The 55934-nt window shown below is 57.5% G+C and carries 56 protein-coding genes and 2 tRNA genes (2 of these 58 only partly in view); 35 read left to right on the forward strand and 23 right to left on the reverse strand.

Translation table 11 applies throughout. The annotated features are described in order from the left end of the window. Nucleotides 1-598, forward strand: the end of a protein-coding gene (yjeM, locus tag CWM61_RS10930; protein WP_074387290.1) for a glutamate/gamma-aminobutyrate family transporter YjeM. The gene continues 905 nt to the left of window position 1, outside the view; the window shows 598 of its 1503 coding nt (coding positions 906-1503); the start codon falls outside the window, past its left edge; its stop codon occupies nt 596-598. 37 nt (nt 599-635) lie between these two features. Here yjeM and mscM read toward each other — a convergent pair whose 3' ends face one another. The 3 genes from mscM to rsgA all read right to left on the reverse strand — a co-directional run bounded on the left by mscM (nt 636) and on the right by rsgA (nt 6174). After that, nucleotides 636-3965, reverse strand: coding sequence for a miniconductance mechanosensitive channel MscM (gene mscM / locus CWM61_RS10935; RefSeq protein WP_100631230.1), 3330 nt, complete (start codon nt 3963-3965; stop codon nt 636-638). Nucleotides 3966-3989: 24 nt separating this feature from the next. Next, nucleotides 3990-4952: an archaetidylserine decarboxylase gene (gene asd, locus CWM61_RS10940; protein WP_012969117.1), complete on the reverse strand. Its 963-nt coding sequence runs from the start codon at nt 4950-4952 to the stop codon at nt 3990-3992. A 160-nt stretch (nt 4953-5112) separates the two neighbouring features. Further along, complete coding sequence (rsgA, locus tag CWM61_RS10945) at nt 5113-6174, reverse strand: small ribosomal subunit biogenesis GTPase RsgA (protein WP_061156037.1); 1062 nt, start codon at nt 6172-6174, stop codon at nt 5113-5115. Nucleotides 6175-6268: 94 nt separating this feature from the next. On the opposite strand from rsgA, the gene orn reads away from it, so the two are divergent. Continuing rightward, nucleotides 6269-6814: an oligoribonuclease gene (gene orn / locus CWM61_RS10955; RefSeq protein ID WP_074387286.1), complete on the forward strand. Its 546-nt coding sequence runs from the start codon at nt 6269-6271 to the stop codon at nt 6812-6814. Between the two features lie 54 nt (nt 6815-6868). Here the strand turns inward: orn and CWM61_RS10960 are convergent, their stop codons facing one another. Continuing rightward, entirely contained in the window at nt 6869-7600 is a 732-nt protein-coding gene (locus CWM61_RS10960; RefSeq protein WP_100631231.1) for a transporter substrate-binding domain-containing protein, read from the reverse strand. A gap of 294 nt (nt 7601-7894) precedes the next feature. Here CWM61_RS10960 and CWM61_RS10970 point away from each other — a divergent pair. Then, nucleotides 7895-7970 (forward strand) — tRNA-Gly (locus CWM61_RS10970). Between the two features lie 72 nt (nt 7971-8042). Then, nucleotides 8043-8118 (forward strand) — tRNA-Gly (locus tag CWM61_RS10975). Nucleotides 8119-8388: 270 nt separating this feature from the next. On the opposite strand, the gene queG is transcribed toward CWM61_RS10975, so the two are convergent. Then, nucleotides 8389-9528 carry a tRNA epoxyqueuosine(34) reductase QueG gene (gene queG, locus CWM61_RS10980; protein ID WP_074387284.1) on the reverse strand — a complete coding sequence of 380 codons (1140 nt, stop codon included), beginning with the start codon at nt 9526-9528 and terminating at the stop codon, nt 8389-8391. A 13-nt stretch (nt 9529-9541) separates the two neighbouring features. Here queG and nnr point away from each other — a divergent pair, with 13 nt between their 5' ends. From nnr to hflC, 9 genes are all read left to right on the forward strand, one after another. Next, complete coding sequence (gene nnr, locus CWM61_RS10985) at nt 9542-11053, forward strand: bifunctional ADP-dependent NAD(P)H-hydrate dehydratase/NAD(P)H-hydrate epimerase (protein ID WP_165785145.1); 1512 nt, start codon at nt 9542-9544, stop codon at nt 11051-11053. Next, nucleotides 11046-11507 (forward strand): tRNA (adenosine(37)-N6)-threonylcarbamoyltransferase complex ATPase subunit type 1 TsaE, encoded by a 462-nt coding sequence (tsaE, locus tag CWM61_RS10990; RefSeq protein WP_008807197.1) that lies wholly within the window; start codon nt 11046-11048, stop codon nt 11505-11507. The genes nnr and tsaE overlap by 8 nt, the downstream gene beginning before the upstream one ends. 16 nt (nt 11508-11523) lie before the next feature. Continuing rightward, nucleotides 11524-12873 carry an N-acetylmuramoyl-L-alanine amidase AmiB gene (amiB, locus tag CWM61_RS10995; RefSeq protein WP_100631232.1) on the forward strand — a complete coding sequence of 450 codons (1350 nt, stop codon included), beginning with the start codon at nt 11524-11526 and terminating at the stop codon, nt 12871-12873. Nucleotides 12874-12883: 10 nt separating this feature from the next. Beyond that, nucleotides 12884-14743, forward strand: a complete 1860-nt coding sequence (gene mutL / locus CWM61_RS11000; RefSeq protein ID WP_100631233.1) for a DNA mismatch repair endonuclease MutL — start codon at nt 12884-12886, stop codon at nt 14741-14743. After that, entirely contained in the window at nt 14736-15686 is a 951-nt protein-coding gene (miaA, locus tag CWM61_RS11005; protein ID WP_061156030.1) for a tRNA (adenosine(37)-N6)-dimethylallyltransferase MiaA, read from the forward strand. The genes mutL and miaA overlap by 8 nt, the downstream gene beginning before the upstream one ends. A gap of 92 nt (nt 15687-15778) precedes the next feature. Beyond that, nucleotides 15779-16087: an RNA chaperone Hfq gene (gene hfq / locus CWM61_RS11010; protein ID WP_002885659.1), complete on the forward strand. Its 309-nt coding sequence runs from the start codon at nt 15779-15781 to the stop codon at nt 16085-16087. Between the two features lie 75 nt (nt 16088-16162). Beyond that, nucleotides 16163-17443 (forward strand): ribosome rescue GTPase HflX, encoded by a 1281-nt coding sequence (gene hflX / locus CWM61_RS11015; protein WP_004146725.1) that lies wholly within the window; start codon nt 16163-16165, stop codon nt 17441-17443. Between the two features lie 65 nt (nt 17444-17508). Continuing rightward, nucleotides 17509-18771, forward strand: coding sequence for an FtsH protease activity modulator HflK (gene hflK / locus CWM61_RS11020; protein WP_061156029.1), 1263 nt, complete (start codon nt 17509-17511; stop codon nt 18769-18771). Between the two features lie 2 nt (nt 18772-18773). Beyond that, a complete protein-coding gene (gene hflC / locus CWM61_RS11025; protein ID WP_061156028.1) occupies nt 18774-19778 on the forward strand; it encodes a protease modulator HflC in 1005 nt (334 codons plus the stop codon). A gap of 80 nt (nt 19779-19858) precedes the next feature. On the opposite strand, the gene CWM61_RS11030 is transcribed toward hflC, so the two are convergent. Then, nucleotides 19859-20149, reverse strand: a complete 291-nt coding sequence (locus CWM61_RS11030) for a hypothetical protein (RefSeq protein ID WP_061156027.1) — start codon at nt 20147-20149, stop codon at nt 19859-19861. A gap of 223 nt (nt 20150-20372) precedes the next feature. Here CWM61_RS11030 and CWM61_RS11035 point away from each other — a divergent pair, with 223 nt between their 5' ends. The 6 genes from CWM61_RS11035 (at nt 20373) to CWM61_RS11060 (ending at nt 27598) form a co-directional block, all read left to right on the forward strand. Then, complete coding sequence (locus tag CWM61_RS11035) at nt 20373-20570, forward strand: DUF2065 domain-containing protein (protein WP_002885664.1); 198 nt, start codon at nt 20373-20375, stop codon at nt 20568-20570. Between the two features lie 102 nt (nt 20571-20672). Then, nucleotides 20673-21971, forward strand: coding sequence for an adenylosuccinate synthase (locus CWM61_RS11040; protein WP_074387279.1), 1299 nt, complete (start codon nt 20673-20675; stop codon nt 21969-21971). Nucleotides 21972-22121: 150 nt separating this feature from the next. Then, complete coding sequence (gene nsrR / locus CWM61_RS11045; protein WP_002885667.1) at nt 22122-22547, forward strand: nitric oxide-sensing transcriptional repressor NsrR; 426 nt, start codon at nt 22122-22124, stop codon at nt 22545-22547. A 35-nt stretch (nt 22548-22582) separates the two neighbouring features. Next, the gene (gene rnr, locus CWM61_RS11050; RefSeq protein WP_061156026.1) at nt 22583-25021 is read left to right on the forward strand and encodes a ribonuclease R; all 2439 of its coding nucleotides are present in this window, start codon (nt 22583-22585) and stop codon (nt 25019-25021) included. A gap of 82 nt (nt 25022-25103) precedes the next feature. Continuing rightward, nucleotides 25104-25835 carry a 23S rRNA (guanosine(2251)-2'-O)-methyltransferase RlmB gene (rlmB, locus tag CWM61_RS11055; RefSeq protein WP_061156025.1) on the forward strand — a complete coding sequence of 244 codons (732 nt, stop codon included), beginning with the start codon at nt 25104-25106 and terminating at the stop codon, nt 25833-25835. Nucleotides 25836-25960: 125 nt separating this feature from the next. Beyond that, on the forward strand, nt 25961-27598 hold the full coding sequence (locus CWM61_RS11060) for an isovaleryl-CoA dehydrogenase (RefSeq protein WP_100631234.1): 1638 nt from the start codon (nt 25961-25963) through the stop codon (nt 27596-27598). On the opposite strand, the gene yjfN is transcribed toward CWM61_RS11060, so the two are convergent. Both yjfN and bsmA read right to left on the reverse strand, forming a co-directional pair. Then, a complete protein-coding gene (gene yjfN / locus CWM61_RS11065; RefSeq protein WP_008807186.1) occupies nt 27589-27864 on the reverse strand; it encodes a DUF1471 family protease activator YjfN in 276 nt (91 codons plus the stop codon). The genes CWM61_RS11060 and yjfN overlap by 10 nt on opposite strands. A gap of 137 nt (nt 27865-28001) precedes the next feature. Next, nucleotides 28002-28310: a biofilm peroxide resistance protein BsmA gene (gene bsmA / locus CWM61_RS11070; protein ID WP_008807185.1), complete on the reverse strand. Its 309-nt coding sequence runs from the start codon at nt 28308-28310 to the stop codon at nt 28002-28004. A gap of 209 nt (nt 28311-28519) precedes the next feature. Between bsmA and yjfP the strand changes: the two genes are divergently transcribed. Continuing rightward, entirely contained in the window at nt 28520-29236 is a 717-nt protein-coding gene (yjfP, locus tag CWM61_RS11075; protein ID WP_061156023.1) for an esterase, read from the forward strand. Here the strand turns inward: yjfP and ulaR are convergent. Together ulaR and ulaG are read right to left on the reverse strand one after the other, a co-directional pair. Beyond that, nucleotides 29233-29988 (reverse strand): HTH-type transcriptional regulator UlaR, encoded by a 756-nt coding sequence (ulaR, locus tag CWM61_RS11080; protein ID WP_074387277.1) that lies wholly within the window; start codon nt 29986-29988, stop codon nt 29233-29235. The genes yjfP and ulaR overlap by 4 nt on opposite strands. Nucleotides 29989-30095: 107 nt before the next feature. Next, nucleotides 30096-31160 (reverse strand): L-ascorbate 6-phosphate lactonase, encoded by a 1065-nt coding sequence (gene ulaG / locus CWM61_RS11085; RefSeq protein ID WP_008807182.1) that lies wholly within the window; start codon nt 31158-31160, stop codon nt 30096-30098. A 366-nt stretch (nt 31161-31526) separates the two neighbouring features. Here ulaG and ulaA point away from each other — a divergent pair, with 366 nt between their 5' ends. The 6 genes from ulaA to CWM61_RS11115 are packed head-to-tail and all read left to right on the forward strand — an operon-like array spanning nt 31527 to nt 35936. Next, nucleotides 31527-32927: a PTS ascorbate transporter subunit IIC gene (gene ulaA / locus CWM61_RS11090; RefSeq protein WP_100631235.1), complete on the forward strand. Its 1401-nt coding sequence runs from the start codon at nt 31527-31529 to the stop codon at nt 32925-32927. A gap of 12 nt (nt 32928-32939) precedes the next feature. Further along, on the forward strand, nt 32940-33245 hold the full coding sequence (gene ulaB / locus CWM61_RS11095; protein WP_002885682.1) for a PTS ascorbate transporter subunit IIB: 306 nt from the start codon (nt 32940-32942) through the stop codon (nt 33243-33245). Between the two features lie 9 nt (nt 33246-33254). After that, nucleotides 33255-33722 (forward strand): PTS ascorbate transporter subunit IIA, encoded by a 468-nt coding sequence (ulaC, locus tag CWM61_RS11100; protein WP_008807180.1) that lies wholly within the window; start codon nt 33255-33257, stop codon nt 33720-33722. A 13-nt stretch (nt 33723-33735) separates the two neighbouring features. After that, nucleotides 33736-34386, forward strand: coding sequence for a 3-keto-L-gulonate-6-phosphate decarboxylase UlaD (gene ulaD, locus CWM61_RS11105; RefSeq protein ID WP_074387274.1), 651 nt, complete (start codon nt 33736-33738; stop codon nt 34384-34386). Between the two features lie 9 nt (nt 34387-34395). Continuing rightward, nucleotides 34396-35250, forward strand: a complete 855-nt coding sequence (locus CWM61_RS11110; protein WP_100631236.1) for an L-ribulose-5-phosphate 3-epimerase — start codon at nt 34396-34398, stop codon at nt 35248-35250. After that, nucleotides 35250-35936 (forward strand): L-ribulose-5-phosphate 4-epimerase, encoded by a 687-nt coding sequence (locus CWM61_RS11115; RefSeq protein WP_063266793.1) that lies wholly within the window; start codon nt 35250-35252, stop codon nt 35934-35936. Before CWM61_RS11110 ends, CWM61_RS11115 begins: the two co-directional genes overlap by 1 nt. Before the next feature lie 62 nt (nt 35937-35998). Here CWM61_RS11115 and CWM61_RS11120 read toward each other — a convergent pair whose 3' ends face one another. After that, the gene (locus CWM61_RS11120) at nt 35999-37192 is read right to left on the reverse strand and encodes an MFS transporter (protein WP_074387272.1); all 1194 of its coding nucleotides are present in this window, start codon (nt 37190-37192) and stop codon (nt 35999-36001) included. A gap of 149 nt (nt 37193-37341) precedes the next feature. Further along, nucleotides 37342-37617 carry a DUF1471 domain-containing protein gene (locus tag CWM61_RS11125; RefSeq protein WP_061156018.1) on the reverse strand — a complete coding sequence of 92 codons (276 nt, stop codon included), beginning with the start codon at nt 37615-37617 and terminating at the stop codon, nt 37342-37344. A gap of 342 nt (nt 37618-37959) precedes the next feature. Here CWM61_RS11125 and rpsF point away from each other — a divergent pair, with 342 nt between their 5' ends. Genes rpsF through rplI form a run of 4 tightly spaced genes read left to right on the forward strand, consistent with a single transcriptional unit; the run spans nt 37960 to nt 39398 of the window. Next, entirely contained in the window at nt 37960-38355 is a 396-nt protein-coding gene (gene rpsF, locus CWM61_RS11130) for a 30S ribosomal protein S6 (protein ID WP_008807174.1), read from the forward strand. A gap of 5 nt (nt 38356-38360) precedes the next feature. After that, nucleotides 38361-38675: a primosomal replication protein N gene (priB, locus tag CWM61_RS11135; protein ID WP_002885722.1), complete on the forward strand. Its 315-nt coding sequence runs from the start codon at nt 38361-38363 to the stop codon at nt 38673-38675. A 4-nt stretch (nt 38676-38679) separates the two neighbouring features. Then, a complete protein-coding gene (rpsR, locus tag CWM61_RS11140; RefSeq protein WP_000135199.1) occupies nt 38680-38907 on the forward strand; it encodes a 30S ribosomal protein S18 in 228 nt (75 codons plus the stop codon). Nucleotides 38908-38948: 41 nt separating this feature from the next. Further along, nucleotides 38949-39398 carry a 50S ribosomal protein L9 gene (rplI, locus tag CWM61_RS11145; protein WP_008807173.1) on the forward strand — a complete coding sequence of 150 codons (450 nt, stop codon included), beginning with the start codon at nt 38949-38951 and terminating at the stop codon, nt 39396-39398. Between the two features lie 111 nt (nt 39399-39509). On the opposite strand, the gene CWM61_RS11150 is transcribed toward rplI, so the two are convergent. Continuing rightward, a complete protein-coding gene (locus CWM61_RS11150; protein WP_022064856.1) occupies nt 39510-40181 on the reverse strand; it encodes a LysM-like peptidoglycan-binding domain-containing protein in 672 nt (223 codons plus the stop codon). Between the two features lie 218 nt (nt 40182-40399). On the opposite strand from CWM61_RS11150, the gene fklB reads away from it, so the two are divergent. Together fklB and cycA are read left to right on the forward strand one after the other, a co-directional pair. Further along, entirely contained in the window at nt 40400-41020 is a 621-nt protein-coding gene (gene fklB, locus CWM61_RS11155) for an FKBP-type peptidyl-prolyl cis-trans isomerase (RefSeq protein WP_002886687.1), read from the forward strand. A 305-nt stretch (nt 41021-41325) separates the two neighbouring features. Beyond that, complete coding sequence (cycA, locus tag CWM61_RS11160; RefSeq protein ID WP_023323511.1) at nt 41326-42729, forward strand: D-serine/D-alanine/glycine transporter; 1404 nt, start codon at nt 41326-41328, stop codon at nt 42727-42729. A gap of 105 nt (nt 42730-42834) precedes the next feature. On the opposite strand, the gene ytfE is transcribed toward cycA, so the two are convergent. The 4 genes from ytfE to CWM61_RS11180 all read right to left on the reverse strand — a co-directional run bounded on the left by ytfE (nt 42835) and on the right by CWM61_RS11180 (nt 46377). Continuing rightward, nucleotides 42835-43497 carry an iron-sulfur cluster repair protein YtfE gene (ytfE, locus tag CWM61_RS11165; protein ID WP_061156009.1) on the reverse strand — a complete coding sequence of 221 codons (663 nt, stop codon included), beginning with the start codon at nt 43495-43497 and terminating at the stop codon, nt 42835-42837. Nucleotides 43498-43579: 82 nt separating this feature from the next. Further along, nucleotides 43580-44551, reverse strand: a complete 972-nt coding sequence (locus CWM61_RS11170; RefSeq protein ID WP_165785267.1) for a DMT family transporter — start codon at nt 44549-44551, stop codon at nt 43580-43582. A 75-nt stretch (nt 44552-44626) separates the two neighbouring features. Then, nucleotides 44627-45451 carry an AraC family transcriptional regulator gene (locus CWM61_RS11175; protein ID WP_061156007.1) on the reverse strand — a complete coding sequence of 275 codons (825 nt, stop codon included), beginning with the start codon at nt 45449-45451 and terminating at the stop codon, nt 44627-44629. 77 nt (nt 45452-45528) lie between these two features. Beyond that, nucleotides 45529-46377, reverse strand: a complete 849-nt coding sequence (locus CWM61_RS11180) for an SDR family oxidoreductase (RefSeq protein WP_100631238.1) — start codon at nt 46375-46377, stop codon at nt 45529-45531. A 90-nt stretch (nt 46378-46467) separates the two neighbouring features. On the opposite strand from CWM61_RS11180, the gene CWM61_RS11185 reads away from it, so the two are divergent. Continuing rightward, complete coding sequence (locus CWM61_RS11185) at nt 46468-46839, forward strand: winged helix-turn-helix transcriptional regulator (RefSeq protein WP_061156005.1); 372 nt, start codon at nt 46468-46470, stop codon at nt 46837-46839. Between the two features lie 471 nt (nt 46840-47310). Here the strand turns inward: CWM61_RS11185 and cpdB are convergent, their stop codons facing one another. Further along, nucleotides 47311-49254, reverse strand: a complete 1944-nt coding sequence (cpdB, locus tag CWM61_RS11190; protein WP_100631239.1) for a 2',3'-cyclic-nucleotide 2'-phosphodiesterase — start codon at nt 49252-49254, stop codon at nt 47311-47313. Nucleotides 49255-49445: 191 nt separating this feature from the next. Between cpdB and cysQ the strand changes: the two genes are divergently transcribed. Next, nucleotides 49446-50189, forward strand: coding sequence for a 3'(2'),5'-bisphosphate nucleotidase CysQ (cysQ, locus tag CWM61_RS11195; RefSeq protein WP_074387262.1), 744 nt, complete (start codon nt 49446-49448; stop codon nt 50187-50189). Here cysQ and CWM61_RS11200 read toward each other — a convergent pair. Continuing rightward, nucleotides 50179-50736, reverse strand: coding sequence for a YtfJ family protein (locus CWM61_RS11200; RefSeq protein WP_074387261.1), 558 nt, complete (start codon nt 50734-50736; stop codon nt 50179-50181). The two genes, cysQ and CWM61_RS11200, sit on opposite strands and share 11 nt — an antisense overlap. 323 nt (nt 50737-51059) lie before the next feature. Between CWM61_RS11200 and CWM61_RS11205 the strand changes: the two genes are divergently transcribed. Continuing rightward, nucleotides 51060-51266 carry a DUF1107 domain-containing protein gene (locus CWM61_RS11205; RefSeq protein ID WP_002886707.1) on the forward strand — a complete coding sequence of 69 codons (207 nt, stop codon included), beginning with the start codon at nt 51060-51062 and terminating at the stop codon, nt 51264-51266. A gap of 61 nt (nt 51267-51327) precedes the next feature. Here CWM61_RS11205 and araC read toward each other — a convergent pair whose 3' ends face one another. The 4 genes from araC to CWM61_RS11225 form a co-directional block, all read right to left on the reverse strand. Next, the gene (gene araC / locus CWM61_RS11210) at nt 51328-52200 is read right to left on the reverse strand and encodes an arabinose operon transcriptional regulator AraC (protein ID WP_004178353.1); all 873 of its coding nucleotides are present in this window, start codon (nt 52198-52200) and stop codon (nt 51328-51330) included. Between the two features lie 30 nt (nt 52201-52230). Next, the gene (locus CWM61_RS11215; RefSeq protein WP_100631240.1) at nt 52231-54240 is read right to left on the reverse strand and encodes a beta-galactosidase; all 2010 of its coding nucleotides are present in this window, start codon (nt 54238-54240) and stop codon (nt 52231-52233) included. A gap of 18 nt (nt 54241-54258) precedes the next feature. Further along, complete coding sequence (locus tag CWM61_RS11220; protein WP_012543096.1) at nt 54259-55491, reverse strand: oligosaccharide MFS transporter; 1233 nt, start codon at nt 55489-55491, stop codon at nt 54259-54261. 202 nt (nt 55492-55693) lie between these two features. Then, a protein-coding gene (locus CWM61_RS11225; protein ID WP_100631241.1) for a hemolysin family protein crosses the window boundary here: on the reverse strand, nt 55694-55934 show its final stretch. Its footprint extends 1097 nt past the window's final position; the window shows 241 of its 1338 coding nt (coding positions 1098-1338); its start codon lies beyond the right edge, outside the window; it ends in the stop codon at nt 55694-55696.

Genomic DNA, 55934 nt, shown 5'->3' on the forward strand with positions numbered 1-55934 from the left:
AGAGTCGGCGGCCCTGACCGGAGTCTGGTTCGCCCGTATTACCGGCCTGTCGATGTTTCTCGCCTATACCGGTGCATTCTTCACCCTCAGCTATTCGCCCCTGAAAGCGATTATTCAGGGCACGCCAAAAGCGCTCTGGCCGTCGGTGATGACCCGTCTTAACGTCAACGGCATGCCCGCCGCGGCGATGTGGCTGCAGTGCCTGCTGGTCGGGGTGTTTATTGTGCTGGTGTCGTTCGGCGGGGATAGTGCTTCGGCGTTTTATAACAAGCTGACGCTGATGGCCAATGTCTCCATGACCTTGCCCTACCTGTTCCTGACCATCGCCTTCCCGTTCTTCAAGGCGAAAACGCATCTCGACCGGCCGTTCGTGATTTTCAAAAACCGACCGTCGACGCTGCTGGCGACCGGCGTGGTGTTGCTGGTGGTGACCTTCGCCAATATCTTCACCATTATCCAACCCGTCATCGACAGCGGGGACTGGAACAGCACCCTGTGGATGGTCGGTGGGCCGATCTTCTTCTCACTGCTGGCGCTGGGGATCTACGAAAGCTACCGTCGGCGCATGGCGTCCGGCGCGCTGGTGATGGAGAGTTAGAGAGCCTGCCCGGCGTTGCTGCCGGGCAGGTGATGACTTACAGTCCGCCAGCCGTACGGCGGCTGGTTTTTCCGGCCGAGGTCATGGTTTTACTGCTTTGCCTGCCGTCGATACTTTCCAGACGCATCTGGAACGGAGGGAACGGCATATCAATGCCATGTTCGCGGAAGCCCGCCAGGATCAACTGATGCATCTCATGGCGCAGCGGCATGCGGTGCCCCATCTCGGCGGCAAAAATACGCAGCTCGAAAATCTGGATCCCCTGCTGCAGGTCGACGAGAAACGCCTCTGGTGCTGGGGTATCGATGACCAGCGAGCAACGATGCGCCGCGGCGATGAGAATTTTCGTTACCTCATCGGTATCGGCGTCCACGGGGGCCGGCACCGTCAGCACCACGCGGGTGACCGAGTCCGACAGCGACCAGTTGATAAACTGTTCGGTAATGAACGCCTTGTTCGGCACGATAATCTCTTTCCGGTCCCAGTCGCTGATGGTGGTCGCACGGGTATTAATGCGGGTGACGCTGCCCGTCAGGTCGCGAATGGTGACCGTATCGCCGATACGGATCGGCTTCTCAAACAGGATAATCAGGCCGGAGATAAAGTTGGCGAAGATCTCCTGCAGGCCAAAGCCGAGACCCACACCCAGCGCGGCGACCAGCCACTGCAGCTTCGACCACTCAATACCGATCATCGAGAAGCCCACCAGCCCGCCGACGAGCATCAGCAGATACTTGGTGATGGTGGTGATGGCGTAGCCGGTGCCGGGCGTTAAATCGAGATGCTGGAGGATCGCCAGCTCCAGCAGCGCGGGCAGGTTGCGTACCAGCTGAGTGGTGATGATCAGCACCAGAATGGCAATCAACACCGCGCCAAGCGTGATCGGCTCAAGACTTTCCACCCCTTGTACCGTCGAGGTCACGTCCCACAGCGAGATATTCTCAAGGAAGCCAAACGCCGAGTGAATTTCCGACCACAGCACGATGACCGACAGCAGCGCAATCAGCATCAGCAGGGAGCGCACAAGCCGCAGCGACTGAGTACTGATGGCATCGAGGTCGACCTCGCTGATCTCCGTTTCCACCGACCCCTCCGGGCTGCTGACGTGAACGGGCTCATCTTCGCCGCGGGCACGCTGAGCGAGAATTTCCGCGCGACGGTGGCGGGCCCGGTCGAAGGCCAGCCGGCGGCGCTGGATCAGCATCCAGCGGCGGATGATGTGATAGACCACCAGCAGCAGGAACCAGATGGCGACCGAGGTTTCCAGACGTGCAAGCAGCGCCTGGGCGGTGGCGAGGTAGCCGACGGCGGCCGCCAGCATGGCCACCAGCGGGGCGCCAAGCATCAGGTTCCACAGCAGGCGGTTCACCATATTGTCGCCATTCCCCTCTTTATCCAGATAGAGCGGGATACCGGCGTGCTTAAGGCTCAGCGTGACCACCGCCAGCGCGCCGCAGATCAACAGGAAGCACAGGCGGCCCAGCGAAGCGGAGAACTCGCGGTCGTTAAGATTATCGAACATGATCAGCGCCATAATCAGCGGCACAATCAGCCCGATGCTCATCAGGTAGTAGCGCATCGCTTTCGCCACGCGGTTACGCGGCCAGCCAAAGTGGGCGATAAACAGCCCGTTTGGCCGGGCGAAGGTGGCGCAGATCATCACCACCCACAGCAAAGGCACGGTCGCCGTGACCCCATCGCCTATCGCCACCGCCAGCGGGAAGGGCCAGGCGGACTGCAGGCCATAGCCGAGCGTCATCCACAGCACCGGCAGCGGCGAGGCCACCAGTATCGACCAGAAGACCGTGCGCAGCGTCAGCCAGAAGTGATCCTGGGTGACTTTCCCCACTCGGGCGCTGGAGCGCTCAAGGAAGCGGGTGAAATGGCGCCGCGAGCTGATGCTAAAGCCGACCAGCAGCAGGGCGGCAAACAGCGGCAGCAGAGTCTCTTTGCTGGTGAGCATCATCGCGCTGGCTTTGCCCAGTTCGCTGATGGTATCCAGGGAGATCAGGCGCCGCAGATCCTGGACAATCTCCAGCGGCCAGGAGAAGCCGATAGGGCTAACGTCCGAAGTCCAGAACAGATAGCGGTGAGTCGCTTCGTTGATCTCTTTCAGCGCGTCTTCCAGCTGGCCGTTGGCGACCTTCAGCTTGGTGAGCTCCAGCATCAGGGTATCGCCGCCGCGCAGCAGCGAGTTCAGCAGCTCGTTCTGCGTGCGCAGCTGCGCCTGCAGGATTTTGTTCTGCTCGCTGGTCAGCGGTTCGCCGTCGGCCTGACGGATCTGCCGCAGCTGCGGCTGCTTACTCAGCAAATCTTCAAAGCGCAGACGCTGCACGCGTAGCTGTGCCATTTCCGTATCCAGCTGCTGTGGGCGAGGGCGCTCCGGCAGCCGCGCTACCTGGGCGCGTAAGGCTTCACCCAGCAGGTTGGAAGAGCCCAGCCACTGCGATTGCTCGCGCAGGGTGTTTAACGCCTGGCGCACCTGCAGCGTTTGATTCGTTGCCTGCCGCTGCTGGGACGCCACCAGATCCATGCGCTGCGCCTGCTGGTTCAGCGCCTGGGAGAGCTCCCGGTTGACCTTGAACTGCGCGTTGATGTCCGGCGGCAGGTTTTCACTGTTCTCCGCCAGCAGTTCGGTGCTCTCCAGCGCCTTTTCCGCTTCCCGCTGGCGCTGGCTGTTCTGTAAATTGCGCAGCGCCTGCAGATAGGCATCCAGTTGTTCGCTCTGCTTTTGCGCCAGCTCGGAACGGGCGCGTGACAGCTCCTGGCGGTTGTTGGCGGAAAGCTGGGCGAGGTCGAGTTCATCCACCAGCGCCTTCAGGCGCGCCGATTCCGCCTGCAGGGCAAGATTTTGCGCCTGGGCGAGAGCATTGTTGCCGGTTTGCGTGCCGATGCGGCGCTCAACCTCATTGAGCTGACGACGGGCATCGGTTTGCTGTTGCGGCAGCTGGTTCAGGGAGTCGGCGATTTCACGCGCGCGATCCTGCTCCTGCTGCGCCTGGCGGCTCGATTCCAGCAGCTGGCTGCTGACCTGCAGGATCTCCTGGTTCAGCGCATCGGCGGTCAGGCCGGATGGCACCTGGCGCGGTTCTTCGCTCAGATTGTTGAGCTGGGAGCGCAGGCTTTGAAACAGTTTGGGGAAATTATCGATAACGTCCTGATACTGACGGGCGCGCTCGAGGGACGATTTTTGCTCCTCAAGCGCGTTCAGCGCGGACTGCAGAACTTCAACGGTTTCAGGCTGGGCGGGCTTTGCCGCCTTCGCCTGTTCCAGTTCCTGGGTTATCTGTTTAGCATCCGGGGCTGTCGCAGCGTACGCCCCGAAACTGAGGCTCAAGGCCAACAGGAAAGTGTATATCAGGCGCACGGCATAACCCTTTTTGCTGAAGAATTAACCTTGGTCTTGTGTATCGTCAACCAGCGGGCTGGCGCGGTGTTCGGCGCGGATCTCTTCTTCCGGTAACGGCGCGGGTTCAGCAGCGGTGCTGGCTTCCACGGCGGTCGCCAGCGGTTGGCCGATTTTAGTCACGGACAGGCTTTGCAGCGAGTCGACCAGCTTCACCTGGCCCGGGGCAAACAGGTTGATCACGGTGGAACCCAGTTTGAAGCGGCCCATCTCCTGGCCTTTCAGCAGGGCGACGGAGCCTTCGCTGTCGCCAGCGGGCCAGGTCCAGCGTTTAATAATGCCTTCGCGCGGCGGGGTCACGGTGCCGGACCACACGGTCTCGATGCTGCCGACGATAGTCGCGCCCACCAGAATTTGCGCCATCGGGCCAAACTCAGTATCAAACAGGCAGATGACGCGCTCGTTACGGGCGAACAGGTTAGGCACATTCTGCGCCGTCAGATGGTTAACCGAGAACAGGTCGCCAGGGACGTAGATCATTTCGCGCAGGATGCCGTTGCACGGCATGTGCACGCGGTGATAGTCGCGCGGCGACAGATAGGTGGTGGCGAAGCTGCCGTTACGGAACAGGTCGGCCATTTGATAGTTGCCGGCCAGCAGGGCTTCCAGGCTGTAGTCATGACCTTTGGCCTGCAGGATTTTATCGTCTTCAATGGCGCCAAGCTGGCTGATCACGCCGTCTGCCGGCATCACCAGCACGTTGGGATCGGTATTCAGCGGGCGAACGTCGTCGCGCAGCGGACGCACAAAGAAATCGTTGAAGGTGCGATAAGCCGCGGTATCCGGCTTCTGCGCCTCTTTCATATCGACCTTGTAGTATTTCACGAACAGATCGATGACCAGTTTCGTCAACCAACCTGCGCGTTTGCTCGCACCCCAGCCTGCGAGGCGGGTGAGCCACAGTTTAGGCAGAATGTATTGCAGTGAAAGTTTAAGATCGTTTAACAAAGTAGCCTCCAGGCCATGATATGTCGTTCCTGACCCCGCCCGCGGGCGGGGACCTGAAAAAAGGGGACGATTCTATACGTAAACCTCGCCAAATGGCATCCGCGTTAGTCGCAGTTTGACCGCGTCCTGGCAGAGCCTGACGTGACGCTCAGCTTAATGATCAGTCATCGGACGAGGAAAAGTTTTTACGCGTTTTTACCTGTACCTGCTCCATGCTTTCGAGGATGCGGTGGTAGTTCTCAAAACGGCTTTCGGCGATCTTGCCGTTCTCTACCGCTTCGCGAAGCGCACAGCCAGGATCGTTATCGTGTTTACAGTCGCGGTATTTGCAATGGCCTAAATAATCATGGAATTCGACAAAGCCATTGGTGATTTGTTCCGCTTCCAGATGCCAGAGGCCGAATTCACGAACGCCCGGTGAATCAATTACATCGCCGCCGTGCGGGAAGTGGTAGAGGCGCGCCGCGGTGGTGGTGTGCTGGCCTAAGCCGGAAACGTCCGAGACATCATTGGTGAGGATCTGATCCTCATTCAGCCCCAGCAGGGCGTTCAGCAGGCTCGATTTACCGACCCCGGACTGCCCGGCGAAAATGCTGATGCGGTCGGTCAGGGCCGCTTCCAGCGGCTTGAGGCCGTCCTGAGTCCGGCTGGAGACCATGAGTACGCGGTAGCCGATATTGCGGTAGATGTCCATTTGCTCATTGACGAAGCGCAGGCCATCGTCATCCAGCAGATCGATTTTATTCAGAACGATTAACGGCTCGATATCCTGCGCCTCGCAGGCCACCAGATAACGATCGATAATATTCAATGACAGCTCAGGCAGGATCGCGGAAACCACCACGATCTGATCGATATTGGCAGCGATAGGCTTCACGCCGTCGTAAAAATCCGGACGCGTCAGGACGGAGGCGCGCTCATGCACCGCTTCGACGATCCCTTTGACGTTTACGCCGTCGGCGGCATCTTTACCCGGCCGCCAGACCACGCGGTCGCCAGTGACCAGCGAACGGATTGTCCGGCGAATGTTGCAGCGATGGACACTGCCGTCAGCGGATTCAACGTCGGCATGCATGCCAAAGCGACTGATGACAATGCCTTCCGACGTTTCGCCAAACAGGTTGTCATCGTAGTCGGCCTTCTCCGCAGTGGTTTTCAGGCGGCGCTGGTGGTTGGCGTTGACGCGGCGCTGCTGGCCTTTGGAGAGTTTATTTTTACTCAATCGAACTGGCTCCTGGTCGCCCTGATGGGGCAAAACCTCTATGATACACGCTATTTTAGATGAATATAGTCACGCAAGAAGGGTGGAAAATAGCATGAGTGCAAATGAAAACAACCTCATTTGGATCGATCTTGAGATGACAGGGCTGGATCCGGAGCGCGATCGCATTATCGAAATCGCCACCCTGGTGACCGATGCCAACCTGAACATTTTAGCTGAAGGGCCGACCATCGCCGTGCATCAGTCAGACGCTCAACTGGCATTAATGGACGAGTGGAATGTACGGACGCATACCGGCAGCGGACTGGTGGATCGCGTGAAGGCCAGCACCGTCGGCGAGCACGATGCCGAACTGGCGACTATTGAGTTTCTTAAGCAGTGGGTGCCGGCGGGCAAGTCGCCGATCTGCGGCAACAGCATCGGCCAGGATCGTCGCTTCCTGTTTAAGTACATGCCGCAACTGGAAGCCTATTTCCACTACCGCTATCTGGACGTCAGCACGCTGAAAGAGCTGGCTCGCCGCTGGAAGCCGGAAATTCTTGACGGCTTTAAAAAGCAGGGCACCCATCAGGCGATGGACGATATCCGCGAGTCGGTCGCCGAGCTGGCCTACTATCGCGAGCATTTCATTAAGCTGTAAACCACGACTGGCTGTGAAAACCGGGCCTGGTGCGGCCCGGTATGCTTTCCCGCGCTATTTAAACCACTTTTGCTGCATCTGCTGGAAGTCAGGCGTCGCCATGACCGCGGTCAGGGCATCGTTGATGGCATTCAGCAACTCCGGATCGTCTTTGCGCACCGCAATCGCATACTGCTTACCGTAATAAGCCGGGTCGGTGGCCCGCTCATCCATGATGGCGTAGTCAGGGTTCTCTTGTTGCCAGGCGTCAAGGGTGGCGAAGTCGCTCATGACGCCGGTTATTTCGCCGGCTTTCAGCGCGGCTAAAGCGCTGGCGACGTCGTCGTAAGGGATCGCCTGCACGGCCTTCTGCTTATCGCGCAGATAGTGCTGATGCAGCGTGCCTTTCACCACGCCGATTTTTTTGGCTTTCAGATCGGCAAAGGTATGGGCGACATCTTTATTGACGATCACCACCCCGGAGAGCGCCTGGCGATAGGGGCGGCTAAAGGCGACCTGCTTCTCGCGCATTGGGATCACTTCCATACCGGCAATCACCGCATCAAACTTCTTAAAGCGCAATGCCGGGATCAGGGTATCGAAACGCTGCGCCGTAAACTGGCACTGCGCCTGCATCTGCTGGCACAGGGCGTGAGCAAGATCGATATCAAAGCCGATGGGCTGATTTTTGCCGTTGGTGGTGACAAATGGTGGATTGGCTGTGGTGGTGCCAAAATGGAGCGTCTCGGCTGACGCGGTTCCAATGGCCAGCGTGCTCAGCAGCAGGATGGTGAGGACTTTTCTCATGCTAATTCCCTGTTTGGCGTCGTGGTGGCCACGTTATACGTCGCGCCACCGCAATATGATGCGAGCGATTTTGCGTCATTCAGCCGGACGGAAAAAGCAATTTTGCCCGTTATGACGCTTATTTATACAATTCAGCGGCGTAGGTGGCGAGAAAATGTCCATTTAAACAAAAAACGCAAAAAAGTGATCGTCAGGGGGTTGCAGGGGCATCGAATTCTCGTATAATGCGCCTCCCGTAACGACGCAGAAATGCAAATTACGACGCCATCAAAATATGGCAAAAAAAGCAGTAACGCGGGAATAGCTCAGTTGGTAGAGCACGACCTTGCCAAGGTCGGGGTCGCGAGTTCGAGTCTCGTTTCCCGCTCCAAAATTTGAAAGACATACCACACCAGTCGCAGTATTCAGGTTGCTACACGGTAGCTTGAATGACGATGATTAAGCGGGAATAGCTCAGTTGGTAGAGCACGACCTTGCCAAGGTCGGGGTCGCGAGTTCGAGTCTCGTTTCCCGCTCCAAATTTTCTTCCATCTCTTATTTATCCACAGTGCAATCCAGCGCCGGGGATGATTTTCGTTTGATCTTCAGAAATACTGTGAACAGAGTTATCCACAGGTTATGGTTTCATCCATGACGGCGGGAATGCTTCGCTTTGTAAATAGTATCTTTCTATCTGTTTGAAATTTAACATTTAAATTTCATTTCAAAATGTTAATCCGATCACTTGACCTTGTTCGGTGCCTTGAAACGCAATGTGTTTTAGATTTTATTCACAGCCTGTGAATGAATCAGGCGTCGCGCGGCAAGCCTTTCTCTACCACCCTGACCAGACGTAATTTTTTCGGCAGCTGTACTTCGACGGCGTCGGCGTTCCGCTTGTTTATTTGCTTAGTGATAGCCCATTCGATGTGCTCGTCGAGAAGCGGGTGCTCACCCCGGCGACTCTCCAGCGCGCGAAGATGAGCTTCATCCCAGGGCGCATTGCCCAGCGCGACGGCGATATTGCGCAGCCAGCGCAGGTGGCCAATGCGACGAATCGCCGACCCTTCGGTTACCTTCAGAAACCACGCTTCGCTCCAGGCGAACAGCTCCACCAGCGGTGGCGCATGCAGCGCTTTGCGTGGGCTGAAATCCTCTTCATCGGTGAGCTGTGAGAAACGGTTCCACGGGCAGATGAGCTGGCAATCATCACAACCGTAAATACGGTTGCCGATAAGCGGACGGAACTCCTCCGGGATAGCGCCTTCCAGTTCGATGGTGAGATAGGAGATGCAGCGCCGGGCGTCGACGGTGTAGGGCTCAACGATGGCGCCGGTGGGGCAGATGGTCATGCAGGCGACGCAGCGTCCGCACTCCTCCGCAACCGGGCTGTCGACCGGCAGGGGGAGGTCGATCAGCAGTTCGCCGAGGAAGAAGAATGACCCCGCGTCGCGGCTTAAGATAAGTGAGTGCTTACCTGTCCAGCCAAGGCCCGCTTTTTCTGCGATTGGCCGTTCCAGGATAGGCGCGGAATCGACAAAAGGTCTAAAATTGAGCGAAGCACACTGTTCCTGAATCTTCTCCCCCAGTTTTTTCAGGCGATTACGTAGCAGTTTATGATAATCACGCCCGAGGGCATAACGGCTGACGTAACCCAGCGCGGGATCTTTCAGGGTGCGGGCAAAGGCGGCGTTGGCGGGCAGATAGTTCATCCGCACGCTGATGACGCGTAACGTACCGGGCAGCAGTTCGTGGGGGCGGGCGCGCATCATTCCGTGACGGGCCATCCACTCCATTTCGCCATGGTATTGTTTATCCAGCCATGCCTGCAGTTTGGGTTCACTGGCGCTGAGGTCGGTATCGGCGATACCCACCTGCTGGAACCCGAGCTCTGTGCCCCATTGTTTGATTTGTTGCGCTAACTGAACGAGATCGAGGGGCTGTGACATGATGGACCATACAATGACGAAAAACCCTGACAGTATACCATACAACATTTGGCCTGCGGAGGCGCTGCGCCTGGCCGAACGAGAGGCGGCGGACAGCCTGGGGCTGACGCTGTTCGAACTGATGCAGCGCGCGGGCGAGGCGGCCTTTCAGCTGGCCAGCCGCGCTTATCCCGCCAGCGCGCACTGGCTGATCCTCTGCGGACATGGCAACAACGGCGGCGACGGATATGTCGTCGCGCGTCTGGCACAGGCCGCGGGGCGGCGGGTGACGTTGCTGGCGGTAGAGAGTGACAGCCCGCTGCCGGAAGAGGCGCAGGCGGCGCGGGAGGCGTGGCTTAACGCCGGCGGTGTGATCCATGCGGCGACTATCCCATGGCCCGACGATATCTCACTGATTATTGATGGCCTGCTCGGCACCGGTCTGCGCAGTGCGCCGCGCGATCCCGTCGCGGCGCTCATCCACCAGGCGAACCACCACCCGGCGCCGGTGGTGGCGCTGGATATCCCTTCCGGCCTGAATGCGCAGACCGGCGCGACGCCAGGTGCAGTGGTTCAGGCTGACCACACCCTGACCTTTATCGCCCTCAAACCCGGGCTGCTGACCGGCAAGGCGCGGGATGTCGTCGGGCATCTCCATCATCATGCCCTTGGGCTCGAGCGCTGGCTCGCCGGGCAAAGTACTCCCCTGACGCGGTTTTGCGCCGCCCACCTCGCCGACTGGCTGCCGCCGCGGCGGGCCACCTCCCATAAGGGTGATCACGGCAAGCTGGTGATTGTCGGCGGCGATCGCGGCACGGCAGGCGCTATCCGTATGTGCGGTGAAGCGGCCCTACGCAGCGGTGCCGGGCTGGTGCGAGTGCTTACTCACTCTGAGAACATCGCGCCCATTGTCACCGTGCGGCCGGAATTAATGGTGGATGAACTGACGCCGCAGACTCTGAAAGCCGCGCTGGAGTGGGCTGATGTGGTGGCGATTGGCCCGGGCCTGGGGCAGCGCGAATGGGGGCGCAGCGCACTGCGCACGGTGGAAAGTTTTAACAAACCGATGGTCTGGGACGCCGACGCGCTGAACCTGCTGGCATTCAATCCCGATAAACGTCACAATCGCGTGCTAACGCCGCACCCCGGCGAAGCGGCCCGTCTGCTGAATGTCAGCGTGGCAGAAATTGAAAGCGATCGCTTACTTTCTGCGCAGCGTCTGGTAAAACGGTATGGTGGCGTGGTTGTGCTGAAAGGCGCGGGCACGGTGGTGGCCCGTGAAAGCGGGGCGATGGGCATTATCGATGCCGGCAATGCCGGGATGGCCAGCGGCGGGATGGGCGATGTGCTTACCGGCATTATTGCCGCATTGTTAGGACAGCACCTGACGCCGTATGATGCAGCCTGTGCCGGGTGCGTCGCTCATGGCGACGCCGCCGACCGGCTGGCCGCCCGCGAGGGCACCCGCGGCATGCTGGCGACCGATCTCTTTTCCACGCTCAGGCGTGTTGTTAACCCGGATGTGATTGACGTAGACCATGATTAACCGAGTGATTCCTTTACCCGATGAGCAGGCCACGCTGGCCCTTGGCGACCGCATCGCGCAGGTCTGTACCGGCGCCACCGTGATTTATCTGTATGGTGATTTAGGCGCGGGGAAAACGACCTTCAGCCGCGGCTTTTTGCAGGCGCTCGGTCACCGCGGCAATGTCAAAAGCCCAACCTATACCCTGGTGGAGCCGTATACCCTCGAGAATCTGATGGTATATCACTTCGATCTCTACCGACTGGCGGATCCTGAGGAGCTCGAATTTATGGGGATCCGTGATTATTTTGCCGACGATGCCATCTGCCTGGTGGAATGGCCGCAGCAAGGCGCAGGTGTTCTGCCTGACCCGGACGTTGAAATTCACCTTGATTACCAGGCACAAGGGCGTGAGGCGCGTATTACCGCGATCTCCTCACGGGGTGAATCTTTACTGGCGCGTTTAGCCATTTAGCCTGAAGGATGACGGGATGAAGTATCGCATAACCACCTGGCTTGCCGCTGCGCTAATGCTGTCGAGTCTTCACGCCACTGCGGCGAGTTTATCCGATATCCAGGTCTCCAACGGAGACCAGCAGGCCCGTATTACCCTGAGCTTTGTCGGTGAGCCGGAGTACTCCTTTTCCCCACAGGGCAAACGTCTGGTGGCACTGGATATCAAGCAGACCGGCGTATTGCAGGGACTACCGCTGCAGTTTAGCGGTAGCAACCTGGTGAAAAGTATTCGCGCCGGTACGCCGCAGGATACGCAGACGCTGCGTCTGCTGGTGGATCTGACGGAAGATGGCAAAACGCGGGCGGTGAAGCAGCAGAACGGGGCGAATTACACGGTGGTCTTTACCATCAACGCCGACGCACCACCGCCACCGCCGCCTGTGGTGGTGAAACGGGCCGACCCGCCGCCGGTGATGCCTTCCCGGACGGCGACGGCAGGGCGTAACCCATTCAGCTCGTCGGGCCATGAACGGCAGACGGCGATGACCTCCTCTCAGCCGGCGATGACCAACAATCAGACCGTGACTCGCCCGGCGGCCCGTACGGTGTCGGCGGATGATAAGGTGATTATCGCCATCGATGCCGGACACGGCGGCCAGGATCCAGGCGCGATTGGCCCGAACGGCACCAAAGAGAAGAACGTGACTATCGCCATCGCGCGCAAGCTGCGGGCGTTACTGAACGCCGATCCGCAGTTTAAGCCGGTGCTGACCCGCGACGGAGATTACTTTATTTCGGTGATGGGGCGCTCTGACGTGGCGCGTAAGCAAAACGCCAACTTCCTCGTCTCTATCCATGCTGATGCCGCGCCAAACCGCGATGCGACCGGCGCCTCGGTGTGGGTGCTCTCGAACCGTCGCGCCAACAGCGAAATGGCCGGTTGGCTCGAGCAGCATGAGAAGCAGTCTGAACTGCTCGGCGGGGCAGGCGACGTGCTGGCGAACAGCCAGGCCGACCCCTATCTGAGCCAGGCGGTGCTGGATCTGCAGTTCGGTCATTCCCAGCGCGTCGGCTACGATGTGGCGACCAACGTGCTGAGCCAGCTGCAGCGCATTGGCAACCTGCACAAACGCCGCCCGGAGCATGCCAGCCTCGGTGTATTGCGCTCGCCGGATATCCCGTCGATCCTCGTGGAAACGGGCTTTATCAGTAACAACGGTGAAGAGCGGCTGCTGGGGAGTGAGGATTACCAGGAGCAGATCGCACAGGCGATTTACAACGGCCTGCGTAACTACTTTATGCAGCATCCGCTGCAGTCGGCGCCTCGAGGGGAGGCGGCGCAGACCGCCAGCGCCGCAGCGCCAGGCGGGATGTTGATTAACTAAGGAGCAGGGGATGCCGATTCAGGTTCTGCCGCCGCAGCTCGCCAACCAGATTGCCGCCGGCGAAGTGGTGGAGCGGCCCGCGTCGGTGGTGAAAGAGCTGGTTGAGAACAGCCTTGATGCTGGCGCTACGCGGATTGACATTGATATCGAACGCGGCGGCGCGAAGCTCATTCGTATCCGCGATAACGGCAGCGGCATCAAAAAAGACGAGCTGGCGCTGGCCCTGGCTCGTCATGCGACCAGCAAGATCGCCTCGCTTGACGATCTGGAGGCGATTATCAGCCTCGGCTTTCGCGGCGAAGCGCTGGCCAGTATCAGTTCGGTGGCGCGCTTAACGCTGACTTCGCGGACGGCGGAGCAGCAGGAAGCCTGGCAGGCTTATGCCGAAGGCCGCGATCAGGCGGTAACGGTGAAGCCGGCGGCGCACCCGGTCGGCACCACCCTGGAAGTCCTCGATCTGTTCTACAACACGCCGGCGCGGCGCAAATTTATGCGCACCGAAAAAACCGAGTTCGGCCATATTGACGAAGTGGTGCGCCGCATTGCGCTGGCGCGCTTCGACGTCACCATTAACCTCAGCCATAACGGCAAGGTGATGCGCCAGTATCGGGCAGTGGCGCAGGATGGCCAGCGGGAGCGGCGGCTGGGAACCATTTGCGGCACCGCTTTTCTCGAACATGCGCTGGAGATCGAGTGGCAGCATGGCGATCTGACCCTGCGCGGCTGGGTTGCCGATCCGCTCCATACCACCCCGGCGCTGGCGGAAATTCAGTACTGTTACGTCAACGGGCGGATGATGCGCGACCGGCTGATCAACCATGCTATCCGCCAGGCCTGCGAAGACAAGCTGGGGGCCGATCAGCAGCCGGCGTTTGTGCTGTATCTGGAGATCGATCCCCATCAGGTGGATGTGAACGTCCATCCGGCCAAGCATGAGGTGCGTTTCCATCAGTCTCGCCTGGTGCATGACTTTATCTACCAGGGCGTACTGAGCGTGCTGCAGCAACAGCTTGATGCGCCGCTGGCGGAAAAAGACGACCCGCCGACGCCGCGCCAGATGCCGGAGAATCGCATCGCCGCAGGCGGCAACCAGTTTGCTCGGCCGTCGGAAGCGCGTGAACCGGCAACCCGATTCAGCATGACATCGTCGCGTGAGCCGGCTGCCTCCGGCGGCAGTTCTGGCGGCGCGAGCTGGCCGCATGCGCAGCCCGGTTACCAGAAGCAGCAGGGCGCGCTTTATCGTCAGTTGCTCGACACGCCCGCCGCTCCGCGACCCGCGCAGCCGTCCGCCGCCCCGGCGGAACTGGCTGGTCACAGTCAGAGTTTTGGCAGAGTGCTGACGATTGTCGGCGGCGATTGCGCGCTGCTGGAGCGCGAGGGCAGTCTGGCGCTGCTGTCGTTGACCGTTGCCGAGCGCTGGCTGCGCCAGGCGCAGTTGACGCCGGGTACGGAAGCGGTATGTGCCCAGCCGCTGCTGATCCCGTTGCGGTTAAAAGTCACGGAAGGGGAGAAGCGGGCGCTGGCCGCTGCGCAGTCGGCGCTGACGCAGTTGGGGATCGAGCTTCATACCGATGCCCTGCACGTGACGGTGCGCGCGGTCCCTTTACCCTTAAGACAACAAAATTTACAAATCTTGATTCCTGAACTGATAGGCTACCTGGCGCAGCAAAACGCATTCGACGTCGGCAACATCGCCCAATGGATGGCGCGTAATCTGACGAGCGAACAGGCGTCATGGAATATGGCGCAGGCGATTGCGCTGCTGGCGGACGTCGAACGTCTTTGCCCGCAGCTGGTGAAAACGCCGCCGGGCGGCCTGTTACAACCTGTAGATCTCCATTCGGCGATGAATGCCCTGAAAGATGAATGATGTAACCGAGGCGAGCCTGCCCAAGGCAATTTTTTTAATGGGCCCGACGGCCTCAGGTAAAACCGCGCTGGCGATAGCCTTACGTAAAGTTTTGCCAGTAGAGTTGATTAGTGTTGATTCCGCCCTCATTTATCGGGGAATGGATATTGGCACTGCCAAACCGGATGCTGCGGAGCTTAGCGCTGCGCCGCACCGGCTGCTGGATATTTTGGATCCCGCAGAAGCCTATTCCGCGGCTGATTTTCGCCGCGACGCGCTGGCGGCGATGGCCGATATTGTCGCCGCCGGGCGTATTCCGCTGTTAGTCGGCGGAACGATGTTGTATTTCAAAGCGTTGCTGGAAGGATTGTCGCCCTTACCGTCGGCTGACCCAGAGGTCAGAGCGCGGATTGAGCAGCAGGCCGCAGAGCAGGGATGGAACGCGTTACATCAGCAATTACAGGCGATCGATCCCGTAGCTGCTGCGCGTATTCATCCAAATGATCCGCAAAGGCTTTCCCGGGCACTGGAAGTTTTTTTCATTTCGGGTAAAACTTTAACGGAACTGACGCAAACGTCAGGAGACGCTCTGCCATATCAGGTGCATCAGTTCGCCATCGCCCCGGCGAGCCGTGAACTGCTCCATCAACGCATAGAACAGCGTTTTCATCAGATGTTAGCTTCAGGTTTTGAAGCAGAAGTACGGGCGCTTTTTGCCCGCGGAGATTTGCATACGGATATGCCTTCCATCCGTTGTGTTGGATACCGCCAGATGTGGTCATACCTCAATGGCGAGATCCCGTATGATGAGATGGTTTATCGAGGTGTTTGCGCCACGAGACAGTTAGCCAAACGTCAGGTCACCTGGCTGCGCGGTTGGGAAGGTGTGCACTGGTTAGACAGTGAACAACCTGAACAAGCGCTCAACAAAGTATTACAGGTTGTTGGTGCGAGCCAGAACTGAACGTGTACAATTAAACGGTATCGTGCGTAATTTTTTTTAAGAATCGTAAGGTTCTGAGTACAAAACAAGCATACATATAAGGAAAAGAGAGAATGGCTAAGGGGCAATCTTTACAAGATCCGTTCCTGAACGCTTTGCGTCGGGAACGTGTTCCGGTTTCTATTTATTTGGTGAATGGTATCAAGCTGCAAGGGCAAATTGAGTCTTTCGATCAGTTCGTGATCCTGTTGAAGAACACGGTCAGCCAGATGGTCTATAAGCACGCAATTTCTACTGTTGTCCCGTCTCGCCCGGTGTCTCACCACAGCAATAATGCTGGCGGCGGTTCCAGTAACTATCACCACGGTGGTAGCGCGCAGGGCTCTTCTGCGCCGCAACAAGACAGCGACGACGCCGAATAAGGCCAGTGCTGTTTTTCCACGCCGGGGAGCCAGGTTTTCTGCGTTCCCCGCTGGTATTTTATAAGGGGTTTACGCTTGTTTGACCGTTATGACGCCGGTGAGCAGGCGGTACTGGTACACATCTATTTTTCGCAAGACAAAGATATGGAAGATCTCCAGGAGTTTGAAACTCTGGCCTCTTCCGCCGGTGTCGAAGCAATGCAGGTGATTACCGGTAGCCGTAAAGCACCGCACCCGAAGTATTTTGTTGGTGAAGGTAAGGCAGTCGAAATTGCGGAAGCCGTTAAAGCGACCGGCGCGTCGGTCGTGCTCTTCGATCATGCCCTGAGTCCGGCACAAGAACGCAACCTGGAACGCCTGTGCGAATGCCGGGTTATCGATCGTACCGGTCTTATTTTAGATATTTTCGCCCAGCGCGCGCGCACCCATGAAGGGAAACTGCAGGTTGAGCTGGCGCAGTTGCGCCATATGGCGACCCGCCTCGTCCGCGGCTGGACCCACCTTGAAAGACAGAAGGGCGGGATTGGTTTGCGTGGCCCGGGTGAAACCCAGCTCGAAACCGACCGTCGTTTATTGCGTAACCGCATCATGCAGATCCTGTCGCGACTGGAAAAAGTTGAGAAACAGCGTGAGCAGGGGCGGCGGTCGCGCGCGAAAGCCGATATTCCAACCGTGTCGCTGGTGGGCTACACCAACGCCGGAAAATCAACGCTCTTTAACCAGATCACCGCCGCCGAGGTCTATGCCGCGAACCAGCTGTTCGCCACCCTGGACCCGACGCTGCGCCGCATTGACGTCCCTGACGTCGGCGAAACGGTGCTGGCCGATACCGTCGGCTTTATTCGCCATCTGCCGCACGATCTGGTAGCCGCGTTTAAAGCGACGTTGCAGGAGACGCGTCAGGCGACGCTGCTGCTGCATGTGATTGACGCGGCGGATGTCCGCGTGCAGGAAAACATTGATGCGGTAAATACGGTTCTCGCTGAGATTGAGGCCGATGAGATCCCAGCGCTGCTGGTGATGAACAAAATCGACATGCTTGACGATTTTGAACCGCGCATCGATCGCGACGATGAAAATAAACCGATTCGGGTCTGGCTTTCAGCGCAGACCGGGGTTGGCGTACCACTGCTTTTTCAGGCATTAACGGAACGTCTTTCCGGTGAAGTGGCCCAGCATACGCTGCGCTTACCGCCGAAAGAAGGGCGACTGAGAAGCCGTTTCTATCAGCTTCAGGCGATAGAAAAAGAGTGGATGGAGGATGACGGCAGCGTGAGTCTGCAGGTGCGCATGCCGATCGTTGACTGGCGGCGCCTCTGTAAGCAAGAGCCAACGCTTGTTGACTATGTGGTTTAACCTTGCAGCTTGCCTGAAGATATTGACCCCTGTGGGGATATCAAAAACAAATATGGAGCATATACATGGCGTGGAATCAGCCCGGTAATAACGGACAGGACCGCGACCCGTGGGGGAGCAGCAAACCTGGCGGCAACTCTGAGGGAAATGGCAACAAAGGTGGTCGCGAGCAGGGGCCGCCGGATCTGGATGATATCTTCCGCAAGTTAAGTAAAAAACTTGGCGGGCTCGGCGGCGGCAAGGGCGGACTGGGCGGTGGTAATAGCGCGCAGACGCCTCGCGGACCGATGGGCGGGCGTATTGTCGGCATCGTTGCCGCGGCGGCAGTGATTATCTGGGCGGCCAGCGGTTTTTATACCATTAAAGAAGCCGAACGCGGCGTCGTGACCCGTTTTGGTAAGTTCAGCCATCTGGTTGAGCCAGGCCTGAACTGGAAACCGACCTTTATCGATAACGTTCAGGCGGTGAACGTGGAGTCGGTACGTGAACTGGCCGCTTCCGGCGTCATGCTGACCTCTGACGAAAACGTCGTGCGCGTTGAGATGAACGTGCAGTACCGCGTCACCGATCCGGAACGCTATCTGTTTAGCGTCACCAGCGCGGATGACAGTCTGCGTCAGGCGACTGACAGTGCGCTGCGCGGCGTGATCGGCAAATACACCATGGATCGCATTCTGACCGAAGGTCGTACCGTGATCCGTAGCGATACCCAGCGCGAGCTGGAAGAGACTATCCGCCCGTACAACATGGGGATCACCCTGCTGGACGTCAACTTCCAGACGGCACGTCCGCCGGAAGAGGTGAAGGCGGCGTTTGACGATGCCATTGCCGCGCGTGAGAACGAGCAGCAGTACATCCGTGAAGCGGAAGCTTATACCAACGAAGTACAGCCGCGGGCGAATGGCCAGGCGCAGCGTATCCTTGAAGAGGCGCGTGCCTACAAGACCCAGACCGTCCTGGAAGCCCAGGGTGAAGTGGCTCGCTTTGCTAAGCTCCTGCCGGAATACAAAGCCGCACCGGAAATTACCCGTGAGCGTCTGTATATCGAAACCATGGAAAAAGTGCTGAGCCACACCCGTAAAGTGCTGGTGAACGACAGCAAAAACGGCAATCTGATGGTTCTGCCGCTTGACCAGATGCTGAAAGGCGCCGCCGCGCCGGCAGCAAAGAGCGATAGCAGTGACGCCAGCGATCTGCTGCGTCTGCCACCTGCATCCAGCACCGGCAGCGCCAGCACCTCATCAACCTCGAGCTCAACCGGGGGTAGCATTATGGACCAACGCCGCGCTAACGCGCAGCGTAACGACTACCAGCGTCAGGGGGAATAACGATGCGTAAATCTGTTATCGCGATCATTGTCGTCGTGCTGGTAGTGCTCTACATGTCAGTCTTTGTGGTGAAGGAAGGCGAGCGCGGGATTACGCTGCGCTTCGGCAAAGTCCTGCGCGACGATGAGAACAAGCCGCTGGTGTATGCGCCAGGTCTGCACTTCAAGATCCCGTTTATCGAATCAGTGAAGATGCTGGATGCGCGTATCCAGACTATGGATAACCAGGCTGACCGTTTTGTGACCAAAGAGAAGAAAGACCTGATCGTCGACTCCTATATCAAATGGCGCATCAGCGACTTCAGCCGTTACTACCTGGCAACCGGCGGCGGCGACGTCTCCCAGGCCGAGGTCCTGCTGAAGCGTAAATTCTCTGACCGTCTGCGTTCTGAAATTGGTCGTCTGGATGTGAGAGACATCGTTACCGACTCCCGTGGTCGCCTGACGCTGGAAGTGCGCGATGCGCTGAACTCGGGTTCTGCTGGCACTGAAGATGAGGTCAGCACCCCGGCGGCTGATGACGCTATCGCCAAAGCCGCTGAGCGTGTGGAAGCAGAAACCAACGGCAAAGTGCAGGTGATCAACCCGAACAGTATGGCGGCGCTGGGTATCGAAGTTGTCGACGTGCGTATCAAACAGATCAACCTGCCGGCAGAAGTGTCGGAAGCGATTTATAATCGTATGCGCGCGGAGCGTGAAGCGGTTGCTCGTCGCCACCGTTCACAGGGTCAGGAAGAAGCTGAGAAACTGCGCGCGACTGCAGACTACGAAGTCACCAAGACGCTGGCGGAAGCCGAGCGCCAGGGTCGTATCCTGCGTGGTGAAGGTGATGCGGAATCGGCAAAACTGTTTGCCGATGCGTTCAGCCAGGATCCAGGCTTCTACTCCTTTATCCGTAGCCTGCGCGCTTATGAGAAGAGCTTCCAGAGCAACCAGGATGTGATGGTCCTGAGCCCGGACAGCGATTTCTTCCGCTATATGCGTTCACCGGATTCGGCGCGTAAATAAGCCGTAGAGGGTGTAAACCTGAAGTGCTAACGCGAAAAGGCGCCTGAAACAGGCGCCTTTTTTCATGCTGCAAAGGCTAATTAGTTGCCGAGCAGTTTGTTCAGCAGGCCACCGATCACCGGCAGACTTGCCAGCGTACTTTCGATGGTGCCACCAATGGTCGACCCAACGCTTTCGCCCAGCGTTTTGCCCAGGTCCGGCGAAAGGTCGGCCAGATTGATGGTGCCAATCAGCGGCAGATTGATGCTCAGGGCATCAGTACCCATCGTCCATACGGCGGCGCCGACCTTGCTGCCTAAGGAAGCCAGGCCATCCTGTAACCAGCCTGCGCCGCTCACATTTTCAATTTCAAATGCGGTTAATTCTCTCATGATAATCTTCCTGATTATGTAGACGTACCGGGTTGTAGTACGCGATGGCATAGTTACAATTTAAAAAATATCCAGCAATACAATTAGTTGTGAATTTTGTTTCACCTTACCGGTTCATAATGAAGATGAAATACGGGACAATGTGAAATGAGTGAATGAATTCACTATGCTGGCCGATGACGCCCGCGCGGGCGGCAATAATACTTTTCAATTAGGGTTGATAATGAACTCCACCATTTGGCTGGCGCTGGCGCTGGTTTTAGTACTCGAAGGGCTCGGCCCGCTGCTCTATCCACGCGCCTGGCGTAAAATGGTCGCCAGTCTGAGCCAGTTACCGGATAATTTATTACGTCGCTTTGGCGGCGGACTTGTGGTTGCAGGGATTGTGATCTACTACATGTTGAGGAAATCGATTGGCTGATCAAAAAGTGGTCGGATTTGCCTTATTTTGGATGCAAAAAGTGCTGTAACTCTGAAAAAGCGATGGTAGAATCCATTTTTAAGCAAACGGTGATTTTGAAAAATGGGTAACAACGTCGTCGTACTGGGCACCCAATGGGGTGACGAAGGTAAAGGGAAGATCGTCGATCTCCTGACAGAACGGGCTAAATATGTTGTGCGCTACCAGGGTGGCCATAACGCAGGCCATACTCTCGTAATCAACGGTGAAAAAACCGTCCTCCATCTTATTCCATCAGGTATTCTCCGTGAGAATGTAATCAGCATCATCGGTAACGGTGTTGTGCTGTCTCCGGCTGCGCTGATGAAAGAGATGAAAGGTCTGGAAGACCGTGGTATCCCTGTTCGTGAGCGTCTGCTGCTGTCCGAAGCCTGCCCGCTTATCCTCGACTATCACGTGGCGCTGGACGTCGCACGTGAGAAAGCACGCGGTGCGAAAGCTATCGGTACGACCGGTCGCGGTATCGGCCCGGCTTACGAAGATAAAGTTGCTCGTCGCGGCCTGCGCGTTGGCGACCTATTTGATAAAGCCACCTTCGCTGACAAACTGAAAGAAGTGATGGAATATCACAACTTTCAGCTGGTGAACTTCTACAAAGCAGAAGCGGTTGACTACCAGAAAGTGCTGGACGATGTCATGGCGATTGCCGACATCCTGACCGGCATGGTGGTTGACGTATCCGATCTGCTGGATCAGGCGCGTAAGCGCGGCGACTTCGTGATGTTCGAAGGCGCGCAGGGTACCCTGCTGGATATCGACCACGGTACCTATCCGTACGTGACTTCCTCTAACACCACTGCGGGTGGCGTGGCAACCGGCTCCGGCCTGGGTCCGCGTTATGTGGATTACGTCCTGGGCATCATCAAAGCTTACTCAACTCGCGTAGGCGCGGGTCCGTTCCCGACCGAGCTGTTTGATGAAACTGGCGAGTTCCTCTGCAAGCAGGGTAACGAATTCGGCGCCACCACCGGCCGTCGTCGTCGTACCGGCTGGCTGGACGCGGTTGCAGTACGCCGCGCGGTGCAGATTAACTCCCTGTCCGGCTTCTGCCTGACTAAACTGGACGTCCTCGACGGCCTGAAAGAAGTGAAAATCTGCGTCGGCTACCGTATGCCGGATGGCCGCGAAGTGACCACCACTCCGCTGGCTGCCGACAACTGGGAAGGTATCGAGCCTATCTACGAAACCATGCCGGGCTGGTCCGAAACCACCTTCGGCGTGAAAGAGCGCCGCGGTCTGCCGCAGGCAGCGCTGAACTATATCCAGCGTATTGAAGAGCTGACCGGCGTGCCGGTGGATATCATCTCTACTGGTCCAGACCGTACCGAGACCATGATTCTGCGCGACCCGTTCGACGCGTAATCACTCTCAAGGGGCGCCGTTCGGGCGCCCTTGTTTTTGCTGTTCGCCCGCCCCATTTCAAATAAATTAGCGGCCTGAGCGCTGGCTGGTTTATCATCAATAATAATGATGTCGCTCGACATACCCTGTTTTCTTTTCCCTGAGGTTTATGTGCAGTTAACGAGTTTCACCGATTACGGATTACGCGCGCTGATTTATATGGCGTCGCTGCCGGAAGGACGCATGACCAGCATCTCGGAAGTGACCGAGGTCTATGGCGTCTCCCGTAATCATATGGTTAAAATAATCAATCAGTTAAGCCGTATGGGCTACGTGACTGCCGTGCGGGGGAAGAATGGGGGTATTCGCCTCGGTAAACCAGCAGGGCAGATCCGCGTGGGTGACGTGGTGCGCGATCTTGAACCCTTATCGCTGGTCAACTGCAGCAGCGAATTTTGCCACATCACACCAGCCTGTCGTCTGAAACAGGCGCTAGCTGAAGCCGCGCAGAGTTTTCTCAAGGAGCTGGATAACTATACGCTGGCTGATTTGGTTGAGAAGAATCAACCGCTTTATAAATTATTACTGGTGGAGTGAACCACTCTGCCGGAGATGACAACGGAGGAACCGATATGTCACAAGATCCATTCCAGGAACGCGAAGCTGAGAAGTACGCGAATCCCATCCCGAGCCGGGAATTTATCCTCGAACATTTAACCAAACGGGAAAAGCCTGCCAGCCGCGATGAGCTGGCCATCGAGTTAAATATTGAGGGCGAAGAACAAATAGAAGCGCTGCGCCGCCGCCTGCGCGCGATGGAGCGCGACGGTCAGCTGGTCTTCACACGCCGCCAGTGCTATGCGCTGCCGGAGCGCCTTGATCTCCTCAAAGGTACCGTTATTGGCCACCGTGATGGCTTTGGGTTCCTGCGCGTTGAAGGGCGCAAGGACGATCTGTATCTGTCGTCAGAGCAGATGAAAACCTGTATTCACGGTGACCAGGTGCTGGCCCAGCCACTGGGTGCGGACCGTAAGGGTCGCCGCGAGGCGCGCATCGTTCGCGTGCTGGTACCGAAAACCAGCCAGATTGTTGGCCGCTACTTCACCGACGCTGGCGTCGGCTTCGTCGTCCCGGACGACAGCCGCCTGAGTTTCGATATCCTGATCCCGCCTGAAGAAATCATGGGCGCGCGGATGGGCTACGTGGTGGTGGTCGAACTGACCCAGCGCCCAACCCGCCGCACTAAAGCGGTCGGGAAAATCGTCGAAGTGCTGGGCGACAACATGGGCACCGGCATGGCCGTCGATATGGCGCTGCGTACCCATGAAATTCCTTACGTCTGGCCGCCAGCGGTGGAAAAACAGGTTTCCGGCCTCAAAGAGCAGGTGCCGGAAGAGGCGAAAGCCGGACGCGTCGATCTGCGCTCTCTGCCGCTGGTCACTATTGATGGCGAAGATGCCCGCGACTTCGATGACGCGGTGTACTGCGAGAAGAAACGTGGCGGCGGCTGGCGTCTGTGGGTGGCTATCGCCGACGTGAGCTACTATGTGCGCCCTGGTACGCCGCTGGACGGCGAAGCGCGTAGCCGCGGGACGTCGGTCTACTTCCCGTCGCAGGTGGTACCGATGCTGCCGGAAGTGCTGTCGAACGGCCTGTGCTCGCTGAACCCGCAGGTCGATCGCCTGTGTATGGTGTGCGAGATGACGATTTCGTCAAAAGGCCGCCTGACCGGCTTTAAGTTCTATGAAGCGGTGATGAGTTCACATGCTCGCCTGACCTACACCAAAGTGTGGCATATGCTGCAGGGCGATCAGGAGCTGCGCGAACACTACGCGCCGCTGGTGAAGCATATTGAAGAGCTGCATAACCTCTACAAAGTGCTGGATAGCGCCCGCGAAGAGCGCGGCGGTATCTCATTTGAAAGTGAAGAAGCTAAATTCATCTTCAATGCCGAACGCCGTATTGAGCGTATCGAACAGACTCAGCGTAACGATGCGCATAAGCTGATTGAAGAGTGTATGATCCTGGCGAACATCTCCGCCGCGCGTTTCGTTGAGAAAGCGCAGGAGCCGGCACTGTTCCGTATCCACGATAAGCCAAGCACCGAAGCGATTACCTCCTTCCGTACCGTGCTGGCTGAGCTGGGACTGGAGCTGCCGGGCGGCAACAAGCCGGAGCCGCGCGATTACGCCGAACTGTTGACCTCCATTGCCGATCGCCCGGATGCAGAAATGCTGCAAACGATGCTCCTGCGCTCCATGAAGCAGGCAGTTTACGATCCGGAAAACCGTGGCCACTTTGGCCTGGCGCTGCAGTCATACGCCCACTTCACCTCGCCGATTCGCCGCTACCCGGATCTGTCGCTGCACCGCGCCATCAAGTATCTGCTGGCAAAAGAGCAGGGACATAAAGGGAATAGCACTGAGACCGGCGGCTGGCACTACAGCATGGAAGAGATGCTGCAGCTGGGCCAGCACTGTTCGATGACCGAGCGCCGCGCCGACGAAGCGACGCGTGAAGTATCCGACTGGCTGAAGTGCGACTTCATGCAGGATCAGGTGGGCAACACCTTCTCCGGTGTCATCGCCAGCGTGACCGGCTTTGGCTTCTTTGTCCGCCTGAACGATCTGTTTATTGACGGTCTGGTGCATGTCTCCTCCCTGGATAACGACTATTACCGTTTTGACCAGGTTGGCCAGCGGCTGATCGGCGAGTCCGGCGGCCAGACTTATCGTCTGGGCGACCGTGTGGAAGTCCGCGTGGAAGCCGTCAACATGGACGAGCGTAAGATTGATTTCAGCCTGATTTCCAGCGAGCGTGCGCCGCGTAATGTTGGCAAAACTGCCCGTGAGAAAGCGAAAAAGAGCACCTCTGGCAAACCGGGTGGCCGTCGCCGCCAGGTGGGTAAACAGGTGAACTTCGAGCCGGATAGCGCGTTCCGCAAAGAAAAAGAGCAGGCTAAAGCGAAGCCCAAAGGCGAGAAGAAAGCGAAAAAACCGTCGGCGAAAACACAGAAAATCGCCGCCGCGACCAAAGCCAAGCGCGCGGCAAAGAAGAAAATCGCCGAGTGATTGACGTCCCTTCACTCCAGAAGTCTGCTGGCGCAGAACGGGGTGAAGGGGACGGATAACAGAACCTAAAACGAGTACATCAATGAGTGAAATGATTTACGGCATCCATGCGGTGCAGGCACTGCTGGAACGCGCACCTGAGCGTTTTCAGGAAGTTTATATTCTGAAAGGCCGTGAGGATAAACGCCTGCTGCCGCTGATCCATGCCCTGGAAGCGCAGGGCGTGGTGATTCAGGTGGCCAACCGCCAGTTCCTCGATGAGAAGAGCGAAGGCGCGGTGCATCAGGGGATCATTGCCCGCGTGAAGCCAGGACGTCAGTATCAGGAGAACGATCTGCCGGATCTGCTGGCGCAGCACGATCAGCCGTTCCTGCTGATCCTCGACGGCGTAACCGATCCGCACAACCTCGGCGCCTGCCTGCGTAGCGCCGACGCCGCCGGCGTGCATGCGGTGATCGTGCCGCGAGATCGTTCCGCTCAGCTGAATGCGACGGCGAAGAAAGTGGCCTGCGGCGCGGCGGAGAACGTCCCGCTGATCCGCGTGACCAACCTGGCGCGCACCATGCGTCTGCTGCAGGAAGAAAACGTCTGGATCGTCGGGACCGCTGGCGAAGCCGACCATACGCTGTTCCAGAGCAAAATGACCGGCCCGATGGCACTGGTGATGGGCGCTGAAGGCGAAGGTATGCGTCGTCTGACCCGCGAGCACTGCGATGAGCTGATCAGCATCCCGATGGCGGGCAGCGTCTCCTCGCTGAACGTCTCGGTGGCTACCGGCATCTGCCTGTTTGAAGCGGTCCGCCAGCGCAGCTAAGCTGAACCGTCGACGAATCAAAAAAAGCCATCCTTCGGGATGGCTTTTTTGTGACCGCATTCGCGGGCGAGAATCCCCCAGGAAAACCATACTTATGGCTATCGCCATTGATGGAGGGAGACACGATGCACTGGCAAACGCACACCGTTTTTAATCAACCGACTCCGCTGAATAACAGCAATCTTTTCCTGTCCGATACCGCCCTGCGTGAAGCGGTGGTCCGCGAAGGCGCCGGCTGGGATGGCGATCTGCTCGCCAGCATTGGCCAGCAGCTGGGGACCGCCGAATCACTGGAGCTGGGACGCCTGGCCAACAGTAACCCACCGGAGCTGCTGCGTTATGACGCCACCGGCGCCCGGCTGGACGACGTGCGCTTCCATCCCGCCTGGCACCTGCTGATGCAGGGGCTGTGTGCAAACCGGGTGCATAACCTCGCCTGGCAGGAGGATGCCCGTGAAGGCGCTTTTGTCGCCCGCGCCGCTCGCTTTCTGCTCCATGCCCAGGTGGAGGCTGGGACATTGTGCCCGATTACCATGACCTTCGCCGCGACGCCGCTGCTGCAGCACGCCCTGCCCGCGCCCTTTCGCGACTGGCTGTCGCCGCTGCTTAGCGACCGTTACGATCCCCATCTTGCGCCGGGCGGTCAGAAGCGCGGCCTGCTGATTGGCATGGGGATGACCGAGAAGCAAGGGGGCTCTGATGTGCTGAGCAATACCACCCGCGCGGAGAAAACGGCGGAAGGGTTTTACCGGCTGGTGGGACACAAGTGGTTCTTCTCGGTGCCGCAGAGCGATGCCCACCTGGTGCTGGCCCAGGCCCCCGCGGGACTGTCGTGCTTCTTTGTGCCGCGTCTGCTGCCCGACGGGCAGCGCAACGGCGTGCGTCTTGAACGCTTAAAAGAGAAGCTCGGCAACCGCTCCAACGCCAGCAGTGAAGTGGAGTTTTATGATGCCTGCGGCTGGCTGGTGGGCGAAGAGGGCGACGGTGTGCGGCAGATCCTCAGGATGGGCGGCCTGACCCGCTTTGACTGCGCGCTGGGCAGCCATGCCCTGATGCGTCGCGCCTTCTCGGTGGCGCTGTATCACGCGCTACAGCGTCAGGCGTTTGGCAAAAACCTGGTCGATCAGCCGATGATGCGCCAGCTGCTGGGGCAAATGGCGCTGCGTCTGGAGGGGCAAACCGCGTTTCTGTTTCGTCTGGCTCGCGCCTGGGACCGTCGGGATGATGCCCGGGAAAGCGCATGGGCGCGCCTGTTTACGCCTGCGGCCAAGTTTGCCATCTGCAAGGCCGGTATCCCGTTTGTCGCCGAGGCGATGGAAGTGCTCGGCGGCATCGGCTATTGCGAGGAGAGCGAACTCCCGCGCCTCTACCGTGAGATGCCGGTCAACAGCATCTGGGAAGGTTCCGGCAACATTATGTGTCTCGATGTCATGCGGGTGCTCAGCAAGCAGCCGGCGGCGATGGAGCTGCTGGCGGCAGAGTGCGCGGAGGTGAAAGGACAGAATCGCCATCTCGACCGCGCGTGGCGTCAACTGCAGCAACTGCTGAAACGGCCCGCCGAAGAGCAGGGGAGAGAGATTGCCCGGCTGGTCTATCGTCTTGGCGCGGGGGCGCAGATGCTGCGCCACGCTTCGCCGCCGCTGGCTGAAGCCTGGTGTCGGATGATGCTCGACACCCGCGGCGACATGCGTCTTGATGCGCCGACCCTCGACGACCTGCTGCTGCGGGCCATGGGGCGCGGGCGCCAGGCGCCTCAGGCGTAGAGAATGGCCTGTACGCGCCAGCTGTCCGGCTGTTGTTCTTCGTACATCTGAATAATGCGATACCAGGAGGCGCCTTGCTCGTCCGCTTTGCGGGCAATGGCGTGCTCCACATCCTGTTGGCTGCCGGAAAGATTAGTGACGGAGATCAGACCGATTTCATTCAGGCCAGTGACGCAATCCGCGCTGGCGAATTCGGCTGACTGCGCGGACGTATTGGCCGTCGCAGCGGTAAACAGCAGGCTGGGTAGGGTAAAAGATCGTTTCATCGTCAGCTCCATTTCACGTAGTCCCAAGGGCAGTCCGTTGCTAACGTCCTGCCAGGTGGCTGGCCGAACGTTATTATGCACAGGAGAACGTGAATGGACGCAAAGCTGTGTAAAGCAGATTTAAAGACGCCGCCTCGTCATCGACGATAGAGGATCGCCTGCGAATACCACTGGCCGGGTACCATGGTGTCATCGATCATGATGATGACGTAGTAATCGGCTTTGGCCGCTTCTGCTTTGGCCTTCAGCGCTGCTTCGACATCCATCGGCGAACCGTACATCAGCACACTCACCGTGGCCATTTTCTGCAGGCCAGCCGTCTGATTACGCTGGATCTCCTGCGGATGGTCGGTGGCGGGCGGAGGGGCTTCCGGCGTCCCCTGCAGGGCACTACACCCGCTGAGCACGATAGCCAGTAGCCACGGTGAAAACCTGCGCATAACCATATCTCGTTTCCTGATAGTGATAGTGTAGTGGTAGCCTTAACAGGATTTCCGGGGAATGTTCCCGAACTGTTATCTCTGACGCGATTTTCGAATGAAAATGTTGTGAAAGCGTAACCAGGTTCTCAACATTATGAATCGTAGCAAACCGGGTTGCCTGGTGAATGAATTTTCCCATGACGCCTAACCACGATAGAGAAGGGAGACGATAAATGATTGCACTAGAAATGCGCAACCTCGGCGGCGGTGAAATTTTGCATGCCTGCCCACAGGAGAGTCTGGATAAACCTTTGCCCTGTATCGTCTTTTATCATGGCTTTACCTCCTCGAAGCTGGTCTACAGCTACTTTGCGGTGGCGTTGGCCGAGGCGGGCTTCCGGGTGATCATGCCGGACGCCCCGGAGCATGGGGCGCGTTATCAGGGCGACGAGGCCGGGCGGATGCAGCGCTTCTGGCCGATCCTGCAGCAGAATTTCAGGGAGTTTCCCGCGCTGCGCGAGGCGATTATCGCCGAGGGATGGCTGGAGGGAGAGCGGCTGGCGGTGGCTGGCGCCTCGATGGGAGGGATGACGGCGCTGGGTATCATGACGCACCATCCCGAACTGAACAGCGTCGCTTGTCTGATGGGGTCGGGCTATTTTCGTTCGCTGTCGCAAACCCTGTTTCCCTCGCCTGGCTTTGATGCTGACAGTCTCCGCGAGTGGGATGTCAGCCATCAGCTGGCGTCCCTTGCCCGGCGGCCGCTGTTGCTCTGGCATGGGGACGCTGACGATGTGGTGCCGCCGGAAGAGACCTTTCGTCTTGAGCAGGCGCTGCGGCAAGGCGATCTTGCCGCCAGGCTGACCTGCGTCTGGCAAAAGGGCGTCCGCCATCGCATTACGCCAGAGGCGCTGGCCGCGACGGTCGCCTTTTTCCGCCAGCATCTTTAAACGCGGATCACGCTGACGCCCTGATCCTCAAGCTGTTTGAGGATTGCGGCATCAGCCTGTTTCCCGGTGATCACCACGTCAATTTGCCTGGCCTGGCTGAATAACATCCCGGCGCGCTCGCCGATCTTGCTGCTGTCGACCAGCACCGCCAGTTTGCCGACCACGCTGAGCATTTTCTGCTCGGCCATGGCGGTCAACATATCGGTTTTGTAGAGCCCTTCGGCGGTGAGCCCTTTGCCGCTGGTGAACATCCAGTGCCCGGCATACAGGCTGTTTTCGCTACCGTGGGGGCTGAGTGTGATGGCGTGGCTGCGGTTATACTGCCCGCCCATGATAATCACGCTGTCGTGCTCCTGATCGATCAGATAATTAGCCAGCGGCAGATAGTTGGTGATGATCTGCACCGGTTTACCGCACAGTTCCCGTCCCAGCAGAAAGGCGGTGGAGCCGCAGTTAATGACGATACTTTCCCCTGGCGCGATCAACTGCGAAGCGGCGCGTGCAATACGCACTTTTTCATCCAGATTTTGCGCCTGGTGGATGTTCATTGGCGTCCAGCGGGGGCGCTGCTCACTAATGGCTTCCGCGCCATTGCGAACCTTTTTCAGTTTGCCGCTTTCATCCAGCTTGTTGATATCACGTCGGGCGGTTGCGGGTGAGATCCCGAGCCGCGACATCACCTGCTCTACGGTAACAAACCCCGTTTGGGCGAGCAGATCCAGCAGAATTTGGTGCCTTTGCGCTTCCGTCATGAGCGAATCCGATTAAAAGTGAACGGCAAAGATGATATTTGAAATCATGTGAAAATACTAACCCTGCGGCGGGGTATTTCCGGCAGGCAGTGCCTGCCGGAGGCGGCTTACAGGAAGGATTTGAACGGCAGGTCCGGCTCAATGGTGAAGCAGTCATCGAAGCCGCGCGGGTAGTGATATTCGAAATTGTCTTTATCCAGCGGCCAGGTAAATTTGCCGCCGACCTGCCAGATAAACGGCTTGAAGCCGTACTTCAGACGATCCTTTTTCATCTCCCACAGGACGCGGATCTCCTGCGGATCGGCCTGAAAGTTTGACCAGATATCATGGTGGAACGGGATCACCACTTTGGCGTTGAGCGACTCCGCCATACGCAGGATATCGGCGCTGGTCATTTTGTCGGTGATGCCGCGCGGGTTCTCGCCATACGAGCCGAGGGCGACGTCAATTTGATGCTCGTTGCCGTGTTTCGCGTAGTAGTTGGAGTAGTGGGAATCGCCGCTGTGGTAGAGATTGCCACCCGGTGTTTTAAACAGATAGTTGACTGCGCGCTGGTCCATGCCGTCCGGCAGCACGCCGGCGGCTTTTTGATCCGCCGGGAGGGTGATCAGCGCCGTGCGATCGAACGCGTCGAGCGCGTGGATCTCAATGTCTTTGATCTTCACTACATCGCCGGGCTTCATGACGATACACCGCGCTTTCGGTACGCCCCAGCCTATCCACAGATCGACGCAGGTTTTCGGCCCAATAAAGGGCACATCGGCAGGGCAGTTCTGCATCACGGCGGCGGCGACGTTGACGTCAATATGATCGTTATGATCATGGGTCGCCAGTACGGCGTCAATTTGGCGAATGGCGAACGGATCGAGCACGAACGGCGTGGTGCGCAGGTTCGGCTGCAGTTTCTTCACACCCGCCATCCGCTGCATTTGATGGCCGGTTTTCATCAGCGGATTGCCGTGGCTCTGTTTGCCGGTGCCGCACCAGAAATCGACGCAGACGTTAGCTCCACCCTCGGATTTTAACCAGATGCCGGTACAGCCCAGCCACCACATGGCGAAGGTGCCTGGCGCAACCTGCTCTTGTTCAATCTCTTCATTCAGCCAGCTACCCCATTCCGGAAAGGTGTTCAGGATCCATGATTCTCGGGTGATGGTTTGGACTTTACTCATCGCGGTCTTCCTCATGCATTTTCAAAAGTAATCATTATTTGATTGGTTTTGATTTATGTTGTCACTGTGTTTTCAAGATTGCAATCTTGTTTTCCTGCATTTTTGCGAGGCATCGCGCATAATTTCCGGGCTCTATCCGCTCAAATTGACGTTAGATGTTGTTTTATCTATATGATTTAAAGATGTTTATTTATGTCTCTATGTACGTAATTGGTAATGACCTGAGGTAAAGTAAGGATTATTGCGGTGTACGTCACATTTAATCAAATTCAATCTTGTTGTGATTATTTTTGATTATTAGAGTGATGGCGACGACAACTGCTGAGCGACATGCGCGTTCAAAGCCTTCCTCTTCTGGAGTGTGTTATGGAGATCCTCTACAACATCTTTACCGTCTTCTTTAATCAGGTCATGACCAATGCCCCGCTGCTGCTGGGTATCGTGACCTGTCTTGGCTATATCCTGTTGCGTAAAAGCGTCAGCGTGATTATCAAAGGTACGATCAAAACCATCATTGGTTTCATGCTGTTACAAGCCGGTTCCGGCATCCTCACCAGCACCTTTAAGCCGGTGGTGGCGAAAATGTCAGAGGTCTATGGCATCAATGGCGCGATTTCCGACACTTACGCCTCGATGATGGCGACCATCGACCGGATGGGCGAGGCCTACAGCTGGGTGGGGTATGCGGTGCTCCTGGCACTGGCGCTCAACATCTGTTATGTCCTGCTGCGGCGCATTACCGGTATCCGCACCATCATGCTGACTGGCCATATCATGTTTCAGCAGGCGGGGCTGATTGCGGTCTCGTTCTTCATCTTTGGTTACGGGATGTGGACGACTATTATCTGCACTGCGGTACTGGTCTCCCTGTACTGGGGGATCACCTCCAACATGATGTTCAAGCCGACTCAGCTGGTCACCGACGGCTGCGGTTTTTCCATCGGTCACCAGCAGCAGTTTGCCTCGTGGATTGCCTACAAAGTGGCGCCGTATCTGGGGAAAAAAGAGGAGAGCGTCGAAGAGCTCAAGCTGCCCGGCTGGCTGAATATCTTCCACGACAACATCGTTTCTACCGCGATTGTGATGACCATTTTCTTTGGCGCGATCCTGCTTTCCTTCGGTATTGATGTAGTGCAGGCGATGGCGGGTAAAACCCACTGGACGGTCTATATCCTGCAGACCGGTTTCTCCTTCGCGGTGGCAATTTTCATCATTACCCAGGGCGTGCGGATGTTCGTCGCCGAACTGTCCGAAGCCTTCAACGGTATCTCGCAACGCCTGATCCCCGGCGCGGTGCTGGCGATTGACTGCGCCGCGATCTACAGCTTTGCGCCGAATGCGGTGGTGTGGGGCTTTATGTGGGGCACCATCGGCCAGCTGATTGCCGTCGGCATTCTGGTCGGCATCGGCTCTTCAATTCTGATTATTCCAGGCTTTATCCCGATGTTCTTCTCCAACGCGACGATTGGCGTTTTTGCCAACCACTTCGGCGGCTGGCGCGCGGCGCTCAAGATCTGCCTGGTGATGGGCATGATTGAAATCTTCGGCTGCGTATGGGCGGTGAAGCTCACCGGTATGAGCGCCTGGATGGGGATGGCGGACTGGTCGATTCTGGCGCCGCCGATGATGCAGGGCTTCGCCTCCATCGGGCTGGCGTTTATGGCCGTCATCATCCTGATTGCACTGGCTTATATGTTCTTCGCCGGCCGCGCACTGCGCGCCGAGGAAGACGCGGAAAAACAACTGGCAGAGGCCTCTGCCCAATAAGGAGTTCTGATTATGACCGTACGTATTCTGGCTGTGTGTGGCAACGGGCAAGGCAGTTCCATGATCATGAAAATGAAGGTGGATCAGTTCCTGACGCAATCCAACATCGACCACACGGTAAACAGCTGCGCGGTAGGTGAATACAAAAGCGAGCTGAACGGCGCGGATATCATCATCGCTTCAACCCATATCGCGGGGGAGATTACCGTCTCCGGCAATAAACACGTGGTGGGCGTACGCAATATGCTGTCGCCGGCGGATTTCGGCCCAAAACTGCTGGAGGTGATCAAAGCTCACTTCCCGCAGGACGTGAAATAAGGAGCGGCCATGAAACTCCATGACTCACTGGCGCAGAACCACTCCATTCGCCTGCAGGCGGAAGCGGAAACCTGGCAGGAGGCGGTGAAGATCGGCGTCGATTTGCTGGTGGCCGCCGACGTAGTGGAACCGCGCTACTACCAGGCGATCCTCGACGGCGTCGCGCAGCATGGCCCCTATTTTGTTATCGCGCCGGGGCTGGCGATGCCGCACGGGCGGCCGGAAGAGGGCGTCAAAAAAACCGGCTTTGCGCTGGTGACGCTAAAAAAACCGTTGATTTTCAATCACGAAGATAACGACCCGGTCGACATCCTGATCACTATGGCGGCGGTTGACGCCACCACCCACCAGGAGGTGGGCATCATGCAGATCGTTAACCTGTTTGACGATGAAGCCAATTTCGACCGTTTACGCGCCTGCCGTAGCGAGCAGGAAGTGCTGGATTTAATCAAAAACGCCACCGCGGCGGCTGTTTAAAAGGAACACCATCATGTCATTACCTATGTTACAGGTCGCTCTGGACAACCAAACGCTGGCCAGCGCCTATGAAACGACCCGCCTGATCGCCGAAGAGGTGGATATCATTGAAGTCGGCACTATTCTTTGCGTCGGCGAAGGGGTGCGTGCGGTGCGCGATCTGAAAGCGCTGTATCCGCATAAAATCGTGCTGGCGGACGCCAAAATTGCCGACGCCGGCAAGATCCTGTCGCGGATGTGCTTTGAAGCCAACGCCGACTGGGTCACGGTGATCTGCTGTGCCGATATCAATACCGCCAAAGGGGCGCTGGACGTCGCCAAAGAATATAACGGCGATGTGCAAATTGAGCTGACCGGCTTCTGGACCTGGGAGCAGGCGCAGGCATGGCGCGAGGCGGGTATTCAGCAGGTGGTCTATCACCGCAGCCGCGACGCACAGGCGGCAGGCGTGGCGTGGAGCGAGGCGGATATCAGCGCGATTAAACGTTTGTCCGATATGGGCTTCAAAGTGACTGTCACCGGCGGCCTGGCGCTGGAAGACCTGCCGCTGTTCGCCGGGATCCCTATCCACGTCTTTATTGCCGGGCGCAGCATCCGCGATGCCGCCTCGCCGGTGGAAGCGGCGCGCCAGTTTAAACGCTCAATCGCCCAGCTGTGGGGTTAAGGAGCGGTTATGTTGGCGAAATCCATTCCGCTCGGCATCTATGAAAAAGCGCTCCCCGCCGGGGAGTGCTGGCTGGAGCGGCTGCAGCTGGCGAAGGCGCTGGGTTTTGATTTTGTGGAAATGTCTCTCGATGAAACGGACGTTCGCCTTGCGCGACTGGACTGGAGCCCCGAGCAGCGTCTGGCGCTGGTCAAGGCGGTGGCTGACACCGGCGTCCGGGTACCATCGATGTGCCTTAGCGCCCATCGCCGTTTTCCGCTGGGTAGTGAAGACGACGCGGTGCGTCATCAGGGGCTGGAAATTATGCGTAAAGCCATCCAGCTGGCGCAGGATGTGGGGATCCGGGTGATCCAGCTGGCAGGCTACGACGTCTATTACCAGCAGGCGAACGATGAGACGCGCCGCCGCTTTCGCGACGGCCTGAAACAGAGCGTCGAGATGGCCAGCCGTGCCCAAGTCACGCTGGCGATGGAGATCATGGATTACCCGCTGATGAACTCGATCAGTAAGGCCTTAGGCTACGCCCATTACCTGAATAATCCGTGGTTCCAGCTTTACCCTGATATCGGCAATCTGTCAGCGTGGGATAACGACGTCCAGATGGAACTGAAGGCGGGGATCGGGCATATCGTGGCGGTACACGTCAAAGACACGAAACCTGGCGTCTTTAAAAACGTGCCGTTCGGCGAAGGGGTGGTTGATTTTGAACGCTGCTTCGAAACGCTCAAGCAAACCGGCTACTGTGGCCCGTACCTGATTGAGATGTGGAGCGAAACCAGCACTGACCCGCTGGCGGAGGTGGCGAAGGCACGTGACTGGGTGAAGGCGCGGATGGCCCGCGCGGGCCTGATGGAGGCGGCGTAATGCAACAACTGAAACAGCAGGTGTTCGAGGCCAATATGGATCTGCCGCGCTACGGCCTGGTGACCTTCACCTGGGGCAATGTCAGCGCCATTGACCGGCAGCGCGGGCTGGTGGCGATCAAGCCCAGCGGCGTCGCCTATGAGACCATGAAGGCGGACGATATGGTTGTCGTGGATCTTGAGGGCAACGTGGTGGAAGGGCTGTATCGCCCCTCTTCCGATACCGCCACCCATCTGGCGCTCTATCGTCGTTATCCCGACCTTGGCGGGGTGGTGCATACCCACTCGACGCATGCCACCGCCTGGGCGCAGGCGGGGCTGGCGATCCCGGCGCTCGGCACCACTCATGCGGATTATTTCTTCGGTGATATCCCCTGCACCCGGGCGCTTAGCGCACAGGAGGTGGACGAGGCTTACGAGCTGAACACCGGGCAGGTGATTATCGAAACGCTGGGTGCGTCGAATCCGCTGCATACGCCAGGGATCGTCGTCTATCAGCACGGGCCGTTTGCCTGGGGCAAAGACGCCCACGAGGCGGTACACAACGCGGTGGTGATGGAAGAAGTGGCGCGCATGGCGTGGATTGCCCGCGGCATTAATCCGCAGCTGCAGCCAATCGACAGCTGGCTGATGAAAAAACATTTTCTGCGTAAACACGGGCCAAACGCCTACTACGGGCAGAAGTAAACAGCGCGCTCCGGGGCTTTCACCGTCACGGTGAAGCAACTGGTCTGGCCCCGGAGCCGTTTTTAATCCTGACGATAGGCCGATGGCATCACGCGCATGCCGATGAGCGTGACCATACAAATTATCGCTCCGGCGTAAAACGTCGAGGCGGCGCCGAAGGTTTCCCACAGTACCCCGGCGCCGGTACTGGCCAGCAGCAGCGCCAGGCCGCTCATCAGGTTGAACATGCCGAATGCCGTACCGCGTAGTTCCGGCGGCGCGGTATGCGCAACCATCGCTGCCAGCAGGCCCTGGGTCATTCCCATATGAATCCCCCACAGCGCAACGCCGAGCAGCAGCGTACTCCAGTGGCCGCTGAGCGCCAGCACAATATCGGCGAGGATCAGCACCAGCAGTCCCCACTGCAGCAGTTTGCTGTGACTCATGCTGTCTGAGAGTTTACCGAACGGGTAGGCCGTGAGGCTGTAGACCAGGTTCATCGCCACCATCACCAGCGGAATGGTAAACAGCGGGATCTCCATCTGCTGGGCGCGCAGCACCAGAAAGGCTTCGCTGAAGCGGGCGAGGGTGAAGATGCTGCCGATGGCGACCACCCACCAGTAGGCGGCGGAGAGCTTTTGCAGATTTTCGCGCTTCAGCGGATTGCTGCGTTTATGGGCGATGGCGGATTTTGGCGCCTGCAGGCCAAAACCCAGCAGGAGAATGGAGAGCACGGCGGGAATGACCGCCACCCAGAAAATGGCGTGGAAATCGTTGGCCCAGATAAACATCAGTAGCACCGCCAGCAGCGGACCGAGAAACGCGCCGACGGTATCCAGCGCCTGACGTAGCCCGAAGGCGGCGCCGCGGATCTCCGGCGGCGTGACGTCAGCAACCAGCGCATCGCGCGGCGCGCCGCGAATACCTTTCCCCACGCGGTCAATCATACGGGCGCTAAACACCACTCCGGCGGTGGGGGCGATGGCAAACAGCGGTTTGCTGAGCGCGCCCAGGCCGTATCCCAGCAGCGCCAGTCCTTTGCGCTTGCCGACATAGTCGCTGATCACGCCGGAGAAGACTTTCAGGATCAGGGCGGTGGCTTCTGCCAGCCCCTCAATAAGACCGATAATTATCACGCTGGCGCCGAGGGTGGTGGCCATAAACAGCGGTAAGAGGCTGTGGATCATCTCGGAGGAGACATCCATCAGCAGGCTGACGCCGCCGAGTACCCAAACGCCTTTGGGGATACGGCCTAAGGTGGCGAAACGCGGAACCATCAATCACTCCTGATTATCGAAAGGCGAGTGGCTGATTAAATCAGGTTGCGATGACGCTGATAAGTCGGTTTGTAAAATAATTCTCAATTGCGTTTAGGCGCAGGCCTTGCTTCGCCCCTCGCGAGGAGAGGCGAAGAATCGGGCAGGCGTTAGCGGTAAATCACCGCGCTGGCGCGAAGCGGGCCATTGGTTTCTGGTTCGTGCATCAGGATGGGCTGAAAGTATTTCGCCCCCTGCGCATCGCTCATCTGGCTAAGGGCCTGCTCGGCCTCGTGCTCAGTGGCCATATTATGATTGATATAGATAACGCCGAGGCTCTGCACGTCGTCCATGTTGCGGGCCTGTCGTTCGGTGATTTGGATAGCTGCCAGCGCGTTGGCGCTGAAGAAAAGCGCGGCCATCATGACGATGATTTTCAGTTTCATATACTACGCTCCTGACTGACAGTCCTGACGCTGACTCGGGGGATCTCCTGTGGGCATTGGGTTTCTGATTTAAGTGTAATCGCTGCGTGTCCGGCGCATGGCGACCTTTTCTGATGCAGTTGTTCAAAAAAATGCCGCTTCCGTTATTGGTTGATTTTAAATCACCCACTTAGCGCAACTTGGCGCTTAGTGCGAATTATTTGTGCAAATGCGCTTGTGTTCCTGGGGGGGCGCCATTAGAATGACGCGTCAATTTTTCAGCCGCCCTTTAACACGTTCCTTGCCTCCATGGGCCGCGGCTGACCCAGACAGGAGGCTGAATAATCCGTAAGGAGCAATTCGATGCGTCATTACGAAATCGTTTTTATGGTCCATCCTGACCAGAGCGAACAGGTTCCGGGCATGATCGAACGTTACACTGGTGCAATCACTGCAGCAGCAGGTACGATCCACCGTCTGGAAGACTGGGGCCGCCGTCAGCTGGCTTATCCGATCAACAAACTGCACAAAGCTCACTACGTTCTGCTGAACGTTGAAGCACCGCAGGAAGCGATCGATGAGCTGGAAACTAACTTCCGCTTCAACGACGCCGTTATCCGCAGCATGGTAATGCGTACTAAGCACGCTGTTACCGAAGCATCTCCGATGGTTAAAGCGAAAGACGAGCGCCGTGAGCGTCGCGAAGATTTCGCCAACGAAACCGCAGATGATTCTGAAGCTGGGGATTCTGAAGAGTAATCCTGATGACCAACCGTCTGGAGCTGTCCGGCATTATTTGCAGGACTCCACTTCGTAAGGTCAGCCCGTCAGGAATTCCTCACTGCCAGTTCGTGCTTGAGCATCGTTCAGTGCAGGAGGAAGCCGGTTTTCACCGGCAGGCATGGTGTCAAATGCCCGTTATTATTAGCGGTCACGAAAACCAGGCCATTACTCACAGTATAACGGTCGGTAGCGCAGTAACCGTTCGAGGGTTCATCTCTTGCCATAAGGCAAAGAACGGCTTGAGCAAAATGGTTCTGCATGCCGAGCAGATTGAATTGATAGATTCTGGAGACTAGCCATATGGCACGTTATTTCCGTCGTCGCAAGTTCTGCCGTTTCACCGCGGAAGGCGTTCAAGAGATCGACTATAAAGATATCGCTACGCTGAAAAACTACATCACCGAAAGCGGTAAGATTGTCCCGAGCCGTATCACCGGTACCCGTGCAAAATACCAGCGTCAGCTGGCTCGCGCTATCAAACGCGCTCGCTACCTGTCCCTGCTGCCGTACACTGATCGTCATCAGTAATCGGTCACGGTCCATTAATACGACTTTGAGAGGATAAGGTAATGCAAGTTATTCTGCTTGATAAAGTAGCAAACCTGGGTAGCCTGGGTGATCAGGTTAACGTTAAAGCGGGCTATGCTCGTAACTTCCTGGTCCCGCAGGGTAAAGCTGTTCCTGCTACCAAGAAAAACGTTGAATTCTTCGAAGCACGTCGCGCTGAACTGGAAGCCAAACTGGCTGACGTTCTGTCAGCTGCTGAAGCTCGTGCTGCGCAGATCAACGCCCTGGAATCCGTAACCATCGCGTCTAAAGCTGGCGACGAAGGTAAACTGTTCGGTTCCATCGGTACTCGCGACATCGCTGACGCTGTTACTGCAGCAGGCGTTAAAGTTGCTAAGAGCGAAGTTCGCCTGCCGAACGGCGTTCTGCGTAACGTTGGCGAGCACGAAGTGGACTTCCAGGTTCACAGCGAAGTATTCGCTAAAGTTATCATCAACGTGGTTGCTGAGTAATCGGCCTCTGACGTTCTGGTAACAACAAATCGCCGGCCTTGTGCCGGCGTTTTGCTTTTTAACGCCTTTCATTTTGTTGCGGCGGCGTAACGCTTGTTGTCGTCTTCTCCGCTATCGCGCACGCACAAAGCTGCCGTTCGACTGGCGGGTAAACAACACCTGCTGGCCGTTGCCGGTATCGATAGTGAGGCCGGTGACTACGCCGTTGGCGTTCTGCCGAATTTGCACCGTCTGTCCACTCTGCAACGTGCTTAATGGTTTGCCAGCGCCTTCAACCTGCGCCATCGCGTAGACGTCGGTGGCCGGCAGCCCATGATCGCGGAACAGCTGGGCCAGGGTTTTGCCTGACTCGATGCGATAGGTCCGCCACTGCTGCTCAATGCCCGGTGCGGACTGCTGCTGCGAGGATTGATACGGTTGGGAAGCAGGCTGCTGCGTCTGCGCCTGATCTGGCTGCTCGTCCTGAATCGGCTCCGGGGCGACGGGCGCCATCTGATCGGCATCGCTCACGGTCGGCGTATTGGTGATCGGCGGGAGCGGAACGGCCTGATTGCCGCCAGCTTGCGGCTGGGACTGCGACTGAAGATTCAGGTTCGCTTCGCGGCTGTTTGTCGCCGGGCTTTGGCTATCGTCGGAAGGAAGAAGGATACCGATAATGACCAACAGGAAGCCTGCGATGATACCCCGGCGGTGCATCGGGGGAAGCGGGTCCAGGAGGCGAAAATGATCCGGGGCGTGCCAGATCTTCGCCAGGGTAGATGTCAGTTCAAAGCGCCCGGGCATGGCTTTCCTCCTGCTCCGCATATTTTTATCCTGCATATGAGTATAGATGGCTAACGTCCTGATGACCGGAACAAAGTAAAGTTAACCTGCTGCCACCTATTGTTTCTGTTTCGCTGAGATTTGTCATCATCCGCCGACAAAGTTTTACCCATTTCGCTATGGCTGTTATGCTTTCGCACGCTTTTCTCTTGATGTTTATCACCCAAAAAGGAACAAAGATGGCAACCCCAACTTTTGACACTATCGAAGCGCAGGCAAGTTACGGTATCGGCTTGCAGGTTGGACAACAGCTGAGCGAATCCGGCCTGCAGGGGCTGCTGCCGGAAGCGCTGGTGGCGGGTATCGCTGATGCGCTGGAAGGTAACCAGCCGCAGGTGCCGGTAGAAGCCGTTCACCGCGCGCTGCGTGAAATCCACGAGCGTGCTGACGCCGTACGCCGCGAACGTTTCCAGGCTATGGCCGCCGACGGCCAGAAATACCTCGATGAAAACCGCGAGAAAGAGGGTGTGAACAGCACCGAATCTGGTCTGCAGTTCCGCGTACTGACCCAGGGCGAAGGCCCGATCCCGGCACGTACCGACCGCGTACGCGTGCACTACACCGGCAAACTGATCGACGGTACCGTCTTCGACAGCTCCGTCGCCCGTGGTGAGCCAGCTGAATTCCCGGTGACCGGCGTAATTGGCGGCTGGATTGAAGCGCTGACCCTGATGCCGGTCGGTTCTAAATGGGAACTGACGATCCCGCACAACCTGGCCTACGGCGAACGCGGCGCTGGCGCGTCGATTCCTCCGTTCAGCACCCTGATCTTCGAAGTTGAACTGCTGGATATTATCTAAACAGCAGAGGCTTCCTCTTCCCCTGAGGTGGGGGAAGCCGCAAAAATAGCGTAAAATCCTTAAGTTAAAAATTAATTAGAATTATGTTTTGCATTCATCGCATATGGGTGTATTTTTGTGAGCTATTTCGCGGTAGATGAGTGATATAACACTCACTTTAAACATAAAATTAACATTATATCTAAATCATAGTATTCATCCCTCCGATTCTTACCTAATATCGACTAGCCCTTGCTGGGGTTAATGACAGACGACGGGCCATCAGAGCCTGAACAACACAGACAGGTACAACAGGAAGAAATCACATGGTAGATCAGGTTAAAGTCGCTGCTATTGAGCAGGAGCCGACTGAACAATCGCTACGGCGAAATCTCACAAACCGACATATTCAGCTGATTGCGATTGGCGGGGCGATCGGCACTGGGTTATTTATGGGTTCTGGCAAAACTATCAGTCTTGCAGGTCCATCTATTATTTTTGTTTATATGATTATCGGTTTTATGCTGTTTTTCGTTATGCGAGCCATGGGCGAATTACTGCTGTCGAACCTCGAATATAAATCCTTCAGCGATTTTGCGGCCGATCTGCTGGGGCCGTGGGCGGGCTACTTTACCGGCTGGACCTATTGGTTCTGTTGGGTCGTCACCGGAATGGCGGACGTAGTGGCGATCACCGCCTACGCGCAGTTCTGGTTTCCCGGACTCTCCGACTGGGTTGCGTCGCTGGCGGTGATCCTGCTGCTGCTGGGCCTGAACCTTGCTACCGTCAAAATGTTTGGCGAAATGGAGTTCTGGTTCGCGATGATCAAAATCGTCGCCATCGTGGCGCTGATCGTCGTCGGCCTGGTGATGGTCATGATGCATTTCAAATCGCCGACCGGCGTCGAAGCCTCTTTCGCCCATCTGTGGAATGACGGCGGTTGGTTCCCGAAAGGGCTGAGCGGCTTCTTTGCTGGCTTCCAGATAGCGGTGTTCGCCTTCGTGGGGATTGAGCTGGTCGGTACCACCGCCGCCGAAACCAAAGACCCGGAGAAATCCCTGCCGCGGGCAATTAATTCTATTCCGCTGCGTATCATTATGTTCTACGTCTTCGCGCTGATTGTGATTATGTCGGTGACGCCGTGGAGCTCCGTGGTGCCGAGCAAGAGCCCGTTCGTCGAGCTGTTCGTGCTGGTCGGCCTGCCGGCGGCGGCGAGCCTGATTAACTTCGTGGTGCTGACTTCCGCAGCCTCCTCGGCCAACAGCGGCGTGTTCTCTACCAGCCGTATGTTGTTCGGTCTGGCGCAGGATGGTCAGGCGCCGAAGATGTTCGCCAAGCTGTCGAAGCGTGCGGTGCCGGCGAAGGGTTTAACCTTCTCCTGCATGTGCCTGCTGGGCGGTGTGGTCATGCTGATGGTCAACCCGAGCGTGATTGCTGCATTCACCATGATCACCACGGTGTCGGCGATCCTGTTTATGTTCGTCTGGACGATTATCCTCTGCTCTTATCTGGTCTACCGTAAACAGCGCCCGCAGCTGCACGAGAAGTCCAAATATAAGATGCCGCTGGGCAAATTCATGTGCTGGGTGTGTATGGCCTTCTTCGTCTTCGTACTGGTGCTGTTGACCCTGGAAGATGATACCCGTGAAGCGCTGATGGTCACCCCGCTGTGGTTTGTTCTGCTGGGCGCGGGCTGGCTGTTTGCCGGCAAAAAACGTCTGGCGAAATAAAAGAAAATGTTAACGTTGCTTGCAACGGCCCGTCATAAAAAAGGCCACCCGGAGTGGCCAAAGTAAGACGGACAATGTCGAGGGCGCCTGCGGGCGCCTTTTTCTTTATTTTCCGGCGAGGGCGCGCGGGAACAGCACGTTATTTTCCAGACTGATGTGCTCCATCAAATCGTCAATCATCTCGTTGATACCGTTATACATCGCCTTCCAGGTGGTGCACGCTTCCGGCGGCGGCGTCACGTTATGGGTGATGTGCTTAATGACTTCCAGCAGTTCACCCGCTTCATCGTGCTCACTTTCCATTACGCTGATCGGCCCCCCGGCCTGGGCGCCCATCCCCTGTTTGATCATCGGGAACAGGATCTGCTCCTCTTTCATCATGTGGCTGGAGAGTTCCTGATGCAGCATGGTCAGGTATTTGGTCAGTCCTTTCGGCACGTTTGGTTTATCGGCATGCACACGTTCAACCTTCGTCGCCTGCAGAATCAGCTCCGGCAGCTGTTCGCGGTGCCGGTCGTGATAGCGAACGATGATATGGTCGATGATCTCCGCGAGAGGTGCTGCGCGCCAGTCGCGGGAGAGAGGCTGCTCGGCCAGTTTCGCCAGCTCGGCTTCAATCACCGCGACATCCAGCGCTTTGCGCGATGCAGCGCGCGCCAGCGTCTGTTTGCCACCGCAGCAGTAATCCATATCGTATTGACGGAACAGGGCGGAGGCGCGCGGGATGGTCAGCGCCAGCTCGCCTAAAGGTTGGTCACGGAAAGCCATAGCAGTTACCTCGTCATCAGGAATATAAGATGTATTTTAAATGCATCTTTGTGGCGAGGGAATACCCCTTAAGGAGGCCTGGCTACTTTTTTTCGTCCGTCAGCGGCTGCAACATCGGTTTTTCCGGTCTGGCGCGTACGGCGGAGACCACGCCGAGCACCAGTAGCAGGATCCCACTCAGGGTTAACAGCGGCGGTAAACTTTGCCGCAGCAGAAAGGTATACAGGAGCCCTGCCAGGGTTTCGAAGACGATCAGCGGCCCGAGGATCACCGTCGGCAGCCGCTGGCTGGCAATATTCCAGCACAGCGCGCCGACCCATGAGCAGAGCACCGCGATAGCCAGCATCAACGTAATAAACACCGTCGGGCGCGGGCCGAAGGGCAGGGGAAACCCGGCCTGCTGACCGTGCAGCCAGGCGCAGGCGGCGAGATAGCCGACCAGCGAAACCGGAAGCGTGACCAGTGCCTGAGCGGTAGCCCACATCATCGGCGGTTGATGCGGGTTTTCCCGCAGCCAGCGAGCGTTGCGCAGCGCATACCAAGCCCAGCAGACCACCGATCCCAGCGCCAGCGCGATGCCGGATCCGTAGCGCCACGGGCTAAAATCAGGCAGCCCCTGGCGCAGTTCTGCGACGTTAACGCAGATCAGGCCCACGGCGATGCAGACCAGCGCCGGAAACAGACGCCGCCACGGTAGCTTACCGTCACGCTGGCTGTAGAGCAGATTAGCGAGCACCGGCAGTACCACCGGCAGCGTGCCGATAATCATGGTGGAGACCGGTGCCCCGGTGCGCTGAATAGCACTGGCCAGGCAGACGTAATAGATAAGATTCCCCATCATCGTCAGGCCCAGCGCGGTCCACCAGTCGTTCCGGCTCAGCTGGCGCAAACGCGCGCGCCCGAGCCACGCCAGCGGCAGGGCGATCAGGCCCAGCGCCAGATAGCGTCCCATCGACTGCAGCGTCGCCGGATATTCTGGCACCAGCAAAGGCCCGACAAAGATTAATCCCCACATCAGCCCCGCCAGCAGGGCGTACAACACACCACTAATCATCATTGCATCCGTTGTCATCACCGTTGTCTGCAGTGTAGAAGGGGGCCGGGCAGGAATATTGTATGAGATTGCGCATTAGCGCCTGGCGACCTGCTTCTGATAGCGCACCGGCGTAATACCGTAACGCAGGGTGAAGGCGCGGGTCAGGTGGGACTGGTCGGTGAGGCCGACGGCTATCGCCACTTCGGCGGCGGGCATACCGTGGGTGAGAAATGCCTTGGCGCGCCACAGACGGATGGCCATCAGCATCTGATGGGGCGTCACGTGATAGTGGGCTTTAAACTGGCGCTGAAAGTGGTACGGGCTAAGCGCCGCCACCTGCGCCAGCTCGTCGAGGGTGATGGCGCGCATATAGTTATCGTGCAGGTAGTCGCGCACGCGGTCGAAGCGATGCCCGGCCTCACCCTGCGCTGAGGCATGGTGGGCCAGAGGGCGGAAGGCGTCGATGAGGTCGAGCAGCAGTCCCTGCTGGGCCAGCGGATCGTCGCTATGCCACAGGCCATAAATCAGCTGGCCAATCTGTCGGGAACGTAGAGGATCCTCGCGGACCACCTCGCTGAACCACCAGTCGCGCACCCCGGTGATGGCTTCCAGACGGTCCGGCTCCAGATAAATCATCCGGTAGCGCCAGCCATCGGCGGTTTCCGCTTCGCCGGTGTGCAGCTCGTCGGGATTCATGGTGACAATGGCGTTTGCAGCGGCGATATGCTGGCTGCCGCGGTAGCGAAAGCGCTCAGCGCCTTGCTCAATCACGCCGATGCCGAAGGCTTCGTGGGTATGGGGTTCAAAGGCGTAGCGGGAGATATGGGCGTGGTAGAGCTCCACCCCGGGCAGCTGTTCGAGATGGCGAAAGCGCGCGCGATCTTTTTCATCACTAAATTGGGGTGGTACGCCCTGCATGCCTGCCTCCCGACGGTTATCCCTTCAATATGAGAGAGGAACCGCCGGGACGCAACCGCAAAAGCTGACAGGGGCGGTTACAGAATGCCTTTCACGCTTTCGGCAAGGGAGGTGGTCGGACGGCCGATCAGCGTACTCAGGGTGCGGCTGTCGTCAAACAGCCCGCCTTTCGACGCGCCGACGTCGGAATCCGCCAGCATATCCGCCAGACCCGCCGGCAGACCAACGCTTTTCAGCGCGGCGGCGAAATCAGCTTCGCTGAGGTTCTGGTAGACCACGTTTTTCCCGCTTTGCTTGCTCAGCTCGGTAGCCAGCTCGCTCAGCGTCCAGGCGTTATCACCCGCCAGTTCGTAAATTTTCCCTTCATGGCCTTCACCGGCGATGACGCGGGCGGCAGCGGCGGCATAATCCGCGCGGGTGGCGGAGGCAATTTTACCCTCGCCAGCGGCGCCGATAAACACGCCATGCTCCAGCGCCGGCGGCGCGCTGGCCAAATAGTTTTCGGTATACCAGCCATTGCGCAGCAGGGCGTAAGCGATACCAGAGTCGGCCAGCATCTGCTCGGTTTCAATGTGTTCACCGGCCAGGCCCAGCGGCGAGGTGTCGGCGTGCAGCAGGCTGGTGTAGGCGATAAATTTCACCCCAGCGGCTTTGGCGGCGTTGATGACGTTGCGATGCTGAACGGCGCGCTGACCGACTTCGCTGGAGGAGATTAACAGCAGTTTATCCACGCCCTGCAGCGCGGCAGTTAGCGCCGCTTCATCGCCGTACTCGGCCTGGCGGACGACAACGCCCTGCTGGCTGAGCGCCTGGGCTTTTGCCGGGTTGCGGACAATCGCCACAATCTGGCTGGCAGGAACGGTTTTTAACAGGTCTTGCAGAACGTAGTGGCCAAGCTGGCCGGTGGCACCGGTAAGGGCGATCATGGGTCTTCTCCTTCGTGTTTATTGGCAGTTGTGGTAACCTAACACCTTAACTAACTTTTAGTAAGTACGTACAAAAAGGTAAGTGTGAAAATGGCCGAACCGACGCTGAGCGAGAAACTGCGCAACGGCAACCTGTTTGCGGAACAGTGCCCGTCGCGCGATGTGCTTAAACATGTCACCAGTCGCTGGGGCGTGTTGATTCTGGTGGCGCTGCGCGAGGGGACCCATCGCTTCAGCGATCTGCGCCGCAAAATGGGTGGGGTCAGCGAAAAGATGCTGGCGCAGTCGCTGCAGTCGCTGGAACAGGATGGTTTTATCGACCGCGTCTCTTATCCGGTGGTACCGCCACACGTTGAATATAGCCTGACGCCGCTCGGCCTGCAGGTGAGCGAGAAAGTGGCGGCGCTGGCGGACTGGATCGAGAGCAATCTGCCTGCGGTGCTGGCTAACCACGGGGAGTGAAAAAGTATCACTCCCTGTAGCCCCGCCACTGGGGGGATATTCCCGGATAGCGGCTGGCGCCTTATCCGGGCTACCCGTCAGCTCCGGTTTGTAGCCCCGGTAAGCGCAGCGCCACCGGGGAGATGTATCCGGATAGCGGCTGGCGCCTTATCCGGGCTACCCGTCGGCTCCGGTTTGTAGCCCCGGTAAGCGCAGCGCCACCGGGGAGATGTACCCGGATAGCGGCTGGCGCCTTATCCGGGCCACCCGTCAGTTCCGGTTTGTAGCCCCGGTAAGCGCAGCGCCACCGGTGGATATTCCCGGATAGCGGCTGGCGCCTTATCCGGGCCACCCGTCAGCTCCGGTTTGTAGCCCCGGTAAGCGCAGCGCCACCGGGGGGATATTCCCGGATAGCGGCTGGCGCCTTATCCGGGCTACCCGTCAGCTCCGGTTTGTAGCCCCGGTAAGCGCAGCGCCACCGGGGAACAGGCATTACTTGCTCAAATCCAGCTGATAAATGGCGAAGCCGATATCATCGGTGGCCACCTGGCGCATTGGATACTGTGCTTTCTCTTTGATAAACGCCGCGGCTTTGTCGCCTGGCGAGGTCTCAAAACGAATATCCAGCGGCGTGTTGCTGTGGATCGGCGCCAGACGCCAGTTGTTATCCGCCGCCGGATGGATCGCGCCATCCTTTTTCGATTGCGCGCCTATCCACGCCGCCAGCACTGAACGGTTTTCATCCGGTGAGGCAAAGGCGATATGACTCTCACCGGTGCCGGCGAATTTGCCGCCGTAAGCGCGATAGTTATTGGTCGCGACCAGGAAAGTGGCCTGCGGATCGATGGATTTACCGTTGAAGGTCAGGTGCTTAATACGCTCTGACTGCGGGTGAATCATCTGACATTCGCCGTCGTAGCGGGCCGGCTGGGTGACGTCAATCTGGTAGTCCACCCCGTCAATCACGTCGAAGTTATAGGTGCGGAAGCCGTCCCAGTTGATCAGCGACTGCGGTTTGCTGCTGGCGGGATCGATCTGGTTAAACTGTCCGGCGGAGCATTCCAGCCACTCCTTGACCTCTTTCCCGCTGACCTTCATCACCACCAGGGTGTTGGGGTAGAGATAGAGGTCGGCGGCATTGCGGAAGGTGAGCTGGCCTTTCTCCACTTCGACAAAGCTCGCCGGATCGTTTTTACGCCCGCCGACTTTAAACGGCGCGGCGGCAGAGAGCACCGGCAGATTCGCCAGGTCCGGATCGCCCTGAATGTCGTGTTCGACGTAGGCCTTTTGCGCCATGTTGACCACCTGCACCGTTGGGTCGTCCTGCACCAGCGCCAGGTAGCTGTACATGTTGTCGGCGGACTTGCCGATAGGCTTACTGACGAATTCGCGGGTGGCGTCATGATCGGCTTTCAGCACCGCCGCCAGCTTGCCATCTTCCGCCGCCAGCGATTTCTTCGCCACCGCGTCATAGATTGGCCGCGCTTCCGCTTTACTCTGAGTGACCTGCCATTTGCCGCTGTCGTTGTTCAGCACCAGATCGACGACCCCGAGATGGTCGCCCCACATCCCTGGCATCACTGCCGGTATGCCGTTCAGCGTCCCTTTGGCGATATCCGCGCCTTTAATCGTGGCGAAGTCTTTGCCTGGGAACACCGCGTGGGCGTGGCCGAACATAATGGCGTCAACGCCGGGCACCTGGCTTAAGTAGTAGACCGAGTTCTCGGCCATCGCCTGATACGGGTCGGCGGAGAGGCCGGAGTGCGCGACCACCACCACCACGTCAGCGCCTTTCGACCGCATCTCCGGGATGTATTTGCGCGCGGTTTCGGTAATATCGTTGACCTTCACCTTGCCGCTAAGATTGGCTTTATCCCAGGTCATGATCTGCGGTGGCACAAAGCCGATATAGCCGATGCGCAGGGTGTGGGATTGACCGTCGCTGTCCACGACCCGGGTATCCTGAATCAGGTACGGGGTGAACATCGGTTTGCCGGTTTTGGCATCGATGATATTGGCGTTCACGTAGGGGAATTTCGCCCCGGCCAGCGCCTTGTGCAGGAAGTCGAGACCGTAGTTGAATTCATGGTTGCCCAGGTTGCCGACGGCGTAATTCAGGGTGTTCATCGCCTTATACACCGGATGCACATCACCCTCTTTGAGTCCTTTTGCCGCCATATAGTCGCCCAGTGGACTACCCTGAATAACATCGCCGTTATCCACCAGCACGCTATTTTTCGCTTCTGCCCGCGCCTGTTCGATCAGGCTGGCGGTGCGCACCAGACCGAATTTCTCCGTGGCGGCATCTTTGTAATAGTCAAAGTCCATCATATTGCTGTGCAGATCGGTGGTTTCCATGATCCGCAGGTCGACCGTCGCGGCGTTGACGCTGGCGGCGATCAGCGTGGCCAGGAGCGTTGCGCTAAACTTAATCATCAGAGGCGTCCTTTTTTATGAGCGATAGCACAGAAGAAAATGTATTTATATTCTGTTGCTTACAGAAATGTGAATCTTGCCAGAAAAGCGGGCAGAGAAACCGCCATCGTTATCACAGATAGCGGAACTCGCGGTGATGCGATATAAATAAAACAACGAGTTAACGCCACTGTAACCAGACGAGGTGGAGAATGTTAGAACAAGTATGTCAGCTTGCACGGAACGCGGGCGATGCCATCATGGAAGTCTACGATGGAAACCAGCCGATTAACGTGGCCAGCAAGAAAGATGATTCTCCGGTCACGGCGGCGGATATCGCAGCGCACAACGTCATCATCAGCGGTCTGCAAGCGCTGGATCCTGACACCCCGGTTCTCTCCGAAGAGGACCCGCCAGCGTGGGAGGTACGCCAGCACTGGCAGCGCTACTGGCTGGTCGATCCGCTGGACGGCACCAAAGAATTTATTAAGCGTAACGGCGAATTCACCGTCAATATCGCGCTGATTGAAAACGGCAAGCCGACGCTGGGCGTCGTCTATGCGCCGGTGATGAAGGTGATGTACAGCGCGGAAAAAGGTAAAGCATGGAAAGAAGAGTGCGGCGTGCGCAAGCAGATCCAGGTCCGCGATGCCCGTCCGCCGCTGGTGGTAATCAGCCGCTCTCACGGTAACGATCCGGAGCTGCAGGAGTACCTTGAGCAACTGGGCGAGCATCAAACCACTTCTATCGGATCTTCGCTGAAGTTCTGCCTGGTGGCGGAAGGCCAGGCCCAGCTCTATCCGCGCTTCGGGCCGACCAGCACCTGGGACACCGCCGCCGGCCACGCGGTCGCGGTGGCCGCCGGGGCGCATGTTCACGACTGGCAGGGCAAAACCCTCGATTACACGCCGCGTGAATCCTTCCTCAACCCCGGCTTCCGGGTCTCTATTTATTAAGCAGCTTATGCAGCAGGTCGATCACCTGCTGCACCTCCTGCTGGGTCAGCGCACCGTCTTTGGCCCACTGCACGCGCCCATCCTTATCCAGCACCACGATCGCCGAGCTCTTCTCGTCCAGCTGCCAGGCTTTACGCGCCAGCCCATTGCTGTCGACAATAAACTGCGACCACGGGAAGAGCTTTTTATTACTCTCAATGCTGCTGCGCACGAACATGCCGGTGCCCGGAATGGCATCGTCGGTGTTGACGATAGTGGTGGTCTGGTAGCGATCGTGCGGGAAGCCTGCCGCTTTAATCGCTTCGATCAGGTTGGCATTTTTCTCTTTTGCTGACGAGCGTCCGGCGATGTGCTGGATGACTCGCACTTTGCCCACCAGCTGCGAGCTATTCCAGTTTTTATAGCTAAACTGATCATTATCCAGAATGAGTTCTCCCCGATCCGCAACGCCGACCGGCGCCACACGCTGGCCGTCGACGAAGTTATGCGCTGTGGCCAGCAGCGGGAGAAGGAGTAACGAGGCGGCCAGTATGCTACGTAGGGTCATGCGCAATCCTTAATCATTTTTATGCAGGTGATCCGACCACTTGGTCTCGTTTAATCATAAGTGCGATTGGCGGCGATTACCCGCAATGAGGATGCCAGTTTGTGTGTTGACGCACAAATCAGTAGAAAAACGGCGACTTATACTTACTTCATCGTATGTCCGAAACGAAAATTCTGAATTATTGTCATCAAACGGTAAATAAACTTATACACACTGGGTCCCTCTGAGATTCTGGACTATAGTTTTAGGGCATTAAAATTTGCGCTCCCGATACGTGGGCTAACTGTGGCACCACAGGAGCGTAACCCTGGCAGGAGAGAAGAATGAAAATTTTCCAACGCTACAATCCGCTGCAAGTGGCGAAGTACGTGAAGATCCTGTTTCGTGGACGGTTGTACATCAAGGACGTTGGCGCATTTGAATTTGATAAGGGCAAAATCCTTATCCCGAAGGTAAAGGACAAGCTGCATCTGTCAGTGATGTCCGAAGTCAATCGTCAGGTGTTGCGTCTGCAAACTGAGATGGCATAACCTGAAACGTAGCAGTACGTAGTAGGTAAAAGACGGCTCCCGATGGGAGCCGTTGATGTTTTTAGCCCTTCATTTCCGCATAGCGTTTGCGATATTCGCCCGGTGGGATGCCGTTATGTTTACGAAAAAGGCGGGTGAAATAGACCGGATCGCTGTAACCCACCGATAAAGCAATTTTGTTAAGTGGGAGCGAGGTGCTCTGAATAAGCCACCTGGCGCGGTTGATGCGCTGCGTTTCCCGCCACGCATAGACCGTTTGCCCCAGTTCATTTTTGAAAAGGTGCGCCAGACGTGAAGGGGAGATAAACACCATCGCCGCCAGGGTCTCGATTTTTACCTCCTGCGCAATATGGGCGTTAAGATAGTCGCAGATGGCGTTAATCCGTGGGTCGTGGGCATGGCGGTTGCTAATGGGCTGCTGCTGAAAACAGCGGAGAATTAATCTCTCCAGCGCGTTCATTGCCAGCGCTTCTGACAGCGGTACGGACGCAGAGTGGTGGCGTATTACTTCGTAGAAAAGATCGCGCAGCTGCTGGAGCTGGTCAGGATCGTTAATGGTTGTTTTGCCGATACCGTGGGTGGTTTGGTCCCACTTTAGCCAGTCTATCCAGTAGGGGCGGGGGATAAAGTAGATCCACAGATGGTCCCAGTACTCGCTGTGTTCGTCCCTGCCGTAATGATGGGGCACGCCGGGAGGAAACAGCAACAGATCGTTTTCCCGGCACAGCAGGAAGCCATCGCCCGCTTTCGCCCGCGCCTGGCCGCGCAGGGTCAGATTAATGATGTAACCTTTCATCCCCTGCGGGCGATTAATGTAGTAGTCCAGCGTGGAGCCGCGGGTAATCGGCGTGAAGCCTGCGACGACCCAGGCATTGAAGGTAAAGGTTTTCATCAATGGCGAGAAATTGAGTAGCTCATTGATATCCAGTTCCATTCTCTCTCCCACCTGAGCGCCGCCGCGTCGTTAGCTTTCGATGATAGTAAATTCCCAGGCCCTGAGGCGCAACGGCTGGCCGACGTCTACAGCCTCCCCGCTCAGCAGCGCGGTACCCGCGGTCTCGCTGACAACATCCAGCGCCTCGCCGGAGTAATTGAACAGGAAGTGGATAGTATTTCCGGCTCGGTTACGCATCTTTTTAACCACTAACGGATAGCGATAGGCGGAAGTTCGCGAGTTCAGCGTGAGATCCGCCGTCAGGACATCAAACAGCTGGCTAATCAGGCGTTTCTGCGGCAGGAAGCCAACGTACAGGGCGCGTCCCTGACCGTAATCTGCCGCCGTTGCGGCGGCGTATTCGCCCCATGCCGGATGCTGATAGCGCAACAGTGTGCGGGTTCCGCCATCGGGCGTCAGCAACTCCATCCACAGCTCAGCCTGATTATCATTGCGGCAATCAATCTCTGCGCAGCAAGAGCTTACCGTCGCCGCTTCCGGCAGGGTGAACTGGCTGTAGCTGACGCCGCAGCTCTGGCGCAAAATCCCCGGCTGCGCGCTGTTGCGCACCTTGACATTTTCATCGCTAAAGCCTGATTTAAAGCCGATCAGCGCTCTGCCGCCCCGGGCGATATAGTCGTTAATCCGCGTTAGCAGGCCATCATCGGCGGCGTACAGACCGGGAACGAGCAGCACCCGGTAGCGCGAGGTTTCCTCGTTCACATCGTGGATGATGTCGAGGCTGATATTGTGGTCATACAGCGCATCGTGGAAGCGGCGGAAGATATCGTTATAAATGTTGCCCTCGGCATCGCCGGGACGGAAGTGATTGAGGGCGTCCATCGCCTCATTGCTTATTAGCAACGCGACGTCATTTTCGGCCTTCAGCTCCGCCAGCTGCGGCGACAGGCGGGCGAAATCGGCGCCGATGGTGGTGGCTTCCTGCCAGGTTGGGTTGCGCGAGAAGTCGTGACTGAGCAGCCCCTTCCAGTAGGTTTCGAAGGCGTTATGAATCGAATGCCAGTGCCAGTAGGAGACCATGGCGGCGCCGGAGGCGATATGGCTGAATGCCTGCAGGCGCAGCTGGCCCGGGAAGGGGGTCCACTGGGCGAAGCCCTGTGCCTGGGTTTCCAGCACGAAGTAGTTCTGGCCCGGCTTAAGCGAGCGGGTGATGGCGCCGCCAAAGGCGATTTCCCGCCCGGTCAGGTGCGCCTGACTCGGGTGATAGATATCGACACCGGCGATATCCAGCGCCTGCGCCGTCGCAAAATGGTCGACCCGCGGCTGCACGCCGTAAGAGTAACCGCGCCATTCGAAATCGAAGTTGTGGGTGACGAACTGGTGCGGCTGGGCGTATTCCCGAACGATGGCCGCCTGCCAGGCCAGATACTCGGTGACCTGCTGACGCTGATAGCGGGAGAAGGCGCAGGCGAGGCTGGCGTTGATGGTGTTTTCCACCGGCGGAAAATCCTGCCAGCGGTCAATGCGGTTGCTCCAGTAATCCAGGCCGAAATCGCGATTCAGCTGCCGGAGGTCAGGATATTTCTCCTGCAGGCTGCGCACGAAGCCCTCCTGCATATAGCGGCCAATATTGTCGTAATGCTTGGTTTCGTTATCCAGTTGCCAGCCGATAATCGCCGGATGGTGCTGCACATGGGCCATCAGCGTGCGGATAATTTTTTCGGCATAGCGGCGAAAGGTCGGATTGACGATATCCATGATCTGCCGCGGGCCATATTTTTGCTGCCCCGCGACGGTGGTGACCAGAATATCGGGATGTTTCGCCGCCAGCCAGGCCGGTACCGCATAGGTCGGCGTCCCGACGATGACCGCAATGCCGGCCTCATGCATCGCCTCCAGCACCCGGTCGATATGGTAGAAATTGTACTGGCCCTCTTCAGGCTCCAGCGTACTCCAGGTGGACTCGGCAATACGCACCACGTTAATGCCGGTTTCGCGCATTAAGGCGATATCCTTAGCCAGCCGATCTTCCGGCATATATTCATCATAATACGCCACGCCATAAAATAAATGAGACATACACACTACCTCCTGACATTAATTCGCGGGCACCGGTTGTGAAGCGAAGACACGCGCTTTATCCAGCGTAATAAAAGAAATGAGCGTGAAGCACAGAGCGATACCGCCGAGTACGATATAACTGCTGGTAAAGCCCATGCTCTGGTACATATGGCCGATACCGGTCGAGAGAAAAATAGAGCTAAAGCTTTTCGAAAACTGGAAGCCAATTAAGTAAACGGTCGCTGACAGCAGAGGGTTAAAGTTAGCGGTAATATATTTTAGCGCCGCGACGAGGAGCACCGAGCTTTCAAAGCCGTGGAGGAGTTTAATCAGGCTGATGGATACCGGGCCAATAGCCCATGCGGAGCCGATAATGCGCAAGCTCATAATCAGCCCGCAGTATAACAGCGCATTTTTCGGGCCGATTTTATTCACAAACCATGGCGCAAAGAACATCACGATGGCATCAAGGAAAATCTGACCCGTGGTTAAATAACCGAAGACTTCTGCACCCCGGGCTTTACTCTCAAAGAAATGGCTGTAATAGATAGCGAACTGCTGGTCATAGGTTTCATAGACCGCCCCGACGCCAATGACATAGAGGGCGAAGAACCAGAATTTTTTAATTTTTAACAGCGAGACGGCATCGCGGAGGGTAACCGGCGAGGCTTTGCCAGACAGCAACCCCTGCTGCGGGTGGGCGCTGATCTGCATTTTCCAGACAATGACCAGCAGGCAGACGCCTGCGCCGCTGGCCAACCAGAAAATCATATTCTGATCAATGCCGTAGAGTTTTCCTGCCGCAAAGGTGCCGATCGCGGCGCCGATGCCGCCGAACATCCGCGCCCGGCCAAATTCGAAACCGGAGGCGCGGCTGACTTTATCAATGTAGGCTTCGCAAACCCCGCAGCCTGCGCCGTAGGCCATGCCAATATAAAGGCCGCCAGCCAGCGCGCCGAGGAACACATTTATTTTTAACAGGGGAGCAAAGACATAGATCCAGTAAGGGGCGAATAACGTGATTATAATCGCCAGCATCCACATCAGATTTTTACGATATACCAGTTTATCGGAGATGAAGCCGAATAACGGCTGAACGCAGACGGCGACAATAGCGGTAAAGGAATAGACCAGACCGACGTCCGTATAATTGATGCCGATGGTCTCCGTTAACCACAGTGATAAATAGGGGTAGCAGCATCCCCAGCCTATAAAGAAGAACAGGAAAAACAGACAGCTGATAAAGTAATTTTTATTTGACATTATCATGGTAACCCTCGCTTCCTTTATTCAGGAATATGATCGTGTAGACGCGAGCAACGTTACCTTTTTGCGCGACGAGGAGTCATGAACGTTCCGCTATCGAGCAGGAGTAATCTGCTATCGGCAGAGGGTCGTGAGCCGCTTCACATTCGGGACATAAAAAAAGGGCGGATGGTTATCCGCCCTGAAAATAGAGGAAGGGTTACGCTCAGGCGTTCTGGCTTTCCGCCGCTTCCGCCTGCTTCGGCACCAGCACCGTTGGCTTGTTATCGATGCGGGTCACCAGCAGCTGGTCGATACGGTAGTTATCGATATCCACGACCTCAAACTTATACCCGGAGAACTTCACCGCGTCGGTACGTTTGGGGATTTTACGCAGCATAAACATCATAAAGCCGCCGATGGTCTCGTAATTCCCGGACTGCGGGAACTCGTCGATATCCAGCACA

Source organism: Klebsiella sp. K-Nf6, from assembly GCF_002806655.1.
In the GTDB taxonomy this organism is placed as follows: Bacteria; Pseudomonadota; Gammaproteobacteria; order Enterobacterales; family Enterobacteriaceae; genus Klebsiella; species Klebsiella variicola.

Excerpts from the sequence above, each read along its gene's own strand:
- CWM61_RS11175 (WP_061156007.1), bottom strand. The coding sequence starts at position 45,451 with ATGCAGGGCGTACCACCCCAATTTAGTGATGAAAAAGATCGCGCGCGC.
- ulaG (WP_008807182.1), bottom strand. The coding sequence starts at position 31,160 with ATGAGTAAAGTCCAAACCATCACCCGAGAATCATGGATCCTGAACACC.
- CWM61_RS11180 (WP_100631238.1), bottom strand. The coding sequence starts at position 46,377 with ATGATCGCCCTTACCGGTGCCACCGGCCAGCTTGGCCACTACGTTCTG.
- ulaR (WP_074387277.1), bottom strand. The coding sequence starts at position 29,988 with ATGACGGAAGCGCAAAGGCACCAAATTCTGCTGGATCTGCTCGCCCAA.
- hfq (WP_002885659.1), top strand. The coding sequence starts at position 15,779 with ATGGCTAAGGGGCAATCTTTACAAGATCCGTTCCTGAACGCTTTGCGT.
- bsmA (WP_008807185.1), bottom strand. The coding sequence starts at position 28,310 with ATGGTTATGCGCAGGTTTTCACCGTGGCTACTGGCTATCGTGCTCAGC.
- araC (WP_004178353.1), bottom strand. The coding sequence starts at position 52,200 with ATGGAACTGGATATCAATGAGCTACTCAATTTCTCGCCATTGATGAAA.
- CWM61_RS10960 (WP_100631231.1), bottom strand. The coding sequence starts at position 7,600 with ATGAGAAAAGTCCTCACCATCCTGCTGCTGAGCACGCTGGCCATTGGA.
- miaA (WP_061156030.1), top strand. The coding sequence starts at position 14,736 with ATGAATGATGTAACCGAGGCGAGCCTGCCCAAGGCAATTTTTTTAATG.
- CWM61_RS11150 (WP_022064856.1), bottom strand. The coding sequence starts at position 40,181 with ATGCCCGGGCGCTTTGAACTGACATCTACCCTGGCGAAGATCTGGCAC.
- CWM61_RS11030 (WP_061156027.1), bottom strand. The coding sequence starts at position 20,149 with ATGAGAGAATTAACCGCATTTGAAATTGAAAATGTGAGCGGCGCAGGC.
- ulaC (WP_008807180.1), top strand. The coding sequence starts at position 33,255 with ATGAAACTCCATGACTCACTGGCGCAGAACCACTCCATTCGCCTGCAG.
- CWM61_RS11170 (WP_165785267.1), bottom strand. The coding sequence starts at position 44,551 with ATGATTAGTGGTGTGTTGTACGCCCTGCTGGCGGGGCTGATGTGGGGA.
- CWM61_RS11185 (WP_061156005.1), top strand. The coding sequence starts at position 46,468 with ATGGCCGAACCGACGCTGAGCGAGAAACTGCGCAACGGCAACCTGTTT.
- CWM61_RS11125 (WP_061156018.1), bottom strand. The coding sequence starts at position 37,617 with ATGAAACTGAAAATCATCGTCATGATGGCCGCGCTTTTCTTCAGCGCC.
- fklB (WP_002886687.1), top strand. The coding sequence starts at position 40,400 with ATGGCAACCCCAACTTTTGACACTATCGAAGCGCAGGCAAGTTACGGT.
- ulaA (WP_100631235.1), top strand. The coding sequence starts at position 31,527 with ATGGAGATCCTCTACAACATCTTTACCGTCTTCTTTAATCAGGTCATG.
- cysQ (WP_074387262.1), top strand. The coding sequence starts at position 49,446 with ATGTTAGAACAAGTATGTCAGCTTGCACGGAACGCGGGCGATGCCATC.
- CWM61_RS11200 (WP_074387261.1), bottom strand. The coding sequence starts at position 50,736 with ATGACCCTACGTAGCATACTGGCCGCCTCGTTACTCCTTCTCCCGCTG.
- rnr (WP_061156026.1), top strand. The coding sequence starts at position 22,583 with ATGTCACAAGATCCATTCCAGGAACGCGAAGCTGAGAAGTACGCGAAT.
- rplI (WP_008807173.1), top strand. The coding sequence starts at position 38,949 with ATGCAAGTTATTCTGCTTGATAAAGTAGCAAACCTGGGTAGCCTGGGT.
- CWM61_RS11060 (WP_100631234.1), top strand. The coding sequence starts at position 25,961 with ATGCACTGGCAAACGCACACCGTTTTTAATCAACCGACTCCGCTGAAT.
- CWM61_RS11120 (WP_074387272.1), bottom strand. The coding sequence starts at position 37,192 with ATGGTTCCGCGTTTCGCCACCTTAGGCCGTATCCCCAAAGGCGTTTGG.
- rlmB (WP_061156025.1), top strand. The coding sequence starts at position 25,104 with ATGAGTGAAATGATTTACGGCATCCATGCGGTGCAGGCACTGCTGGAA.
- CWM61_RS11040 (WP_074387279.1), top strand. The coding sequence starts at position 20,673 with ATGGGTAACAACGTCGTCGTACTGGGCACCCAATGGGGTGACGAAGGT.
- cycA (WP_023323511.1), top strand. The coding sequence starts at position 41,326 with ATGGTAGATCAGGTTAAAGTCGCTGCTATTGAGCAGGAGCCGACTGAA.
- CWM61_RS11215 (WP_100631240.1), bottom strand. The coding sequence starts at position 54,240 with ATGTCTCATTTATTTTATGGCGTGGCGTATTATGATGAATATATGCCG.
- hflC (WP_061156028.1), top strand. The coding sequence starts at position 18,774 with ATGCGTAAATCTGTTATCGCGATCATTGTCGTCGTGCTGGTAGTGCTC.
- queG (WP_074387284.1), bottom strand. The coding sequence starts at position 9,528 with ATGTCACAGCCCCTCGATCTCGTTCAGTTAGCGCAACAAATCAAACAA.
- ulaD (WP_074387274.1), top strand. The coding sequence starts at position 33,736 with ATGTCATTACCTATGTTACAGGTCGCTCTGGACAACCAAACGCTGGCC.
- rpsR (WP_000135199.1), top strand. The coding sequence starts at position 38,680 with ATGGCACGTTATTTCCGTCGTCGCAAGTTCTGCCGTTTCACCGCGGAA.
- yjfP (WP_061156023.1), top strand. The coding sequence starts at position 28,520 with ATGATTGCACTAGAAATGCGCAACCTCGGCGGCGGTGAAATTTTGCAT.
- CWM61_RS11220 (WP_012543096.1), bottom strand. The coding sequence starts at position 55,491 with ATGATAATGTCAAATAAAAATTACTTTATCAGCTGTCTGTTTTTCCTG.
- amiB (WP_100631232.1), top strand. The coding sequence starts at position 11,524 with ATGAAGTATCGCATAACCACCTGGCTTGCCGCTGCGCTAATGCTGTCG.
- ytfE (WP_061156009.1), bottom strand. The coding sequence starts at position 43,497 with ATGGCTTTCCGTGACCAACCTTTAGGCGAGCTGGCGCTGACCATCCCG.
- rpsF (WP_008807174.1), top strand. The coding sequence starts at position 37,960 with ATGCGTCATTACGAAATCGTTTTTATGGTCCATCCTGACCAGAGCGAA.
- CWM61_RS11205 (WP_002886707.1), top strand. The coding sequence starts at position 51,060 with ATGAAAATTTTCCAACGCTACAATCCGCTGCAAGTGGCGAAGTACGTG.
- priB (WP_002885722.1), top strand. The coding sequence starts at position 38,361 with ATGACCAACCGTCTGGAGCTGTCCGGCATTATTTGCAGGACTCCACTT.
- mutL (WP_100631233.1), top strand. The coding sequence starts at position 12,884 with ATGCCGATTCAGGTTCTGCCGCCGCAGCTCGCCAACCAGATTGCCGCC.
- orn (WP_074387286.1), top strand. The coding sequence starts at position 6,269 with ATGAGTGCAAATGAAAACAACCTCATTTGGATCGATCTTGAGATGACA.
- tsaE (WP_008807197.1), top strand. The coding sequence starts at position 11,046 with ATGATTAACCGAGTGATTCCTTTACCCGATGAGCAGGCCACGCTGGCC.
- nnr (WP_165785145.1), top strand. The coding sequence starts at position 9,542 with ATGACGAAAAACCCTGACAGTATACCATACAACATTTGGCCTGCGGAG.
- CWM61_RS11035 (WP_002885664.1), top strand. The coding sequence starts at position 20,373 with ATGAACTCCACCATTTGGCTGGCGCTGGCGCTGGTTTTAGTACTCGAA.
- cpdB (WP_100631239.1), bottom strand. The coding sequence starts at position 49,254 with ATGATTAAGTTTAGCGCAACGCTCCTGGCCACGCTGATCGCCGCCAGC.
- CWM61_RS11110 (WP_100631236.1), top strand. The coding sequence starts at position 34,396 with ATGTTGGCGAAATCCATTCCGCTCGGCATCTATGAAAAAGCGCTCCCC.
- CWM61_RS11115 (WP_063266793.1), top strand. The coding sequence starts at position 35,250 with ATGCAACAACTGAAACAGCAGGTGTTCGAGGCCAATATGGATCTGCCG.
- ulaB (WP_002885682.1), top strand. The coding sequence starts at position 32,940 with ATGACCGTACGTATTCTGGCTGTGTGTGGCAACGGGCAAGGCAGTTCC.
- hflK (WP_061156029.1), top strand. The coding sequence starts at position 17,509 with ATGGCGTGGAATCAGCCCGGTAATAACGGACAGGACCGCGACCCGTGG.
- yjfN (WP_008807186.1), bottom strand. The coding sequence starts at position 27,864 with ATGAAACGATCTTTTACCCTACCCAGCCTGCTGTTTACCGCTGCGACG.